44 protein-coding genes, 1 tRNA gene and 2 rRNA genes (2 of these 47 only partly in view) are annotated in these 47409 nt (G+C 67.0%); 19 read left to right on the top strand and 28 right to left on the bottom strand.

Going from position 1 to position 47409, the window contains the following annotated elements; genetic code table 11:
• Positions 1–489, top strand: the end of a protein-coding gene (locus tag SH591_RS07070; RefSeq protein WP_324751115.1) for an ATP-binding protein. Its footprint begins 1488 nt before the window's first position; the window shows 489 of its 1977 coding nt (coding positions 1489–1977); the start codon falls outside the window, past its left edge; it ends in the stop codon at positions 487–489.
• 18 nt (positions 490–507) lie between these two features.
• Here SH591_RS07070 and SH591_RS07075 read toward each other — a convergent pair whose 3' ends face one another.
• The 3 genes from SH591_RS07075 to SH591_RS07085 all read right to left on the bottom strand — a co-directional run bounded on the left by SH591_RS07075 (position 508) and on the right by SH591_RS07085 (position 1557).
• A complete protein-coding gene (locus SH591_RS07075; protein WP_324751116.1) occupies positions 508–867 on the bottom strand; it encodes a response regulator in 360 nt (119 codons plus the stop codon).
• 130 nt (positions 868–997) lie between these two features.
• Complete coding sequence (locus SH591_RS07080) at positions 998–1231, bottom strand: hypothetical protein (RefSeq protein ID WP_324751117.1); 234 nt, start codon at positions 1229–1231, stop codon at positions 998–1000.
• Entirely contained in the window at positions 1228–1557 is a 330-nt protein-coding gene (locus SH591_RS07085) for a hypothetical protein (RefSeq protein WP_324751118.1), read from the bottom strand. Before SH591_RS07085 ends, SH591_RS07080 begins: the two co-directional genes overlap by 4 nt.
• 237 nt (positions 1558–1794) lie before the next feature.
• On the opposite strand from SH591_RS07085, the gene SH591_RS07090 reads away from it, so the two are divergent.
• Positions 1795–2160, top strand: a complete 366-nt coding sequence (locus tag SH591_RS07090) for a PRC-barrel domain-containing protein (RefSeq protein WP_324751119.1) — start codon at positions 1795–1797, stop codon at positions 2158–2160.
• Between the two features lie 186 nt (positions 2161–2346).
• Here the strand turns inward: SH591_RS07090 and SH591_RS07095 are convergent, their stop codons facing one another.
• A complete protein-coding gene (locus SH591_RS07095) occupies positions 2347–2655 on the bottom strand; it encodes a hypothetical protein (protein ID WP_324751120.1) in 309 nt (102 codons plus the stop codon).
• Between the two features lie 139 nt (positions 2656–2794).
• Between SH591_RS07095 and ftsH the strand changes: the two genes are divergently transcribed.
• Positions 2795–4744 carry an ATP-dependent zinc metalloprotease FtsH gene (gene ftsH, locus SH591_RS07100; RefSeq protein WP_324751121.1) on the top strand — a complete coding sequence of 650 codons (1950 nt, stop codon included), beginning with the start codon at positions 2795–2797 and terminating at the stop codon, positions 4742–4744.
• Positions 4745–4767: 23 nt separating this feature from the next.
• A complete protein-coding gene (locus SH591_RS07105) occupies positions 4768–5130 on the top strand; it encodes a hypothetical protein (RefSeq protein ID WP_324751122.1) in 363 nt (120 codons plus the stop codon).
• Between the two features lie 7 nt (positions 5131–5137).
• Here the strand turns inward: SH591_RS07105 and SH591_RS07110 are convergent, their stop codons facing one another.
• A complete protein-coding gene (locus SH591_RS07110; protein WP_324751123.1) occupies positions 5138–6217 on the bottom strand; it encodes a DUF3667 domain-containing protein in 1080 nt (359 codons plus the stop codon).
• 150 nt (positions 6218–6367) lie between these two features.
• On the opposite strand from SH591_RS07110, the gene SH591_RS07115 reads away from it, so the two are divergent.
• The 5 genes from SH591_RS07115 to SH591_RS07135 all read left to right on the top strand — a co-directional run bounded on the left by SH591_RS07115 (position 6368) and on the right by SH591_RS07135 (position 10483).
• A complete protein-coding gene (locus tag SH591_RS07115; protein ID WP_324751124.1) occupies positions 6368–7048 on the top strand; it encodes a nicotinate-nucleotide adenylyltransferase in 681 nt (226 codons plus the stop codon).
• The gene (rsfS, locus tag SH591_RS07120; RefSeq protein WP_322832414.1) at positions 7020–7409 is read left to right on the top strand and encodes a ribosome silencing factor; all 390 of its coding nucleotides are present in this window, start codon (positions 7020–7022) and stop codon (positions 7407–7409) included. Before SH591_RS07115 ends, rsfS begins: the two co-directional genes overlap by 29 nt.
• A 4-nt stretch (positions 7410–7413) precedes the next feature.
• Complete coding sequence (locus SH591_RS07125; RefSeq protein ID WP_324751125.1) at positions 7414–7836, top strand: 23S rRNA (pseudouridine(1915)-N(3))-methyltransferase RlmH; 423 nt, start codon at positions 7414–7416, stop codon at positions 7834–7836.
• 3 nt (positions 7837–7839) lie between these two features.
• The gene (locus SH591_RS07130) at positions 7840–9003 is read left to right on the top strand and encodes a murein hydrolase activator EnvC family protein (RefSeq protein ID WP_324751126.1); all 1164 of its coding nucleotides are present in this window, start codon (positions 7840–7842) and stop codon (positions 9001–9003) included.
• 139 nt (positions 9004–9142) lie between these two features.
• A complete protein-coding gene (locus SH591_RS07135; protein WP_322832411.1) occupies positions 9143–10483 on the top strand; it encodes a S41 family peptidase in 1341 nt (446 codons plus the stop codon).
• A 105-nt stretch (positions 10484–10588) separates the two neighbouring features.
• On the opposite strand, the gene SH591_RS07140 is transcribed toward SH591_RS07135, so the two are convergent.
• The 5 genes from SH591_RS07140 to SH591_RS07160 all read right to left on the bottom strand — a co-directional run bounded on the left by SH591_RS07140 (position 10589) and on the right by SH591_RS07160 (position 14606).
• Entirely contained in the window at positions 10589–11386 is a 798-nt protein-coding gene (locus SH591_RS07140) for a DODA-type extradiol aromatic ring-opening family dioxygenase (protein ID WP_324751127.1), read from the bottom strand.
• A gap of 560 nt (positions 11387–11946) precedes the next feature.
• On the bottom strand, positions 11947–12303 hold the full coding sequence (locus SH591_RS07145) for a hypothetical protein (RefSeq protein ID WP_324751128.1): 357 nt from the start codon (positions 12301–12303) through the stop codon (positions 11947–11949).
• Complete coding sequence (locus SH591_RS07150) at positions 12300–12695, bottom strand: cupredoxin domain-containing protein (protein ID WP_324751129.1); 396 nt, start codon at positions 12693–12695, stop codon at positions 12300–12302. Before SH591_RS07150 ends, SH591_RS07145 begins: the two co-directional genes overlap by 4 nt.
• A gap of 57 nt (positions 12696–12752) precedes the next feature.
• Entirely contained in the window at positions 12753–13208 is a 456-nt protein-coding gene (locus tag SH591_RS07155; protein WP_324751130.1) for an OsmC family protein, read from the bottom strand.
• Complete coding sequence (locus tag SH591_RS07160; RefSeq protein WP_324751131.1) at positions 13209–14606, bottom strand: Mur ligase family protein; 1398 nt, start codon at positions 14604–14606, stop codon at positions 13209–13211. It lies immediately after the preceding gene.
• 65 nt (positions 14607–14671) lie between these two features.
• On the opposite strand from SH591_RS07160, the gene SH591_RS07165 reads away from it, so the two are divergent.
• Both SH591_RS07165 and SH591_RS07170 read left to right on the top strand, forming a co-directional pair.
• Entirely contained in the window at positions 14672–15490 is an 819-nt protein-coding gene (locus SH591_RS07165; protein WP_324751132.1) for an LD-carboxypeptidase, read from the top strand.
• Positions 15491–15567: 77 nt separating this feature from the next.
• Positions 15568–15855: an SWIB/MDM2 domain-containing protein gene (locus SH591_RS07170; protein ID WP_322832404.1), complete on the top strand. Its 288-nt coding sequence runs from the start codon at positions 15568–15570 to the stop codon at positions 15853–15855.
• Positions 15856–15939: 84 nt separating this feature from the next.
• On the opposite strand, the gene SH591_RS07175 is transcribed toward SH591_RS07170, so the two are convergent.
• Positions 15940–16668 (bottom strand): extensin-like domain-containing protein, encoded by a 729-nt coding sequence (locus SH591_RS07175; RefSeq protein ID WP_324751133.1) that lies wholly within the window; start codon positions 16666–16668, stop codon positions 15940–15942.
• Between the two features lie 46 nt (positions 16669–16714).
• Positions 16715–17473 carry an NUDIX hydrolase gene (locus SH591_RS07180; protein WP_324751134.1) on the bottom strand — a complete coding sequence of 253 codons (759 nt, stop codon included), beginning with the start codon at positions 17471–17473 and terminating at the stop codon, positions 16715–16717.
• Between the two features lie 180 nt (positions 17474–17653).
• Between SH591_RS07180 and SH591_RS07185 the strand changes: the two genes are divergently transcribed.
• From SH591_RS07185 to SH591_RS07210, 6 genes are read left to right on the top strand one after another with little or no spacing between them, the layout of a single operon-like run.
• Positions 17654–18508: a cytochrome c oxidase subunit II gene (locus SH591_RS07185; protein ID WP_324751135.1), complete on the top strand. Its 855-nt coding sequence runs from the start codon at positions 17654–17656 to the stop codon at positions 18506–18508.
• Positions 18508–20253, top strand: a complete 1746-nt coding sequence (locus SH591_RS07190) for a cytochrome c oxidase subunit I (RefSeq protein WP_324751136.1) — start codon at positions 18508–18510, stop codon at positions 20251–20253. Before SH591_RS07185 ends, SH591_RS07190 begins: the two co-directional genes overlap by 1 nt.
• Positions 20250–20885 (top strand): cytochrome c oxidase subunit 3, encoded by a 636-nt coding sequence (locus SH591_RS07195; protein WP_324751137.1) that lies wholly within the window; start codon positions 20250–20252, stop codon positions 20883–20885. Before SH591_RS07190 ends, SH591_RS07195 begins: the two co-directional genes overlap by 4 nt.
• 18 nt (positions 20886–20903) lie before the next feature.
• On the top strand, positions 20904–21593 hold the full coding sequence (locus SH591_RS07200; RefSeq protein ID WP_324751138.1) for a heme-copper oxidase subunit III family protein: 690 nt from the start codon (positions 20904–20906) through the stop codon (positions 21591–21593).
• Positions 21594–21600: 7 nt separating this feature from the next.
• A complete protein-coding gene (locus SH591_RS07205) occupies positions 21601–21975 on the top strand; it encodes a cytochrome C oxidase subunit IV family protein (protein ID WP_324751139.1) in 375 nt (124 codons plus the stop codon).
• The gene (locus tag SH591_RS07210) at positions 21975–22661 is read left to right on the top strand and encodes a c-type cytochrome (RefSeq protein ID WP_324751140.1); all 687 of its coding nucleotides are present in this window, start codon (positions 21975–21977) and stop codon (positions 22659–22661) included. The genes SH591_RS07205 and SH591_RS07210 overlap by 1 nt, the downstream gene beginning before the upstream one ends.
• Before the next feature lie 39 nt (positions 22662–22700).
• On the opposite strand, the gene SH591_RS07215 is transcribed toward SH591_RS07210, so the two are convergent.
• The 4 genes from SH591_RS07215 to SH591_RS07230 all read right to left on the bottom strand — a co-directional run bounded on the left by SH591_RS07215 (position 22701) and on the right by SH591_RS07230 (position 30189).
• Complete coding sequence (locus SH591_RS07215; RefSeq protein ID WP_324751141.1) at positions 22701–23186, bottom strand: GlcG/HbpS family heme-binding protein; 486 nt, start codon at positions 23184–23186, stop codon at positions 22701–22703.
• A 104-nt stretch (positions 23187–23290) separates the two neighbouring features.
• Positions 23291–24898 carry a chaperonin GroEL gene (gene groL, locus SH591_RS07220; RefSeq protein ID WP_324751344.1) on the bottom strand — a complete coding sequence of 536 codons (1608 nt, stop codon included), beginning with the start codon at positions 24896–24898 and terminating at the stop codon, positions 23291–23293.
• 348 nt (positions 24899–25246) lie between these two features.
• Positions 25247–26923: a gamma-glutamyltransferase gene (gene ggt, locus SH591_RS07225; protein ID WP_324751142.1), complete on the bottom strand. Its 1677-nt coding sequence runs from the start codon at positions 26921–26923 to the stop codon at positions 25247–25249.
• Between the two features lie 170 nt (positions 26924–27093).
• Complete coding sequence (locus SH591_RS07230) at positions 27094–30189, bottom strand: TonB-dependent receptor domain-containing protein (RefSeq protein WP_324751143.1); 3096 nt, start codon at positions 30187–30189, stop codon at positions 27094–27096.
• A 519-nt stretch (positions 30190–30708) separates the two neighbouring features.
• On the opposite strand from SH591_RS07230, the gene SH591_RS07235 reads away from it, so the two are divergent.
• Both SH591_RS07235 and SH591_RS07240 read left to right on the top strand, forming a co-directional pair.
• Positions 30709–31692: a hypothetical protein gene (locus SH591_RS07235; protein WP_324751144.1), complete on the top strand. Its 984-nt coding sequence runs from the start codon at positions 30709–30711 to the stop codon at positions 31690–31692.
• Between the two features lie 53 nt (positions 31693–31745).
• On the top strand, positions 31746–32660 hold the full coding sequence (locus tag SH591_RS07240) for a D-alanyl-D-alanine carboxypeptidase family protein (protein WP_324751145.1): 915 nt from the start codon (positions 31746–31748) through the stop codon (positions 32658–32660).
• A 42-nt stretch (positions 32661–32702) separates the two neighbouring features.
• Here SH591_RS07240 and SH591_RS07245 read toward each other — a convergent pair whose 3' ends face one another.
• The 12 genes from SH591_RS07245 to SH591_RS07300 form a co-directional block, all read right to left on the bottom strand.
• Positions 32703–34127: a serine hydrolase domain-containing protein gene (locus SH591_RS07245; protein ID WP_324751146.1), complete on the bottom strand. Its 1425-nt coding sequence runs from the start codon at positions 34125–34127 to the stop codon at positions 32703–32705.
• Positions 34128–34174: 47 nt separating this feature from the next.
• Positions 34175–36817, bottom strand: coding sequence for a TonB-dependent receptor (locus SH591_RS07250; protein WP_324751147.1), 2643 nt, complete (start codon positions 36815–36817; stop codon positions 34175–34177).
• A complete protein-coding gene (locus tag SH591_RS07255; protein ID WP_324751148.1) occupies positions 36817–37686 on the bottom strand; it encodes a dienelactone hydrolase family protein in 870 nt (289 codons plus the stop codon). Before SH591_RS07255 ends, SH591_RS07250 begins: the two co-directional genes overlap by 1 nt.
• A gap of 58 nt (positions 37687–37744) precedes the next feature.
• Complete coding sequence (locus SH591_RS07260; RefSeq protein WP_324751149.1) at positions 37745–39040, bottom strand: dicarboxylate/amino acid:cation symporter; 1296 nt, start codon at positions 39038–39040, stop codon at positions 37745–37747.
• Positions 39037–40605 (bottom strand): N-acyl-D-amino-acid deacylase family protein, encoded by a 1569-nt coding sequence (locus SH591_RS07265; RefSeq protein ID WP_324751150.1) that lies wholly within the window; start codon positions 40603–40605, stop codon positions 39037–39039. The genes SH591_RS07260 and SH591_RS07265 overlap by 4 nt, the downstream gene beginning before the upstream one ends.
• The gene (locus SH591_RS07270) at positions 40599–41822 is read right to left on the bottom strand and encodes an FAD-dependent oxidoreductase (RefSeq protein WP_324751151.1); all 1224 of its coding nucleotides are present in this window, start codon (positions 41820–41822) and stop codon (positions 40599–40601) included. The genes SH591_RS07265 and SH591_RS07270 overlap by 7 nt, the downstream gene beginning before the upstream one ends.
• A 178-nt stretch (positions 41823–42000) precedes the next feature.
• On the bottom strand, positions 42001–42903 hold the full coding sequence (locus SH591_RS07275) for a LysR family transcriptional regulator (protein WP_324751152.1): 903 nt from the start codon (positions 42901–42903) through the stop codon (positions 42001–42003).
• Between the two features lie 52 nt (positions 42904–42955).
• Positions 42956–43324: a RidA family protein gene (locus SH591_RS07280; RefSeq protein ID WP_324751153.1), complete on the bottom strand. Its 369-nt coding sequence runs from the start codon at positions 43322–43324 to the stop codon at positions 42956–42958.
• A 2-nt stretch (positions 43325–43326) separates the two neighbouring features.
• The gene (locus SH591_RS07285) at positions 43327–45075 is read right to left on the bottom strand and encodes an amidohydrolase (protein WP_324751154.1); all 1749 of its coding nucleotides are present in this window, start codon (positions 45073–45075) and stop codon (positions 43327–43329) included.
• A 344-nt stretch (positions 45076–45419) separates the two neighbouring features.
• Positions 45420–45496: transfer RNA gene (locus SH591_RS07290), tRNA-Met, on the bottom strand.
• Between the two features lie 162 nt (positions 45497–45658).
• A 5S ribosomal RNA gene (rrf, locus tag SH591_RS07295) occupies positions 45659–45773 on the bottom strand.
• 148 nt (positions 45774–45921) lie between these two features.
• A 23S ribosomal RNA gene (locus SH591_RS07300) occupies positions 45922–47409 on the bottom strand (it continues 1307 nt past the right edge of the window).

Consider the following 47409-nt stretch of genomic DNA (forward strand, 5'->3'; position numbering starts at 1 on the left):
GTCATTCGCCGCCTGCGCCGCCTGACCGCGCGCGGCGAGGTCCAGACCGCGCCGGTACGGCTCGTCGAGGCGGTGGCCGAGGCGCTGAGTCTCGGGCTGATGGGGCCAGAGGGCTTCGCCGTCGCGGTCCGCCAGGAAATCCCCGACGCGCTCGTCGTCGAGGCGGACAGCGTCCAGCTCCAGCAGGTCCTGCTCAACCTCATCCGCAACGCGCTCGAGGCGATGGTGGGCGCTCCGCGCCGCGAATTGCTGATAGAGGCGGAAGCGCAGGGCGATAGCGCCCAGATCTGCGTCTCCGACACCGGTCCCGGCATCCCGGCGGACGAGCGCGCGATCCTGTTCGATCCGTTCCACACGACCAAGGCCAGCGGGATGGGCGTCGGCCTGTCGATCAGCCGCACCATCGTCGAGGCCCATCGCGGCCGCATCTGGGCCGAGCAGGCCGAAGGCGGGGGCGCACGCATCTGCTTCACCCTCCCGCTCGCTTAGGCGGCGGGGCGCGAGCCTTCAGGCCAGCGGCACCGGATTGGCGACCGCCATCCGTATCGCGCTCTTCAGTTCTTCGGGGCTGAACGGCTTCTGGACTACGGCCAGATCGCGGTTGGTATGGCGCACTTCCCAGCCGGTGGCGGTCACGAAGACGACGGGGATGCAGCGGTTGGAGCAGATCGAGCGCACCGTATCGATGCCGCTGCAGGCGCCGAGCCTGACGTCGGACGTGATGAGGTCCGGGCATCGTTTTTCGGCCAGCGCCATCGCGTCGGCGCCCGATCCGGCCACGTCGAACGAGGTGTAGCCGGCATCGGCAAGCGCGTCCTCGATCATGAGGACCACCCAGGCATCCTGTTCGATGATCAGCGCATGCACCACATTTCCCCGCAATCGGGCGGGAACGCAGTGGCTCTCAGCCGCCGGAGCCCAAACTCATTCCGGCGGTCTGGCTATAACCGACCCCGCAGCGCTTTGGTTGCACGATCGTATGATTACGGGGTGCCGCTCACCGGCCGGCGCGGGCTTCCTCCGACGCGTCGATGCGGGCGGTGGCGGCCTCGGCGCGGGCCTTTTCGCGGGCGCGCGCCTCGCGCACCGCGACGGCCCGGTCGGCCTCGACCCGCTTGTCGGCCTTGGCGAGATGGGCTTCGACCGCGCCCGGAGCCGCGCGCGGCTCCTCGGCCCCGGAACAGCCGGCGAGGGCCAGCGCCGCGGCCAGGACCAGGCAGCGCCTCCTCATTGTTCGCCCGTTTCGTTCGTATCGGCCTGGCGGGACTCTTCCTCTGCCTCGGCGCGCTTCAGGTCGGCGGTGGCGCGCGCTTCGCCGGCGGCGGTCGCGCCGCGCAGGCGCTCGGCGCTGTCGGCGCGGTCCTCCGCGCGCTCCGCCACGCCGGATGCGGCGTTGCGCGCGACGGCGTCGGGGTCTTCGGAGGGCGCGCAGCCGGCCAGGCCGAGGCAGCCCGCCACCGCCATGGTCAGCGCGGCGCGGTCAAGGAAGCGGCGCTGCTTCAGCGTTCCCGCTTGGAGTGCACCGGCTGTGCTGCAGCGCAATATATCGTAGGTCATCGGTCAGCCTTGTCGGCAAGCGAGAGCACGCAGTCTCTCTGTCACTTGATGCTTGCGGGAGGGCTCGGGTGATGCGCGCTCCTAGCACAGTCCCGGCGGGATGGCGATGGGCCGATGGCGATGGTCCGATGGCGATGGGTTGGGACGATGGGCCCGCGCCGGAGCCACTCCGGCGTCTCGTACGTTGACGAAGGATACGGCGCAGCGGAGCCGGCCGAGACCCTGAGGAGACGTGATATGCAAGCTGGCCAGGATGCGGGGATGAAGCCGCTGATGAGCGCGCGGGTCGACGACACGCCGGTTTACGATGCGCGCGGGCACAAGCTCGGCATGCTCTACAGCGTCCACATCGAGCGCCACCGCGGCCAGGTCGAATATGCCGTCATCTCGTTCGGCGGCCTTCTCGGCCTCGGCCAGAGCTACCACCCCGTGCCCTTCCGGCTGCTCCAGGTGAACCAGGAGAAAGGCGGCTATACGGTCGCGGTCGACAAGACGATGCTGGACGGCGGGCCGAGCTACCGGCCCGACAACGCGCCGCAATGGGACGCCGAATATGCGCGCCGGGTCACCAGTTACTACATGGACCGCCAGCCGCTCGGGTGAGCCGTCGCCTTGCATCGGCCTCGGCGGGTCCCCCCGCACCGGCGCCCGACCGCAATAAGCCGGTCACATGGCCTCCTCCTCCCCTCCCGCCTGCGGGAGGGGCCGGGGGTGGGCTTCCCCCTCCCGCAACACCTCTAATCCCCCCTCCCGCAAGCGGGAGGGGGTTAGGGGAAGGGCCTGTCCCCCCTATTCCTCGTCGACTACCACCCCCAGCGCCTTCAGCTTGCGCACCAGCTTCTCGGTCAGCGCCTCGATCGGCACCCGCGCCGGCCGCTGGCGGTTGTCGGGCGTCCGCCCGGCGAGCCCGCGCTGGTGCTGGCGCAGCAGGTCCATCGCCTTGTCCCAGTCGAATTCCTCCGCGACTTCCTTGTCGCCGGCAATCGCGAACCGCTCGGCGCCGCGCGTCGCCCGCTCGAGCAGCATCGCCTCCAGCCGCGCATAGCCCTGCTCGAGCAGCATCGCCTCCAGCCGCGCATAGCCCCGCTCGAGCGCCACGGCCCAGGCGGCGCGGATCGAGCAACGCGACGCCCACCACCTGCGGGAAACCCGTCAACCGCCCGTTCAGCACGATCGCCTACATTGTCATCGGCCCGGAAGCGCCTATTTAGGGATTCTGGAATAGCGGGAATTTTGCATGAGCGACGACAAGGAACCCCAGGGCAACGGCAATCCGTGGATGAAGAGCCTCTTCATCTGGGCGGGAATCCTGCTCGCGCTCGTGCTCTTCGTGCAGATCATCGACGGCGGCGGCCGCACCGCGAGCGCCGACGGCATGGCCTATTCGGAATTCCTGAACCGGGTCGAGGAAGGCTCGGTCAAGGAAGTCTCGATCGGCAAGGACGTCATTTCGGGCAAGCTCACCAATGACGAGACCTTCCGCACCAACGCGCCGCAGGACCCGCAGCTGGTCGACCGCTTGGCCGCCAAGGGCGTCGCCTTCTCGGCCGAGCCCGAGCAGCAGACCTCGGTGTGGCTGATCCTGCTCTACCAGTCCCTGCCCTTCCTGCTGATCCTCGGCATCGCATTCTTCGTGATGCGCCAGATGCAGAAGAATGCCGGTTCCGGGGCGATGGGCTTCGGCAAGTCCAAGGCCAAGATGCTGACCGAGAAGCACGGCCGCGTCACCTTCGACGACGTCGCCGGCATCGACGAGGCGCGCGAGGAGCTGGAGGAGATCGTCGATTTCCTGAAGGACCCGACCAAGTTCGCGCGGCTGGGCGGCAAGATCCCCAAGGGCGCCTTGCTGGTCGGCTCGCCCGGCACCGGCAAGACCCTTCTCGCCCGCGCCATCGCCGGCGAGGCCAACGTGCCCTTCTTCACCATTTCGGGCTCCGACTTCGTCGAGATGTTCGTCGGCGTCGGCGCGAGCCGCGTGCGCGACATGTTCGAGCAGGCCAAGAAGAACGCTCCCTGCATCGTCTTCATCGACGAGATCGACGCGGTCGGCCGCCATCGCGGCGCCGGCCTCGGCAACGGCAATGACGAGCGCGAGCAGACGCTGAACCAGCTGCTGGTCGAGATGGACGGCTTCGAGGCCAACGAGGGCATCATCATCATCGCCGCGACCAACCGGCCCGACGTGCTCGATCCCGCTTTGCTGCGCCCGGGCCGCTTCGACCGCCAGGTCGTGGTGCCGCGCCCCGACATCGAGGGCCGCGAGAAGATCCTCGCCGTGCACATGAAGAAGGTGCCGCTCGCGCCCGACGTCGACAACCGCACCATCGCGCGCGGCACGCCCGGTTTCTCCGGCGCCGACCTCGCCAATCTCGTCAACGAAGCCGCCTTGCTCGCCGCCCGCAAGGGCAAGCGCCTCGTCGCGATGAGCGAGTTCGAAGAGGCCAAGGACAAAGTCATGATGGGCGCCGAACGCAAGTCCATGGTCATGACCGAGGACGAGAAGAAGTCGACCGCCTATCACGAGGCCGGCCACGCCCTCGTCTCGCTCCACGTGCCGGGATGCGACCCGCTGCACAAGGTGACCATCATCCCGCGCGGACGGGCGCTGGGCGTGACCTGGAACCTGCCCGAGCGCGACCGTTACTCGATGTCGATGAAGCAGATGAAGGCGCGGCTCGCGCTCTGCTTCGGCGGCCGCATCGCCGAGCAGCTTATCTACGGCGCGGACGAACTCAACACCGGCGCGTCCAACGACATCCAGCAGGCCACCGACATGGCCCGCTCGATGGTGATGGAATATGGCATGAGCGAAAAGCTCGGCTGGCTGCGCTACCGCGACAACCAGGATGAGGTCTTCCTTGGCCATTCGGTCGCGCGCACCCAGTCGATCTCGGGCGACACGGCCAAGCTCATCGACGAGGAGGTCCGCCGCCTGATCGAGGAAGCCGAAGCCACCGCGCGCAAGGTGCTGACCGACAATCTCGACCAGCTCCACCGCTTGGCCGGCGCCCTGCTCGAATATGAGACGCTGAACGGCGAGGAATCGAAGCGGGTCATCGCCGGCGAGGATATCGGCCGCGAAGATCCCACCAACCGCCGCCCGGCGCTTCCTGCCGCAGGGACTTCGATCCCGACCACCCGCAAGCCGCGCGGCGGCTTCGGCGGCACGGCACCGCAAGGCGCCTGACGCTGGCGGGGGGATCGAAGGCGATGGGCAAGGCGGCATTGGCGTTGCTCATCCTGGCCGCGCCGACGGCCGCGTCGGCGATGACCGTTGCCGAATTCCTGGCCAAGGCCGATGCTCTTCAGGCGAAGGGCGTCGGCGCCCTGTTTTCCGGCGACCTCAAATTGCTCAAGACGGAGGTGGCCAGCGCCGGCAAGGCGCTCCGTGCCGAGCAGGCGGCCGCGATCAAGGCGGGCCGCCAGCCGACCGTCTGCCTGCCGCAAAAGGCCGCCACCAACAGCGACGAATTGCTCGCGCATTTCCGCGCGATCCCGCCGGCGCAGCGCGGGATCAGCGTCAAGGACGGCTTCGCCGGCCTGATCCGCAAGAAATATCCCTGCCCGGCCTGAGCCGGAATCAGGACAGAGCGCCGAGCGTCACCAGCAGCGAGAAGAACAGTCCGCCGGCGACGAAGGCGAAGTTGATCAGCATCAGCGTCCGCCACAAGGCGCCGAAGCGGCTGAGCCCGTAGGCGCCCGTCAACTGCCGGTACATGTGCAGCGGCGGCACCAGCATGATCGCCAGCCCGATCCAGACCTCGCCCACGCCGATCGCATGGGCAAGGCTGAGCGCGACCAGGCCGAGGCTCATGAAGGCGATCGAATAGGTCACGAACACGGTGTGGTCATAGACGCGGAAGCGCCGTTTCCAGAAGAAGAGCAGCCACACGAACGGCACCGACAGCGGGATCAGCGCCCAGGAGAATTTATAGGCGTTGGTCTGCACCTTGTAGAAAAGCAGCGACGGGTTCTTGCCCGCTTTCTCGATCGCCTGGTCGAGCGGCTCCCAGCCGCTGTTGGCGTCGATCTTGCTCTCATTGTCCGGCGATGTTGCCCCGGCCGGGGCGAGCACCCCGGCGGCGGCCGCAACCATCGCCGCTTCCCGCTCGAGATCGGCGATGCGCGCATCGATCGCCGTGGTCGGGTCGCCCGCCTTCTCCAAGGCGGCGCGCTCGGTCCGCAAATCTTGCAGCTTGCTTGCCCGTTCCGCCTGTTCCTTCTTGAGGTCCTGGACCGCCTCGGCATTGCTGGTCGGGCCGCCGTTGAAGGACAGCGGCCCGCCGATCAGACTGAACGCCGCGAACATCAGGAAAACCGAGAACAGGAAAATGGCCATGGGCGAGACGAACTTGGCGCGCTCGCCCTCGATATAGCGGCGCGTGAGCTGGCCCGGCCTCCAGGCGAGCAAAGGCAAGGTCCGCCACACCTTGCCGTCGAGGTGCAGCACGCCGTGGGCAAGATCATGCCACCAGGCGCTGAGCGTGCGGTGGACGTGGCCGGTCTGGCCGCATTGGTGGCAATAGGCGCCGACCAGGGCCGCGCCGCAGTTCAGGCACACCGTCCCGTGCCCCGAAGCTTCGCCCGCACCCGTCTCGACCGCGCGCGCGACCATCGCCCCGATCACGGCTTCGCCAACACCTTCCACGCCGTCGATCATCGTCGTCTCCCCGGTGCATTACATGCCCCAATGCGCGGGCGAGGTGAAGACCGTCCGCTTGTCTCGGCGCCGCCCGGCAGCTAGGTCCGGACCCAGGCAGCCGCAGGACTCCTTTTTGTCGATTGAACACGCCCCGCGGCCGCGCGCCGCATGACCAAGACCGGCCTCCTCGGCGGCTCGTTCAATCCGGCCCATCGCGGCCATCGCGCGATCACCATCCAGGCGGCGCGGGCGCTGGGCCTCGACGAGGTCTGGTGGCTGGTCTCTCCCGGCAACCCGCTCAAGCAGACCAATGGGATGGCGAACCTCGCCACGCGCTTCGCGTCGGCGCGCAAGGCCGCGCGCGGTCTGCCGGTGCGCGTGACTGCGATCGAGCGCGACTTCGGCACGCCCTACACCGTCGACACGATCCGCCAGCTCCGCCGTCGCTTCCCCGATCGCCGCTTCGTCTGGCTGATGGGCGCCGACAATCTCGCCCAATTCCACCGCTGGCGCGACTGGCGGAAGATCGCGCACATGGTTCCGATTGCGGTGGTTGCCCGGCCGGGATATGATGGCCTCGCCCATCGCGCACCCGCATTGGGCTGGCTGCGTCGCTTCGTCCACCGCGCAGACCAGGCTCGGAATTGGACCACGTGGAGACCGCCGGCCCTCGTGCTGCTGCAATTGCCGCCCGATCCGACATCCGCCACCGGCCTCCGTGCTGCCGATCCCGACTGGCACCAAAAGCTCGAACAATCGTTCAACCCCAGGGCGCTCCGCGACGGCGTGACGCGGCGCCCATTGACTGCAAGGAGGCATTTTGCCCGCACCCGCACCCGCTCCCCATGAGGGAGATCATGAACAGGTCGAAGCCCTGCACAATCTCGTGCTTCGCTCTCTGGACGACGATCAGGCCGTAGAGGTCGTCTCCATCCCGCTCGCCGGCAAGTCCAGCATCGCCGACCATATGGTGATCGCATCGGGCCGCTCGACTCGCCAGGTGGCGTCGATGGCGCAGAAGATCGCCGAGCGCATCAAGAAGGAGCTTGGCCGCAACGTCCGCATCGAGGGGCTGCCGATCGCCGACTGGGTGCTGATCGACGCCGAGGACGTGATCATTCACCTATTCCGCCCGGAAGTCCGGACCTTCTACAATCTGGAGCGCATGTGGGCGTTCGAGGAGACGGGCGCCGCCCCGGCGGCCGGCTGATCCCTTGCTGCTCCATGTCGTCGCGCGCGGGCGGATCGGGCGCGGGCCCGAGGCGGAGTTGGTCGATCGCTATTTGAAGCGGATCGCCTGGCCGACGAAGGTCACCGAATTGCCGGAGAGCGGCGGCAGGCTCCCGTCGCCGGCCGACAATTGCGTCACCATCCTGCTCGACGAGAAAGGGGAGCAACTGGGCTCGCTCGCCTTCGCGCACAAGCTCGAGCGATGGCGCGACGACGGCCGGCGCGAAGCGCGCTTCCTGATCGGCGGTGCCGACGGCTTCGACGACGCCGACCGCGCCAAAGCCGACCTGCTGATCGCCTTCGGCAAGGCGACCTGGCCCCACCTGCTCGCCCGTGCCATGCTCGCCGAGCAATTGTGGCGGGCGACGTCGATCCTTGCCAACCATCCCTATCACAGGGAAGGATAGGCCATGCGCCTCGCCCTCCCCGCCTTGCTCCTCGCTGTCTTCGCAGGCGGCCTCGCCGCGGCGCAGGTGCAGGCGGCTTCGGAGGCGCAGGCGCTGGCCCAGGCCAAGCGCGAGGCGGCGCAAGCCATGTCCCGCTCGGTCCAGCTCGAGGACCAGGCGGCGAAGGCCGTCAGCGAGGCAGCCAAGGCCCGCGCCGCCTCGGCCGCCACCGCCGCCCGGATCCAGGCCGCCGAGGCCGAGATCACCGCCGCCGAGGCCCGCATCCGCATCATCGAGGGGCTGCGCGCCGAGCAGCGCGCGCGTCTCGCCGAGCGCCAGGGGCCGGTCGTCCGCCTGACCGCCGCGCTGCAGACGATGGCGCGCCGCCCGCCCGCATTGGCCCTCGTCCAGCCGGGCTCGTTGAACGACGTCGTACGCGTCCGCTCGCTGCTCGCCTCGACATTACCGGTGATCCGCGCGCGCACCGCCGCGCTCCGCGCAGAAGTGGAGAAAGGCAATGCACTGCGCCGCCAGGCCGATCTCGCGCGCACCGCCCTCGTCCGCAGCCAGGACGAACTGAAGGCGCAGCGCATAGCCTTCGCCCGCCTCGAGGCGAGCCAGCGCGCCCGGTCGCAAAGCCTGACCGAATCCGCTCTGTTCGAATCCGACCGCGCTTTGGCCCTGGGCGAGGAAGCGCGTTCGCTCGCCGCGCTGATGGACACGCTCGACTATCAGGCCGGCATCCGGCGCAGCCTGTCCGGGCTTCCCGGCCCGGCTTTGCGCCCGGGCGCCGCCACGGCGCCTGCCGCATCGCCACCGCCGGCCTATCGCGTGCCGGTCGAAGGCCGCGTCGTGACGGGAATGGGCGAGATTTCGGACGCCGGCGTCCACGCCCGCGGCCTCACCTTCGAGACGCCGGCGAACAGCGCGGTGGTCGCGCCGCGCGGCGGGCGGGTCGCTTATGCCGGCCCGTTCCGCGATTACGGCGCGATCGTCATCCTCGACCATGGCGGCGGCTGGACGACCCTCGTCACCGATCTCGCGTCGGTGCGCGTCCGCGTCGGCCAGAGGCTCGCCGCCGGCGACGCGCTCGGCCGCACCGGTTCCGCCCGCTCACGGGTCACCGTAGAGCTGCGCCGCAACGGCCAGCCCGTGGCGATCGCGCCGCTCGTCGCCGTCGGCGGATGACGAGGAAATTCTTACCGCCCCCTTCCGCCCGCACACGGCTGTTCCCATCTTCGAACGAAGCGGCCGGTTCAGCCTGTGTTGCTTTCCGCGCCCCTAAAAAGGCTGTATCAGTCGCCAGATAGCGTCAGCAGGATTTCCCATGGCCAAGAATCTTCTCCGCGCCCTCGCTCTGGTCAGCGCCGTCGCGATCATCCCAGCCGCCACCGCATCGCTCGCGGCCGTGGACGTCGACACCTATAAGGAGCTCGACCAGTTCATGAGCGTGTTCGAGCGCGTCCGCTCCGAATATGTCGAGCAGGTCGACGACAAGACCCTGCTGCGCGGCGCCATCGACGGCATGCTCGCCAGCCTCGATCCGCACAGCTCCTATCTCGACGAGCGCGGCTTCAAGTCGCTGATGACCACCACCGACGGCAATTATGGCGGCCTCGGCCTCAGCGTCACGCAGGAAGACGGCGCGGTGAAGGTCATCGCCGCCACCGAGGATACGCCGGCTGCGAAGGCCGGAATCAAGGCCGGTGACTATCTCACCCACCTCGACGGCAAGCTCATCTATGGCGGCACGCTCGACGAGGCGGTCGACCAGATGCGCGGCCCCCCGGGCACCACCGTCAAGGTCACGGTCGTGCGCCCGGGCCGCGACAAGCCGTTCGACGTCGCCATCACCCGCGCGATCATCGAGCTTCCCGCCGTCAAGTGGGAGGTGAAGGACCGCGTCGGCATCATCAACGTCAACAGCTTCAACAAGACGACGACCGATTCCGTGCTGGCCGCGATGACCGGCGTCGAGAAGTCGCTCGGCAGCAAGCCGCTCGGCTACATCCTCGATCTGCGCTCGAACCCGGGCGGCCTGCTCGACCAGGCGGTGAGCCTGTCGGACGCGTTCCTCGAGCGCGGCGAGATCGTCTCGCAGCGCGGCCGCGCCAAGAGCGATATCGAGCGTTATTATGCGCGTCCGGGCGACGCCGCGCACGGCCTGCCCGTGATCGTGCTGGTCGATGCCGGCTCCGCCTCCGCGGCCGAGATCGTGGCCGGCGCGCTGCAGGAGCATCACCGCGCGATCGTCATGGGCGAGCGCACCTTCGGCAAGGGCTCGGTGCAGACCCTGCTTCCGCTGTCGCAGGACACGGCGCTCCGCCTCACCACCGCGCGTTACTATACGCCGTCGGGCAAGTCGGTGCAGGAAGGCGGCATCAAGCCGGACATCGAGGTGCCGCAGCTCTCCGACCCGGACTACAAGGATCGCCCCCGCTTCCGCGAGAGCGACCTGCGCCGTCACCTGATCAACGAGCTCAAGGTCGAAGACGACGTCGTCCAGGACGACGGCAAGCCCGATCCCCGCTTCGCCGCCACCGCGGAGGAGCTGAAGAAGAAGGGCATCGAGGACTTCCAGCTCCACTACGCGCTGCAGACCATCTCCCGCCTGGGCAAGGTCCAGCAGGCGTCGGTCGCGGCAGAGCCCAAGAAGGGCACGCGCTAAAGCATCGTCATTGCGAGGCGCGCAGCGACGAAGCAATCCAGCCGCACGGACTGGATTGCTTCGCTGCGCTCGCAATGACGGTGCGTTAGTACACCCGCCCCCCGGTCAGCCGAAACGGTAACCCGACACCGTCCAGCCGATCACGCGATCCTGGAAGATATGCGCGCCGCGGTCCTCGCCGCCGGCGCCGGCCGCGACCATCAGCGGGATCAGATGCTCCTCGCGCGGGTGGGCGATCTTTGCATAGGGCAGCTCCGCCCACGCGGCGAGGCGCGCGTCGCGCTCGGCCGGATCCGGATCGGTGACGGCTGCCGTCAGCGCGGTATCGAAGATCTCGGCCACGACCTGCGCCGATCCGTCGCGCAGCCGCATGTTGTGGAAGCTCATCCCCGAGCCGACGATCAGCACGCCCTCGTCGCGCAACGGCGCCAGCGCCCGCCCGACCGCGATATGCGCGGCGGGATCGAGGTCGCGCCGCAGCGAAAGCTGGAGGGTCGGGATGTCGGCCTCGGGCACCGCGACCTTGAGCGGGATGAACACGCCATGGTCCCAGCCGCGCGTCGCCTCGGTGCCGGCCGGGAAGCCGGCCGCCTCGAGCAGCTCGGCGGTGCGCGCGGCCAGATCGGGCGCGCCGGGCGCGTCCCAGCGCAGCCGGTACGTATGGTCGGGGAAGCCGCCATAATCGTAGAGCAGGTCCGGCTTCTCGCCCTGATGGACGGTGAAGCGATCCTCCTCCCAATGGCCGGAGACGACGAGGATGGCGCGCGGCCGTTCCGGCAGGTCGGCAATGACCTTGGCCAGGAAGTCGCCCATCGGGCGCCACATCTCGGGCACGGGCCCGTTCTCGTTGAGGAAAAAGCAGGGGCCGCCGCCGTGCGGCAGGAAAAGGCTGGGCTGTTTCATCCCTGCCATATCGGCACCGGTGCGGCTATTAGAAAGCCCGGAAGGCGGCAACCCGGCGTTGCAAATCGTGAAACGCGCTCATCCGGGCTGATCAAAATCCGGAACGCGTAATGGGGGCCGGCGTTGCCGCCAGCCCCCACTGTCCCGGTACGGTTCCTCGCCTGGGTTGGACGAGGCGCCGCTTGGGGCGTCGGAGAAACCCTGCTGGTTGAGGGCAGGGCTTCGTCCCCGGCGCTCTGGAAATTGCGTTCGACATCCGCTGGCGCGGTTGTTTCCGGACACTTCCTCGGCAACCCTGCCTCTGCCTGGCGCCTGCAATCCGAAGATCGCTGAAGCTTTCGCAGTGGCAACGCCTTTGATTTGATCGGTCCGTTTCCGGTCCGCCTTTTCTCCGGCGTAAGGACAAGGTCTCATGCGCGCCGAGTCGCGCCTAATGGAATCGACCTGTGGATAAGTAGGATATCGGGGAAAACTTTGCCCTCGACTTGCGCGTTGCTGTCCGCGGCCGCGCGTGCTGCGGCCGCTATCAAATCGACTCCTCAGCGGCAAGTTCCGGCCGGTCAGGCGGGCGAGTCGGCGTCCGCTTTCTTGCGCTTCGCCTTTCCGCCGGCCAGCTCGTCGAGCAAAACTGCGCCCATCGCGCCGGCCGCCGCCTTGACGACCTTCTTGGCCTTGCTCGCCTTGCGCGCGGCATCCGCGGCCGCGTCGTCGGCGCCCTCGCCGACCGCCTTGGCGGCCTTGCGCACGTCCTTGCTCTCGGTCAGCGCCGCCGCCGCGGCGATCAGGCCGGCCGCGACGATGTCGCTGATCACCGGGTGGGCGGCGATAGCCGCCGCGGCGCCGCGCAATTCCTTGGGAATCTTCATGCCGCCGACCTTTTTGGGCAGCTTCGCCTTCTTCGCTTTCTTGGCCATCATTCCTCCTGTCCGACAATGATCTCGCTGCTCATGCCGAGCAGCCGGTAGAGCCAGTTGGTGCTGCGGATCCGGTAGCGCCCTTCGGCCGGCACCAGCACCACCTCCCGCGCCTCGCCGGCCGGGACGGTCAGCGTCCCTTCGGCCAGCCGCTGCGCGTCACGCGAGCGCAGCCGCGACGCCGCGAGCAGCCCGTCCGCGGCGAGCCTGTGATCGTGCGCGGCGGCGTTATAGAAGCGCAGCCGCACCGGCTCGCCGGCCGAGACCGTGATCGATGCGGGCGAAATGTCGCGGCCGGTCAGCCGCAGCTCGACGGTGCGGGCGTTGCGCCAGTCCTGCGCGGACGCCGCGACGGGGCTCAAGGCGACCACCAGACCCAAGAACAGCCGCAGCATCGTCGCTCCTTCCCTGCCTGCATAGCATAGCGTGAGGCTTAAGAAGAATTACAGGCCCTATCGGGTTCCGACGACGATCTCGGTGCGCAGCGAATTCGCGATGAAGCAGTGCTCGTGCGCCTTGTGGTGCAGCCACTGCATCTCCTTCGGATTGGGCGCGTCGCCGACGAAGCTGATCTCGGGATACAGGGTAATCCGGGTCATCGAGATGCGGCCGCCCCGGTCGCGGCCCATCGTGCCGACCGCCTCGTCGTCATAGCGCGCCACCTCGAACCCCTCGTCGCGCGCGATCGAAAGGAACCAGAGCATGTGGCACGACGACACCGAGGCGACGAGCGCCTCCTCGGGGTCGACGGCCATCGGGTCCGACATCGGCGTCGCCACCACCTGCGGCGACGAGGACGCCTTCACCACCGCGCCGCCGTCGAAGCTCCAGTCGTGGAGGCGGGAGTAGCGGTTGGACTTGAAATCGCCGTCGGAGACCCAGCGAATCGTGGCGCGATGCTCGGCCATTCAGAGCCTTTCGAGAAGGTCGGCCGCATACACCGACAAAGTGTCGTCGCGCGCGCCCATCACGATGATGCGGTCGCCCGGCTGCGCCAGTTCGGCCAGCCGGTCGGCGGTGGCGGTCCGTTCGGCGACATGCTCGGCCTGGCGCCCCGCCGCGAGCACGCCCGCGACAATATCCTCGCTGCCGACCGTGCGTTCGACGGTGCCGCCGAAATAGGCCGGATCGGGCATGATCAGCACGTCCTCGGGGCCAAGATTGTGGGCGAAGCAGTCGGTCAATTCCTGCTTCATCGTCCGCAGCGGCCCGTAACCGTGCGGCTGGAACATGATCAGCAGCCGGCCGGGAAAGGCATGGAGGGTCGCAAGCGTCGCCGCGATCTTGTCCGGGTTGTGCCCGAAATCGTCGATTACGCTGATGCCGTTCCTGGTGCCGACCACCTCGAAGCGACGGCGCAGGCCCTGGAAGCCGCCAAGCGCTACGGCCGCCTCGGCGAGGTCCACACCGATTGCGCGGACGGCCGACAGCGCGGCCAGGGCATTGGCGGCGTTGTGGCGCCCGGGAACGCCGAGGCGCACGGGGTGGGTCTCGCCCGTCTCGCGGACGACGACATCGAACGAGATGGCGAGCGGCTCCTCGCGCACATTGGTGCCGCGCAGGTCCGCCGCCCCATCGTCGAAGCCGAATGTCGCCAGCTTCTCCTTCGGCAAAGTCGCCGCGAGCAGCCGGGTCTCGTCATCGTCGAGGTTGAGCACCGCGGTCTCGGCCTTGCCGACGAAGCCGCGGAACAGGGTGCGCAGTTCGTCCAGCGACTTGTGGTCGAGCGTAATATTGTTGAGCAAGGCGATGCGCGGCGCATAGAGGGCGATCGAGCCGTCGCTCTCGTCGACTTCGCTCACGAAGATCGATCCGTCGCCGACCAGGGCGCTCGCGAACGGCGTCTCGGGCGTGACGAAATTCTTCATCACCGCACCGTTCATCACGGTCGGCGCGCGGCCGAGCGCGTGCAGGATCCAGCCGATCATGCCGGTCGTGGTCGATTTGCCGCTGGTCCCCCCCACCGCGATCCCGGTCGGCGCGGCGTTGAACAAGCGGGCGAGGAGTTGCGGCCGCGTGATATGTTCGGCCCCGACGCGGCGCGCCGACTGCACGTCCGGCACGCTCTCCTCGACTGCTGCAGAGGTCACCAGGATCTGGTCGGGTCGGGTGACGCCGCTTCCGTCCTGGGGAAATAAGGCGATGCCGCGGCCCTTGAGGAAATCGAACTTCTCGGCGATCCGGCCCTGGTCGAGCGACCGGTCGGATCCGGCGACCTCGCTGCCCTGGGCGCGCACGATGCAGGCGAGGGGCAGCATGCCGCTGCCGCCGATCCCGCAGAAGAAATAGGATTTGGCCTCGTTCATGCCGCAGCCCTATTGGGTACGCAGCGGGATTTCAAACGGCGAAGGACAGGAATGAGGATTAGCCAATGAGGATTGGGGTCGTCGCGCCGAGCACGCCGATCGACAAGGACGTGGCCCGCCAAGTGACGGCGCTCGCCACCGAGCACGGCGCCGAAGTGCATTTCCACCCCCAATGCTTCATCGCCCACAAGCATTTCGCCGGCGAGGACAATGTCCGGGCCGACGCTTTCCTCGAGATCGCCAACGACCCGGCGTTCGACGCGCTCTGGTTCGCGCGCGGCGGGTACGGCTCATGCCGGATTGCCGAGGACGTCCTGGACCGGCTGGAGCCCGCCGCGCGCAAGAAGGCCTATCTGGGATATAGCGACGCCGGCTTCATGCTCGCGGGGCTCTACGCCGCTGGTTTCGACGACATCGCCCATGGGCCGATGCCGCAGGACATCAAGCGCGAGGACGGCGAAGCGGCGGTGCGGCGCGCGCTCTCCTGGCTGGTGCGCCGTTCGCCGCTGACGCTCGAGCCGAGCGTCCCGGACGCGACGCTGACGGCCGCCTTCAACATCACCGTGTTCAGCCAGCTGCTCGGTACGCCGCTGCAGCCCGACCTCACCGGACACGTCCTGATGCTCGAGGAAATATCGGAATATACGTACAGCACCGACCGGGCGCTCTTCCACATCACCAGCAATGCCGATGTGCGCAAGGTGGCGGGGCTCCGGATCGGCCGCTGCAGCCTGGTGCCCGAGAACGATCCCGATTTCGGCCACAGCGAGGAAGAGGTGGTCGAGCATTGGTGCGAGCGCGCCGGCATCGCCTTCCTGGGGCTCGCCGACATCGGTCATGATGCCGCCAACAAGGTGGTTCCGTTCGGTCGCTTCAGGGCCTGATGCGCCAAACTGCGTTGGAGGGCCTTGCACAGGGCGCGCGTTTGCGCTCTATCAGAACAAATTCAGAGGAGGGCCGAATGTTAGAGCCGAAGAACAATGCAAAGAAGCGTGGTGGATCCGATGGTCTGGCGCGTCCGCTGAAGCCGTCCGCGGACCTCGCGGCGATCACGGGCACGGACAACATCGCCCGCAGCGACGTCGTCAGCAAGATGTGGGAATATATCAAGAAGAACAATCTTCAGAACCCGCAGAACAAGCGCGAGATTCTCGCCGACGACAAGCTCAAGAAGATTTTCGGTGGCAAGGACAAGGTGTCGATGTTCGAAATGAACAAGCATTTGTCGAACCACCTCAGCAACCCCTGATCGGGGCCTGACCACCCGCTTCGGCGGGACGGAATGACGAGGCGAGTCGCGCGAGCGGCTCGCCTCAGTCGTTTGGGGATGCGTTCAATTGCATCCCCGCCAGCCCATCTCCCCGCGCGCCGCCTGGTCCAGATGCAGGTGATCGGCGTGGGCCGCATTGTAATCGGGCGAGAGCACGGTCGAGAATAAGGGACAGGCGCCGTTGCGCACTTCGCGCAGGAAATCGGCCTTCTCACCCTCCCCTTTCCAGTCCTTCAGCACGCTGATCCGGGTGCCGTCCTCCAGCCGGAAGCCGGCGACATCGACCGCATTGGCGGTGGCGTGCTCGCTCCAGCCGCCGCTGGCGCGGCCGTACATGCGGCGGCAATTGTAGCTGCCGAGATGCTCCACAGAGGTGACGCGGGTACCGAAATGCTCGACCGCCGCCGGCTGCAGCACATGCCATTCCCAGAGCGCAAGCGCCGCGGCGACCGGGCAGGCCGTGCCGAGACCCGCCGGTCGATAGGCGACGTGGAGCGCGCCGCCGGTGCGGAGACGGACTGCGTCGTCATAGCCACAATGCTCGCCGGCCGCGCGCGGCGCCAGCGGATCGAAGCGCACGCCGGCGCGCCCAAGCAAGGCGCGGCACTGCGCGGCCTCGCCGCGCAGGCCGGTGAGCTTGCGGCCGGTAAATGCGCCGACGGGCTGGGTCAGGTCGAGCTCGGTCCACGGCATGTCCTGGGGATGATCGCGCGCATAGCCGTAGATCAGGAGCCCCGCGAAACCGATCAGGCCGAGCAGCAGCAGGTTTCGGGCGATGCGGACGACCGGCATGGGCCTCAGGACGCGCCGGCCCCGGCTTGGTTTCCTGCGCGGGCGCCTAGGTGCGACGGGCCGTCTCCAGCCGCTCCGCCGTTACCGGATAACCGACCCCTTCGGGGATGCAGAGCCATTGCAGCCCGTCGCGCTCCTCGATCCAAGGCACGATCTTCTGCACCGGATGGCGCTCCGCATTAGCGCGGGCCTCTTCGAGGGAGGCGAAGCGGGCGAGCCGCTCGAGGTTGCGCCGCGTCGGGAAAATGATCCGGCCGCGGCCGGCATTGGTGTCGTCGAGCACCTGCTGCGCCGTCGTCCACAATGTGCGCACGGCCTCGGCCTGCTGGGCGACGCCGAGGACCGCGCCCACCGGCGCCTCGGCGACGAAGAACAACGTGTCGAAGCGGCGCGCCTCCTTGAAGTTGGGACACCAGCGCGCGAACGGCGCGAGCGCGCGAAGATCGAGGCCGAGGTCGAGCGTGTCGAGCAGCACCGAGAATGGCGTGCCATCCTCCAGCTCCTGCCGCATCTGGCTGATCTGCTCGGGAGTCGGCCCCGGCATCACGCCGGGCGCGATCCCCGCTTCCTCGATCGTCTCGCGGATGGCGGCGACGCGTGCCGCGCCATAGGCGAGGCCGTCGCCGATCCGTTCGGCGAGCGCGACATCGTCCGGATCGATCCGCCCGCCGGGGAAGACCAGAGCTCCCGGCGCGAAAGCCATCGCCTTGGTCCGCTCCATCATCAGCAGCTCCGGCGCGCCGGCAGGGCCGGGACGCATCAGGATCAGCGTGGCGGCCGGAATCGGATCGGGGAGGTCGGTCATCCCCTTCCTCCTAGCCCAGGGGTTTTACGTGGCAAGCCAGCAACTTCCCCCGGCTTCCCCCGGCGCGCCTTTCGATATATGCTTGCATCAGTTTGTTGGTGAGTTCCCGCGTGCCGGGTCGAACCACGTAAGGCTCTTCCCGGAACCGTCGGGCGCTGTCGCCGCGGTAAGGGGACCTTGATGGCCGTCGCAGTCGTGATCGCCCTGCTGGTGCTGGCTACGATCGCCTTCCACATGCTCAGCCCCTGGTGGATGACGCCGATCGCGTCGAACTGGGGCTCGATCGACACCGCTTTGATGATCACGCTCTGGATCTGCGCCGCGGCTTTTGTCGCGCTGAACCTGTTCCTGGCATATTCGCTCTACCGCTACCGCGCCCGGCCCGGCCACACCGCCCATTACGAGCCCGAGAACGCCCGGCTCGAAAAGCGTCTCACCTTGTGGACCGGCCTCGGCATCGCCGGCATGCTCGCGCCCGGCCTGATCGCGTGGAACCAATATGTGACGGTACCCGACGACGCGTCGGTGATCGAGGCGACCGGCCAGCAATGGCAATGGGGCTTCCGCTTCCCCGGCCAGGACGGCGTGCTCGGCACCGCCGCCGTCGCCCATATCAACGCCGACAATCCGTTCGGCCTCAATCCGCTCGATCCCTATGGCAAGGATGACGTCCTCGTCGAAACCAACGAGCTGCACATGCCGATCGGCAAGCCGGTCAAGATGGTGCTCCGCTCCAAGGACGTGCTGCACGATTTTTACGTGCCGCAATTCCGCGCCAAGATGGATCTTGTTCCCGGCATAGTCACCTATTTCTGGGTGACTCCCACCCGGACCGGCACGTTCGAAATCCTCTGCGCGGAATTGTGCGGGGTCGGCCACCACGCGATGCGCGGCACCGTCGTCGTCGAGAGCGAGGCGGATTTCAATCGGTGGATGGGTGAGCAGATGACCTTCGGCCAACTCCTGGCAGAAGCGGAGGGCGACAAAAAGGTGCAACTCGCGCAGGCGAGCGCGCCGCGGGCGGGGGGACGCTGATGGCTACCGCAACGATCGCCGACGATCTCAGGCCCCTCCACCACCCCAAGAGCTGGATCGGCAAATATGTCTGGAGCCAGGACCATAAGGTCATCGCCATCCAATATTCGCTGACCGCGATCGCGATCGGGCTCGTCGCACTCGTCCTCTCCGGGCTGATGCGTCTCCAGCTCGGCTTCCCCGACACGTTCGACTTCATCCAACCCGAAAACTACCTCCAGTACGTGACCATGCACGGCATGATCATGGTCGTGTACCTGCTGACGGCGTTGCTCCTCGGCGGTTTCGGCAATTATCTGATCCCGCTGATGGTGGGCGCGCGGGACATGGTGTTCCCGTTCGTCAACATGCTGAGCTACTGGTTCTATCTGCTCGCGGTGCTGGTGCTGGTAGCGAGCTTCTTCGTGCCCGGCGGCCCGACCGGCGCGGGCTGGACGCTCTATCCCCCGCAGACCATCCTCGAGGGCACGCCGGGCCACCAATATGGCATCATCCTGATGCTGGCCTCGCTCGCCATCTTCGTCGTCGCCTTCACGATGGGCGGCCTCAATTACGTGACGACAGTCCTGCAGGCACGCACCAAGGGCATGACGCTGATGCGCATGCCCTGTTCCGTGTGGGGCATCTTCGTCGCCTCGATCATGGGCCTGCTCGCATTCCCGGCCTTATTCGTCGCCTGCATCATGATGCTGCTCGACCGTCTCGTCGGCACCAGCTTCTTCATGCCCGCGATCGCCTCGATGGGGAAGGAGTTGGGCTATGAGGGCGGCTCGCCGATCCTCTTCCAGCACCTGTTCTGGTTCTTCGGCCACCCCGAAGTCTATATCGTCGCCTTGCCCGCCTTCGGCATCGTCTCGGACCTGATCGCGGTCCACGCCCGCAAGAACATCTTCGGCTACCGGATGATGGTCTGGGCGATCGTGATCATCGGCGCCTTGAGCTTCTTCGTCTGGGCGCACCACATGTACGTTTCCGGCATGAACCCCTATTTCGGATTCTTCTTCGCAACCTCGACCCTGATCATCGCCATCCCGACCGCGATCAAGGTCTACAATTGGCTGCTGACCCTGTGGCGCGGCGACATCCACCTCACCGTGCCGATGCTGTTCGCCATCGGCTTCCTGTTCACCTTCATCCACGGCGGCCTCTCCGGCCTGTTCCTCGGCAATGTCAGCGTCGACGTGCCGCTTTCCGACACCTTCTTCGTGATCGGCCATTTCCACATGGTGATGGGGGTCTCGCCGATCCTGGTCATCTTCGGCGCGATCTACCATTGGTATCCGAAGATCACCGGCCGGATGTGGAACGACGCGCTCGCCAAGATCCATTTCTGGGTCACCTTCCTCGGCGTCTACGCGATCTTCCTGCCGATGCATTATCTCGGCATGCTGGGCGTGCCGCGGCGCTATTTCGCGCTCGGCGAAACCGCCTTCATCCCGCCTTCGGCCCATCTTGCCAACGAATGGATCACGATCGCGGCGCTGATCGTGTTCGCGGCGCAGATGCTGTTCTTTTGGAACATGACCTGGAGCCTCTTCCGCGGCCCCAGGGCCGATCCCAATCCGTGGGGCGCGGCCTCGCTCGAATGGCAGACGCCCGACACGCCGCCCGGCCACGGCAATTGGGGTCCCACGCTGCCGACCGTCTACCGCTGGGCCTATGATTACAGCGTCCCCGGCGCGGACAGGGATTTCACGCCGCAGACCCAGCCGCCAGGCGGCGCCGGGCGGTACCACGCGACATGAATCTGTTCGGCCGCCTCACCGAAAAGAGTTGGGAGACGCCGGGCGCGGATCCGACGGCGGACCCCGCTCTCTCCCGTCCCTCGGCGGCGTCGGTCGGCCTCCGGGTCTTTTTCGGGATCGTGACCATGCTCTTCGGCCTCGTGACGATGGCCTATGTGATGCGGATGGGAACGGTCGCGATGGAGCATGGCCCGGTGAGCGACTGGCGGCCGATGCCGGACCCGCCCTTGCTCTGGATCAACAGCGCGATCCTGATCCTCTCGGGCCTCGCCTGGGAAGCGGCCCGCGCCGGCGCGCGGATCGGCCGCGGCCTCTTGCTGTTCGCCGGCGTGGTCGCGGCGGGGCTGCTCGCTCTTCTCTTCCTCGCCGGCCAGCTCGCGCTCTGGGCGCAATATGCCGCGCGCGGTTATTATGCCGCGGCCAACCCCTCTTATTCCTTTTTCTACCTGATCACCGGCCTGCACGGGCTTCACCTGCTCGGCGGCCTCTATGTCTGGGGACGGACGGTATCGCGCCTGCTCGCGGGCGCCGACGCCGGAGCGGTGCGCGTGACCGTCGATCTGTGCGCCGCATATTGGCATTTCCTGCTCGTCATCTGGCTGGTCATGCTGGGGCTGCTGATATCGACCTGAACCAACGGGAGTGACTGGATGTCGACCGTGATTCACCAGGAGGAAGGCGCCGGTCCGCCCGAGGCTCTGCGCGACTTCGCCCGCGACTGGGCCGCCGACCAGGAGGTGTTCCGGCAGGTCCACTGGGGCAAGGCCATGATGTGGATCTTCCTCCTGTCGGACACCTTCATCTTCTCCTGCTTCCTCACCTCGTACATGACCATGCGTTCGTCGGTGACCGTGCCCTGGCCCAATCCGAGCGAGGTGTTCGCGCTCACCATCGGCGGCCAGTCGATCCCCTTGATCCTGATCGCGATCATGACCTTCGTCCTCATCAGTTCGTCCGGCACGATGGCGATGGCGGTGAACTTCGGTTACCGGCGCAACCGCAAGGTCACCGCCGCCCTGATGTTCGCCACCGCCCTGCTCGGCGCGACCTTCGTCGGCATGCAGGCGTTCGAATGGACGAAGCTGATCCACGAGGGCGTGCGCCCATGGGGTAATCCGATGGGCGCAGCCCAGTTCGGCGCCTCCTTCTTCATGATCACCGGCTTCCACGGCCTCCACGTCTCGGCCGGCGTTATCATGCTGCTGATCGTCGCCACCAAGGTGCTGCGCGGCCATTACAACCGCAGCGGCGACTATAGCGCGGTCGAGATTGCCGGCCTCTACTGGCATTTCGTCGACCTCGTCTGGGTCTTCATCTTCGCCTTCTTCTACCTGTGGTGAGATCGATATGAACCACGAGACCGCTCACCCCGATGCCGCCGCCGCGGCCCATGCGCCGCCCGCGGCAACCGACCACCCGACCCACCCGATCGGCGTCTATCTCAAGGTCTGGGCCTATCTGTTCGTGCTGAGCGCGATGTCCTACGCGGTCGATTATTTCGCGCTGCAGGGCGTGCTGCGCTGGGTGCTGATCCTGACCTTCATGGCGCTGAAAGCGGGGCTGATCGTGGCCATCTTCATGCACATGGCCTGGGAGCGCATGGCCTTGGTCTACGCCATTCTGGTGCCCCCGCTCGCCTTGCTCACCCTGGTCTGGCTGATGTGGATCGAATCCGATTACACCTTCTGGACCCGCATCCTATTCTTCGACGGGAGCGGCTGATGAACCGGTGGCAATGGACCCAGACCGGCGCCGCTGTGAGCGCCGCCATGTTCGTCGCCGGCGGCAGCTACTGGTTCGCCGGCCAGGTGATGAAGCCGCCTTACCCGGAAGCGCGCGCCTATACGGTGGAAGGCGTGGCGCCGGTCGATCTCGCCGGTCTCCAGCGCAGCTGGCCGTCGGGGCTGCGGCGGCCCGGCGAGCCGAACGAATTGCGCGGTTACATGGGCTCGATCGAGAAAGCGGTGCTGCCGATCGGCGCCGGCGCCGGCCCGATCGCGGCCGCGGCGCCGGCCGATCTCGGCACCCTGCTCGCCGCCGCCGATCCCGCCCGCGGCAAGGGCACGGCGGCGGTCTGCGGCAGCTGCCACACGTTCGATCCCGACGGCGCCAACCGCGTCGGCCCCAATCTGTGGGCGGTGGTCGGGCGCCCGGTCGGCGGCCATCGCGGTTTCGCCTATTCGCCCGCGATCGTCCGCCATGGCGGAGCCTGGGACTATGCGACGCTCGACCGCTATCTGGCCGGCCCGGCCAAGGCGATCCCGGGCAACAAGATGGCGTTCAACGGCATCCGCAACCCGCGCGACCGCGCCAACCTCCTCGCCTATCTCGGCACGCTCAACACAACCCCGGCCCCCTATCCGCCGCCGCAACAAGCAGCCGGCGGCGCACCGGCGGTGACGCGGTGAGGCGTGCGGTCAGATCCCGCTGAAGACCGTCCGGGAGGTTTACTTTCCAGGCGCCCGCAGGGCGGCTGCAGCGATCTTTCCGTCCTGTTCGGATGTTCCGCCGCTCACGCCAAGCGCTCCGACGATGCGGCCCTGGATCACGATCGGGACACCGCCTTCGATCGCTATGGCTCCCGGAAGGCTCAAAACCGCGGTGCGCCCGCCGGCCACGGCATCCGAAAAGGCTTTGGTCGGCCGCTTGAACCGGGCGGCCGACTTGGCCTTCTCCTGGGCGACGAGTTCCGAGCCATATTGGGTGCCGTCCATCTTCTCGAACAGGACGAGCTGCCCGCCCGGCTCGACGATCGCGAACGCCATGCTGAACCGCCGCTCGGCCGCGGCCTGGCGCGCGCGGGTGACGATCTCCCGCGCCTGATTCAGCGAGACCGGCGCTCCATATTGGGCCGCCATCTGCTGGGCGGGCGCCGGGGATCCGACAAGGCCGAGGCAGCAAATCCAGAGGCCGAGCAAAGGTCGCACTGTCATTCTCCCGCGAGGAAGAGACCGCTTTACTGTCAGAAAGGTCGACGGGCTACTGCCCGGCTGAGCCCGTCTTCCATTTCAGGCTCGGTCAGGGGAGCCGCGCCGCATCAGAGCGCTTGATGCGCGGGCGCGTCGTCCTGCAATTCGGCGATGGCCGCCTCGGTCGTGATGAGCAGACCCGCCACCGACGCCGCGTCCTGCAGCGCCGAGCGGACGACCTTGGTGGGATCGATGACCCCTGAGCCGACCAGATCCTCATAGACCCCCGTCTGCGCATTGAAACCGAAGGTCCGGCTCTCCTGGTCCAACAATCGGCCGGCGACCACCGCCCCATCGAAGCCGGCATTTTCCGCGATCTGGCGCAGCGGCCACCGCAGCGCGCGGCGGACGATGTCGATGCCGCGAGTCTGTTCGTCATTGCCTCCTGTCAGCCCGTCGAGGGCCTTCGACGCATAGAGAAGCGCGGTGCCGCCGCCAGGAACGATCCCCTCCTCGACCGCCGCGCGGGTCGCGCTGAGCGCGTCGTCGACGCGGTCCGTGCGTTCCGTCACCTCGAGTTCGGACGAGCCGCCGACCTTGATGATCGCGACGCCGCCGGCGAGCTTGGCAAGACGCTCCTGGAGCTTCTCCATGTCATATTCGCTGTCCGAGCGCTCGATCTCGCCGCGGATGGAATCGACCCGGGCCTTGATCGCCTCCGGCGCGCCGGCGCCGCCGACGACGGTCGTCTTGTCCTTGTCGATCGTGACCCGGCTCGCGGTGCCCAGCATTTCAAGCGTCACCGTCTCGAGCTTGATGCCGAGGTCGTCCGTGACCACCTGGCCGCGCGTCAGGATGGCCATGTCCTCGAGCACCGCCTTGCGGCGATCGCCGAAGCCCGGCGCCTTCACGGCCGCGACCTTGAGCCCGCCGCGCAGCTTGTTGACGACGAGGGTGGCGAGAGCCTCGCCCTCGATGTCCTCGGCAACGATCAGCAGCGGGCGACCCGATTGCGCGACCGCTTCCAGGATGGGGAGCATCGCCTGCAGGTTCGACAGCTTCTTCTCGTGCAGCAGGATGTAGGGGTCGGAGAACTCGACCTGCATCTTTTCCGCGTTGGTGATGAAATAGGGGCTGAGGAAGCCGCGATCGAATTGGAGGCCGTCGACGATCTCCAGTTCGAATGCGATGCCCTTGGCCTCCTCGACGGTGATCACGCCTTCCTTGCCGACCTTGTCCATCGCCTCGGCGATCTTCTCGCCGACGATGGTGTCGCCGTTGGCAGAAATGACGCCGATCTGGGCGATCTCCGCGTTGGTCGAGACGGGCCTCGACTGCGCCTTCAGGTCTTCGACCACCTTGAGAACGGCAAGATCGATCCCGCGCTTGAGGTCCATCGGGTTCACGCCGGCCTCGACCGACTTCATCCCTTCGCGGGCGATCGCTTGGGCGAGCACGGTGGCAGTGGTGGTGCCGTCACCGGCATGATCGTGCGTCCGGGACGCCACGGTGCGCAGCATCTGCGCGCCCATATTCTCGAAATTGTCGGGGAGTTCGATCTCCTTGGCGACGGTGACGCCGTCCTTGGTGATGCGCGGCGCGCCGAAGCTGGTGCCGACGACGACGTTTCGTCCCTTGGGACCGAGCGTCACCTTCACCGCATTGGCCAGGATGTCGACGCCGCGAATGACGCTTTCGCGCGCATCGCGGGAGAATTTCACGTCTTTTGGCGCCATCATGTGCGATCCTTGGCAGGCAGGGTGCCCCGCGCAGGCACGCGATCATGGAGAGGGCGGAATGTCATGGCTATGGTCCTCGCGCTGGATCGCGACTCGATCGTCGCTTCACAAGCGGGAGCCAGCGCCACCAATTTGCGATCGGCACTCTCACGCAGAGAGCGGCAATCCGCTTTATGTGGGCCGTCGCGGCCGCACGATCAAGCGGCATATCCGGCGCGCGTGCGTTGGAGTTGGCCAAATGCGAACGTAGCAGGCTTTGACCTATGTAGGACGCGCGTCCGGCTCACCGATCACGCAATCGGGCAGAACGGGGCTCCCGACTACGGAAGCAAGGTCAAGCACGGGTCACTGCGCCGCTTCGGCCCGCGCCACTCCGTCGCGGCGCGGGTCGGCGCCGCCGTCGAGCGTGGCGCCGCGGCGGATGACGCCGTGGAGGCCGGAATCCTCACCGCTGCCGGCAACGACGGTGATCCCGCGCGCCTTCAGGCCCGAGGTCACGGCGGGGGGCATCTTGGCGGCCTCGCCGTTGAAAGCGTTGCCGCGCGCCACAAGGTTCGGCAGCGCGATCGCCTGCTGCATCGAGAGGTCCCAGTCGACCAGGCCGACCAGCGTCTTGCCGACATAGCCGAGGATCGCATTGCCGCCGGGCGAGCCGAGCGCTGCGGCGAAGCGGCCTTGCGCATCGAGCGCGATCAGCGGCGTCATCGACGAGCGCGGGCGCTTGCCCGGCGCGATCGCGTTCGGACCCTCGGGGCGCAGCGAGAAATCGGTCATCTGGTTGTTGAGGAAGAAACCGTCGACCATCCGGCCGGAGCCGAAGAAGGATTCGACGGTGGTCGTCATCGACACCGCGTTGCCGCGCGCATCGACGACCACGAAATGCGAGGTGCCGGCGGGCTCTTGGGTGGCGTCGGCGCCGGTCGGCGCGATGCCGGCGCGCGGCGCGGGGCCGGCCGCAGGCCCGATCAGCGCGGCGCGACCGGCGACATAGGAAGGATCGAGCATTGCCTTGACCGGCACGTTCACGAAGGCAGGGTCGCCGACGAGCGCATCGCGGTCGGCATACATCAGCCGGCTCGCCTCGGCGAACAGGAACCAGGCCTGGGGATCGTTCGGGCCGCGATCGGCGATGTCGGTACGCTCGAGGATGGCGAGCATCTGGAGCAGCCCGACACCGCTCGCGGGCGGCGGCGGCGTGCAGACGAGCAGCAATCGGTAGGTGCCGCACAGGGGTTCGCGCGCCACCGGCGTGTAGCCGGCAAGGTCAGCCAAGGTCATCGAGCCCGGCAGCGGCCCCGTCCTGGTCCGTGCCACGATCCGCTCGGCCGTCGGGCCGCGATAGAAGGCGTCGGAGCCCTCCTCGGCGAGACGGCGGACGAAGGCGGCGTAGGCCGGATTGCGGATCGTGTCGCCGGCGCGGGCGCCCCTGAAATAAGCGGTGACGTCGGGCGCTTTCGCCTGCGGGGAATCGCCGTGGATGAACCGCTCGAGCCGCTTGGTGACGGTGAAGCCCTGCTCCGCCCGCTGCGCCGTGGTTTCGAACAAAGCGGCCCAGGGGAGCGCGCCTTTCTCGTCATGCGCCTTCTTGAGCATCGCGACGACGCCGGGGACGCCCGTCGCCCGGCCCGAAAGCATGGCGGTCGCGCGCGACACCGGCTTGCCGTCGGCGCCGAGGAACATGTCCGGCGTCGCCGCCGCCGGCGCGGTCTCCCGCCCGTCGAGGACGCTGACCTTGCCCTCCGCCGCGTCGAAATGGACCAGGAATGCGCCGCCGCCGAGGCCCGAGCTTTGCGGCTCGACCAGGCTCAGCATCGCCTGCACCGCCACCGCGGCGTCGACCGCGCTGCCGCCCTTGCGGAGCACGTCCATCCCGGCCTCGGCAGCGAGCGGATGCGCGGCCGCGACGAAAATCTGGGATTGCGGCTGCGGTTGCGGCTGGCGCTCCGGAACGCTGGCACAGGCGGCCAGGGCGAGGGAGGCGAGGACAGCGGGGAGGAGCGCAAGGCGGCGAAGGATCATCATGTCCAGAAACCATTAGGCGTGTTGGTGCGCAAACGGCAAATCACGGCGCCGCGCGCACCTGGATTGAAGAGGCGCGCGCGGCACCGTGGAGAAGCCGACCAATTACACCACTCAGGACGGCCGCTCATGAACGGCGGCCCAGGCAAGGGAGTGCCCGGGCCGCCCGCTCATCAGAAGCGGTTGCGGATCGATGCGTAGATCACGCGGCCATTGTTGTTGTAGAGGCTGCCGAGATAACCGAGCGTGGCATCGGCCAGCGGCGGAAGGTTGTTGAAGATATTCCGCACGCCGATCCGCAGCCGCGTACCGTCCAGCGAACCCTTCGTGTCGACGACATATTGCAGATAGAGGTTATGCGTCGAATGGTCGCTCACCCGGAAGCGGGAGCCATCCGGCAGGACCGCGCTGGTGTCCACCACGCTGCCGACATAGCTGCCGAAATAGCCCGCGCCGAACTGACCGAGACGCCAGGTGATCGACGCCGACCCGCGCCACGCCGGCCGCGCATTCTGACGAACGAGGTCTTCGGCACCGGTGATGCGGATCTGCGAGCTGATCGTTCCCGCCGCCTGACCGTCAAGCAGCCGCTGGTGAAGCTCGCTCGGCTCCTGGTAGAATTTCAGGAGATGGGCGGCGTTCACGCGGAAGCTGAAAGTGCCGATCGGCGTCTCCCGCAGCCGGTAATAGGCGCCGACATCCACGCCTTGGACGGTCCGCGGATTGAGGTTCATGTAGTGGTCGGCGACATGCATGACGCGGCCGACCGGCGCGAGCCCCGTGCCGTCGAAGAGAGCGATCTCCTCCGGCGTCGGATCGGCGCGGACGACGTTCGGGTTGAAGCTGCCTTCGGCGCGCATCAAGTAATCGAGGGTCAGTGCGTTGTTGTCGCCGAAGATGCCGATCAGGTCCTTCTGCTTGATCTGCCAGAAATCGGCGGTCAGCGTCAGCCGCCCGAAAGCGTCGGGCAGCGGCGGCTGCGCCGTGATGCCGATCGTCAGATTCTCGGACCTCTCGGGTTTCAGGTCGCGGCTGCCCGAGCGCTGGCTGACCGACGTGAAGCTCCGGCCGCAATTGGCGATATTGCTGATCCGGCCGGCGCGGAGGTCGGCCTCGCAACGGACCCAGTCGGTGCGGCCGTTGGCGCGTTCGATGCCGTTCTCGAAAAGCTGCGGCAGGCCCGGCGCGCGGAACCCCTGCGACCATGCACCGCGGACCTGCAGCCACGGGATCGGATGATAGGACAAAGCGATCTTGGGCGTCGCGACCGTGCCGAAGCCGTCGTAGCTCTCGACGCGGCCGGCCAGTTGCATGTTTAGCGAGTGTACGCCGGGGACGTTCATCCGCGGCGAAACGAGCGGAACGGCGAGCTCGGCGAAACCCGAATAGACGTCGCGCGAACCGGACGAATCCGGAGTGGGGCTCGCGCCCATCACGTCGCTGCCGTTCGAGCTGCCATCCAGCGCGGTGAACACGATCGTGCCGTCGAAACGGTCATCCCGGTCATCCGAGAACGTCTCGTGCCGGAACTCGACGCCTGCCGCCATGCCGACCCGCCCGGCCGGCAGGTTGAACAGATCGTTCCTGGAGACCTTGAAGTCGGCCATGGTGAGCGACGTCGTGTTGATCCGCGAAGTATCGACGATGAAGCTGTCGATGATCGACTGATGGTTCGGCGTGGAATCAAGGGATCCGGGATTGAGCGGATCGCCGCCGTTGAACGGGTTATAGCCGGTCCAATCGGTCCGCGAGAGCGCCTCCTGGAACTTGGTCAGACTGATCGTCTCCATCGTGTCGTTGGTGCGGGCGCGCGAGTAAAGCGCAGCCGTTTCCCAGTCGAACCCGGCCGTCTCGCCGCGCAAACCGCCGAGGAAGCGCGTAGTTGCGTTCTTGACGTTGATCTTCAGGGGGCCGGCATCCACCGGGCGATAGTCGCGAAGCTCAAGCGGCACACCACTGGTCAAGACGCCCGTCAGACCCGGAATCCGGTTCGGGCTGCCGACCGGTCCCATCGGATTCCAGTAGGCCTGGACCGGAATGATCAGTCGCTGGCTCGAGAGGGCGGTCTCCTGTTCTCGCTGCGAATTGAAGTCGGAGCCATAATAGCCGACCTCACCGAAGAGCTCGACGCCGCTCTCAAATTCGTGATTGACGAACCCGAACAGGTTGAGACGCTCGTTGCCGCCGCTGATCATCCGCTCGGCATTACTGTTATACTTGACGTTGGCGTCGGACCCGAGCGTCGCCAGGGTGCTGTTGTCGTAGCATACGCCATTGCCGGCCGGAGCAACGCACCCGCCGTTGATCGCCGGCTGCACGTGGAAGAGCCCGCTGGTCGTGAGCTGCTCGCCGTTGACGTAGGCCGTCGTGGTCGAGGGGGCGTAGGTCAAAGTCAGGCGCTGGAACTCGCCCCAGGGCGTGTCCAACGACCGATTGTCGAACGCGCTCATGCCTTCGAACGGCGTGCCCTCCAGCAGCGGCCGGAGGTCGCGCGAACGCGAGTTCTTACGCTCGTGCGCCCAGAGCGGGTCGCGCTTGTTGTATGACCCGAACACCGAGATGTTCGTCTTACCGTCGTTGAAGGTGTTGCCGCCCTCGAACGAAACTCGGTAGGATTCCTGATCGGAATCCTCGGTGAGGCTTACCTGGGCACTGATCGCGAGGCTGTTCAGGTTCTTCTTGAGGACGGTATTGACCACGCCGGCAACCGCATCGGAGCCGTAGATGGCGGCAGCGCCGTCGAGCAGCACCTCGACCCGGCGCACGCCCATGACCGGGATCGCATTGGTGTTGACGCTCTGCACCGGCACCAGATTCTCGGTTTGCGTGCCCGGGTGGAGTACCATGCGGCGACCGTTGAGCAGCACAAGAGTGTTGCCGGTGCCGAGCGCGCGCAGGTTGATCGACGCGACGTCGCCGCGGGCATCGTTGCTGCCGCCAACGTCCTGGGTCTCGTTGAAGTTGACGTCGCCCGCCTGGGCGATCGCCCGGAACAGGTCGTCGCCATTCTCGGCCGCGACCGAATCGATGTCGTTCTCGTCGAGGATCGTGACCGGCAGCGCACCGGAGACGTCGACGCCCTTGATGTGGCTGCCGACGACGACGATTTCTTCATTGGGATTGGCCGAGCCCGGAGCGTCCGTCCGGCTAAGGTTGACGGCATCCTCCTGGGCGGCGTCGGCGTCCTGCGCCTCGGTCTGTGCGGCGGCCGCGGTTGCCATCAACGACACTCCGCCCAACAGCGTGGCGGCCCAAGTCAATTTCCTCATAATGTCCCCTCCTGTTGTGGCCGCACATGCGCCCGTCCCGGTTTGCAAGGCATGCCGGCCCCTGCTGGGGCACGGCCTCCGCGCAACCGGTCTTGTTTGAGGGTGATCCTATTCAAGCGCCTGCTCGGCGCCTCCACGAAGAGTTAGAGCAGGCATAGAAGGGGGCTATGGATAGTTCATGCCGAGCCCAGGGGGGGCACGGCACCGGCGATGCTTCTTATCCCGTAATGGGCGGTCCGAAGCCGCGAGCTACGCGACATCTCCTTGATCAACGTGCTTCTGAGCCGCCGCGGGATATTTCGACGATCCCCGGTGCCATCACGCTGCGCCCATAGTGCGGGGCTATACATCCCGTCCCGATTTTCTCTTGTTCGGACTCCCCGGAGGCCAACTATCCGGACTAACCGTCTCGTCCCTCCGGACGCTGAGGCGGCGCCATAGAAATAGAACAAAACAGACGGGGAGTGGGTGATGCGCGTATCTCGGGGAAATTGGACAATTGGTGCCACGGCGCTGGCTTTGGCGCTCGCAAGCGGCGGCATGCTTGCCGGCACTGCGCGGGCCGCCACAAAGGAGGCCGCTGCGAAGCCAGCGAAGTTCGAGGTGGGCAAATCCTATTTCGGCGAGAACCAGTATATCGAGTACCTCCCGGGTAACGCGCCGGTAATCCTCACCGCGCCGCATGGCGGGTCGCTGCGCCCCGATACTATCCCCGACCGAACCCGCGACGCCTGCGCCGCAAGGACGGTCGTGGCCAACGACAGCAACACCGCGGCGCTGGTGCTGGCGATGCGCGAATCCTTCCACGCCCGTTTCGGCACCTATCCGCACGTGGTCATCAACCGCCTCGCCCGACGCAAGCTCGACGCCAACCGGGGGGTGAAGGACGGCGCCTGCGGCAATCCCGATGCCGAGCGTGCGCTGACCGAATGGCACGCCTTCATCGACGCGGCCAAGGCGCAGGTCCTCGAGACGACCGGGCGCGGCTGGTACATGGACATTCATGGCCATGCCCATGCCATCCCCAGGCTCGAGCTCGGCTACCTTCTGACCGGCGACCAGATCGACAGAACCGACGATGAACTCAACGCCAGTGCAGCGCTGAAGGGCAAGGCCAGCGTCCGCACTCTGCTGAAAGGGCCGGCGCCGCTCTCCACCCTCCTGCGCGGCCCGACGAGCCTGGGCACGCTCTTCGCCGAGAACGGCTTCCCGGCAGTCCCGAGTGCCGGGGACCCCGGCCCTCAGGGCGAGCGCTATTTCGGCGGCGGCGACAACACCCGGCGCCACACCTGCGGCTCCGCGGCGTCGCCGGCCGGCGGAACGACGGACGGCATGATCTGCGGAGTCCAGATCGAGACCAACTTCAAGGGCGTGCGCGACACGCCGGAGAACCGGCAGCGCTTCGGCGACGCGACGGCGATCGCGCTCGAGAAGTTCCTCGGCGCCCACTGGGGGATCGAGCTCAAGGCGAAAGAGGCCGTCAAGGCCGCCGGCCAGAAATAAGCGCCGTCGCGCCGCGACGTCCGCCTGCAAAAGCCCCGAGGAGGGATACCAACATGAAGACCGCGCATTCCAGCATCCTGCTGACGTCCCTCCTCCTGCTCGGCGCCTGCGCCGGCGACCCACGGCCCCCGGCGGCCGCGGCCCCGCTAGCGGCCGCCCCATTGGCTGGCCTGGAGCGGATTACGGCCTCGGGCTGGGGCATTGCCGATGCCGAAACCGGCGAGATCGTCGCCGCCAAGGAAGCGACCACGCCGCTCAAGTCGGCGAGCATCACCAAGGTCATGACCGCACTGCTCGTGACCGAACTGGCGGCTCGCCAGCCCGAGGTGCTCGACGAGACCGTCACCTTCTCGGAGGCGGCGGTGGAGCGAGTCGGCAGCAAATCGGGCCTTAGGGCGCTTGAGTCGCTCAGCGTCAGGGACACGCTTTACGCGCTCATGCTGCCCTCCGGAAACGATGCCGGCTATGCGCTCGCCCAACATTTCGGCGAGCGCCTGACGCCCGGCAGCCCGGCCAACAGCGGCAAGGGTTTCATCGCGGCGATGAACCGCAAGGCCCAGTCCCTCGGCATGAAGGATACGATCTACCGATCCTCCTTCGGCGACGGCGGCACCGTCAACGATCGCACCACGACGGTCCACGACCTGATGATCCTGGCCCGTGCCGCAACCGCCCAACCGCTTCTCAAGCAGGTCTTCGGGACCCGAACCTTCGCCACCCAGGCACGGACAGCAGATGGCGAGAGCCGCCACGTCTCCTGGTCGAATACGCACCGCCTGCTCGGCGATCCCAATGTCTCGGGGATCAAGACCGGGACCACCAAGACGGCCGGCGCCTGCCTCCTGACCGAGATGACGATCGATGGCCGGCGCTACCACATCGTGGTTCTCGGCAGCCAAGGCTCTCAACAGCGCTATGTCGATACGCTGATGATCGCCGAACATGTCAAAGCGCTGAAACGCTCGTAAGCGAGCGGGGCGGGGGCGCCCTCCCCGCCCGCCCGCCGTTTGCTAGCGGCCGACCTCACTGCCCCGCACGCCGGAGGCTCGGCCGGACGAGAGGACGAGCGTACGGCCTTTATCGAGGAAGCGGACGGAATATTGGCCGGAGCGGTAATCGCCTTCGTCCGATAGCGCGTATCGCTGCGGCGATCCGTCGAACTGGTCGGCAGTCGCGCTGTTGCCGACCTGGATCTCGCCCTCGCCGGCCTCGACCCGATAGTATCGCGCCACCTCCGGAAGATAATAGGTCCGCTGCTCGCCGTTCGCGAGGACATGGGCGCCCGGGGCGGCGTCGCCGCGTGCGGCATCGATCGCCCGCGCCTTGGCGTCCAGGTCCAGCCCGCCCTGGTTGCAGAGAAGAATCGTGGCACGGCGCTCCTCGGGATAACGCACATAGAGCCCGGTGAAGCCGTCGGCGCTTCCGCCGTGCCGGACCATCAGCTGCCCGTCCGGCCGCCCCACCGTCACCCCGCCCGCATAGGTCAGGCCCTTCGCAGGGTCGGTGGCCGGAACGCCGCCCGTGAGCAGTCCCGGCTGGAGGCGCAGCTTGCGGGCGGCGGAACTGATGACCGCGCTGTCGCCGGCCATCGCCGCCTCGAACTTGGCGAGATCGGCAAGCGAGGTGATCAGGCCGCCCGAGCCGCTGATCGTGGGATAATTGTTGCGGAACTGATATTTTCCCGCCCGCCCCACATAACCGTGCGCCAGCAAGGCGCTCTCCGGGCGCTTGCCGTCCATGAAGAAGCTGTTCGTCATCCCCAGCGGACGCAGCAACGTGCGTTCGAGGTGGCGCGGGAACGGCTCGCCCGCCACGCGTTCGACGATCTCGGCCAGCACCAGATAGCCGCTGTTCGAATAGAGATAGCGTGTGCCCGGCTCATAATTGGGCGCGCTTTGGCGCAGGACGAGATCGAGCGCGGCCTTCTTGTCCAGGCTCGCCGCCGACGTGCCGGCGAAGCGGGCGAGATGCAGCCAGTCGCGCAGTCCCGCGCTGTGGTGCATCAGCATCCTTGCCGTGACGGCGGTGCCGTAATCGGGAAATTCGGGAATATAGCGGCGGATATCCGCGTCGAGGTCGAGGCGCCCTTGCTCGGCGAGCCGGATCGCGGCGAGCGCGGTGAATTGCTTCGAGAGCGACGCCGCATAGAATTGCGTGTCGGCGGAGAGCGGCTTGCCGTTCGCGACGTCGGCATGTCCGGCCGCAACTTGTGTGACGGCCTTGCCGTCCTGGAAGAGGCCGACGACGCAGCCGGGCGCCTTCGAGGCCGCCGGGCTGTCGATGATCCGGCGCACCTGCTCGTCGAGCGGGGGTGCGGTCGGCGCGGCGCCGACGGCCTGGGCACACAGAGCCAGGCCGGACACGGCGGCCGCGAGCAGCGCCGATCTGGCGCTTCCGGCCGGAACCCGGATCGGCATATTCGGAAAATCATTCATAGTCGGGCCTCTTTCATGATGGGGATTGGCGGCGGGCTGCACAGGGCTCACCGGAGCAATTTTCGCAGGCTGATCCGGACCGATCGGCCGAACGGATCGAGGACGTCGGGCAGGTATCGGATGGGCGTGGCGCCCTGCGCGTCGTGCACCAGCAGCCTTTCATCGAAGACGTTGCGCACGCCGATGGTGAGGCGCGTGTCGCGCAGCCAGCCGTAACGCGCCAGACCGGGCTGCCGGCCGAGATTGGCCGAGACGCTGAAATCCAGCGTCGCGAGATCCGAAAAGACAAGATCCCGCTGGGCCGCGCCGCCGCTCACCGTGGAGCCGGCCTGCCATCGCCCGCTCGCCTTCGCGGTAAGGCCGCCGCGGGACAGAGCGAGCTTGGCTTCGACCTCGTGCCGCGCCCGGCCGCCCGTATCCCCTGCCGCCGCGCCATTGAGAAAATCGAGCGTCGGGCCCCCGGCGGCGACCAGCATCTCGTCGTTCATTCGCCATTTGTGATGGACGGATGCCTGCAGGCGGCCCGCATTGGATGCGCGGCGCGGGCCCTTTCGGGCGGCGCCTTTGTTTCCCTCCGCGGCGGGTCCGCCCGCGCGCTGCGCGGTATCGGCGGGGTCCTGGGGCGAACGGCGCTCGGGGCCCATCGGGCGGGACAGGCGCACGCCCCAGCGCAGTGCGTCTGCGCTTCGGCTGGCGAAATTGAGCGGGCGCGCGTCGACCGCAACCAGCAGCCCGTCCGGGCTGCGCTGGAATCTTGTCGGGAACGCCGCTTCCAGCTCGGGCGTCACCGACGGGAAGCTCCTGATCGGATTGACGACGCGCTCGCGGACATATTCGGCGCTCAGCGTGAGTTCCTTCGCCGGCAGGGGCTGGGCGGTGACGCCGAGCTTCCACTTGCGGCGGGATTGCGGGCGAAGCTCGGGATTGCCGCCGGTCGTGCGCACGACATCGACGGTCTCGTTGTGCACGAAATCGTAGACACGCGAATCCGGCGTCACGAGCATCGGATCGCTGAGCTGCTGAATGGTCGGTGCGCGATCGTCGCGCGCGAAGCTGCCGACGATCCGGAGGCTCCGAACGGGCGACCAGGTGAAGCCATAGCCGAAGCCCGCGAGCGTGCCGACGTCGGAAAGCTGCTCGGCCTCCGCATTGAGGTTGAGCGCGAGCTGGCCGAGCGGGGAGCCCATTCGGCGGCTGGCGAGCGGGATATCCAGGCTCGCCTGGACGGCGGCGCGATCGCGGCCGAGGTCCCGCTGGCGTTCGACGCCGTTGGTGCGCGCCGACCCTGCGAGCGTGCGGCGGTCGCCGCCGAGCTTGACCGTCAGCGCCAGCTCGCCCGCCGGCAGATCGGCGATCGGGCCGTTGGTGACCAGTTCCGCCCGTGCATGCTCGTTTCGCCAGCGCGAATAATTTTGCAGGCGGCCGACCAGATCCCTCGACTGGAAAGGGGCGAACGGATTGAGCGACGGATCGCCGTCGTCGATCGCCTCCTGGAACGCTTGTACGTCGAGGCCGGCGTCGGTTCGGATATCGCTGGTGGCGCGATCATATTCGGCGGTGAGCGTCCAGCGCCACGGCCGCATCATGCCATTCAGCACCACGCCCAGATGGGCTTCGCTCGTGTCGGTGTCACGAAGGCGCGGCCCGTAGAGCAGATCGTAGCGGGAAAGCCTGACGTCGCGGCTGAACGGCGAATAGGGATTGCTCGCGGGAACGGCGAGCGTCGCGCCCGCAAGCCCCAGATGGGCGACACGCTCGCCGACTTCGAAGCGCCCGTTCACCGTGGCGTCGACGTCGCCCCAGAGCGTGCGGTTCAGCGAGCCGTTGATGGTGAAGTCGCGCCGGGCGGGCTCAAGGGTGCGGTACCGCCCCAGATCCGACGATGAAGGCGCGTCGGCAGTGGCGGCGAAGTCCTCGAGCGCCGGGCGACCGTCCCGCGCCGATTGCGGCACCCCGGCACGCACCACCGGCCGTCCGAGCAGCGCGCTCAGGTGAGGATCGATCTCTCCACCCGCACGCACAGCGCCGACATTGCCGATCGGATCGAACAGCGACTGGTTGCTGCGCGCCACGCGCCGTTCGGATTCGAAGATCGGGTTCTCGCTGCGAAACTCGATATCGATGCTCGACCGGCCGCGCGGGCCGACGTTGAGCACCGCCCCGTCGGCTTCATGGACTCCGGCGCCCCCCGCGGTCGCGAGGCGGGACTGGAGTTCGGTATTGATCGAGCGAACGTTCCGGAGAAGGACGAAGTTTACGACCTTCTGGTCGGGCTTGAACCCGTATTTCAGCGCCACCTCTTCGGGAAAGATATCGACCCGCTCCAGGGCCTCGGGCGGGAAGGCCCGGATTTCCCGGAAGCTTGAAACGCGCTTTCCGTTGAGCAGGATGACCGGTGCGGAATCCTCGCCATCGCCCACGCCCTGGACGAGCGGCGCTAGCTCCGCGATCAGCTCCGACAGGTCGGCCGCCGCATAGCCCGCGATCGCCGCCGCATCCAGCGAATGATCCGGCGGAATGTCCCCCAGCACCCCGCCCCGCGGCCGGGTGGCGTTGACGACGATTGCGTCGCCCTCGGCCGCCGACGCGGCGTCCGCCCCGCCCGGCTGCTGCGCAGCCAGCGGGGACGGCACCAAAGCGGCGATCGAGGCTAAGGCGGCGAACTGCGGGCTAGGCCCCAGCCCCCGCATCACTGCGCCTTGAGCTGCTCGCCGAAGAAAGCCAGGACGGCGGCCTGCGATTCCGTTCGGGCGCGCGCGTTTTCCGGCACCTTCTGGAACGTGCTGGTCGGGACGTCGAAGCTGTGCGACGCGCCCTCGTAGGTCGTCATCTCGATCTTGCCGTTGCGGCGGCTGCTGCGATCGACGAGCTGCTGGCAAGTGCTGACGGAAACCGCCTTGTCCGCGCTTCCGATGAACACCTTCACCGGCGCGTAAGGCTTGTAGCGCTGCTCCTGGTAGCGCTTGCGCAGGGTGCAGCTCGGATAGAAGGCCGCCGCGGCCTTGAAGCCGAGCTTGCTCATGTCGGCCGGCTTGTCGTCGGCCATCGCCGCGAGCGTGACGCTGCCGCCATTGGACCAGCCCATCACGCCGACGCGCTGGCCGTCGATATCGGGGCGAACCCGCAGATAACGCAGCGCGCCATAGGCATGGAGCGGGCGGGCGACCACGTCCTCCAGTTCGGGCGGACGGTTCTTGAGCTCCTTGATCGTGAAGCCGCCGGGAAAGCCGACGGATCCATATTCGTCGATCAGCATGGCGACATAACCCTGCCGCGCCAGCAGCCTGCCCCAAGCCTTGTGGCGTGCGCTGAGCGTGTCCGCTTCATAGGTGTCGGCGCGCGACGAATAAGCGCCCGAGCGGCCGTGGATCATCACGACGGCCGGCGCCTTCGCTGGCGCGGCTGCGCTCTTGAAGACATAGCCGGTCAAGGTCGTCTTGCCGTCCCCGCTCGGGAAGCTGACCTTGTCGATCGTCACCCGCGGTTGCTGCTGTGCAGCGGCCGGTGCCCCGGTAACGAAAGCCATGACGGCAGCGACGGCGAAAGCCAAACCACGCATCTCATTCTCCTCCAGTTTATATTTTCTTGTTGTGAGTTCGAGCTTTCTTCCGAGCCCGCTATTGATCGTTTGAAGACAGGTAGGTTTCGACGTCGATCTCGCCCTCCCAGCGGCCCACCGCCGTGGCGATCGCAAGGTCGGCCGTGACGTTCGGCACGGTGCGCGTCATGTCGAGGATCCGATCGAACGGCAGAATGAATCCGACCACGATCGCGGTCTGCTCCGGCGTGACGCCGATCGCGGCAAGCACCGCCGCGAGCACGAACAGGGAGCCAGAAGGGACGGGCGCAACGCCCATCGCGACGATCGTCGTCGTCGCCGCGACCACCAGATAATCGGCGAGCGTCAGATCGACGCCGAAAGCCTGCGCCGCGAACAGCGTCAGCATCGCGACATACATCGCCGCGCCGTCCATCCCGACCGTCGCGCCCAGCGGCAGCACCGTCGATGCGATGGGCGGCGACACGCCGAGATTGTTCTCGGCCACGCGGATAGCGACCGGGAGCGTCGCCGAGCTCGAGGATGTGGAGAAGCCGACCAAGATCGCGTCCGCGACGCCGCGGAAGAAGGGAACCGGCGGCAGCCAGGCGAGCAGCCGGATAACGATCCCGCCGTGGACGACCAGCGTCTGGATCAGCGATCCCACTACGACGCACAACGTGAGCCAGAAGATGCTGACGAAGGTTTCCGGCCCATTCGCTCCGACCACGACCGCGATCAGCGCGAATACGCCGAACGGCGCCATCTCCATCACGAAGCCGACGATCTTCAGCATGACGTCCGAGCCGGCCGCGAGAATGCGGCGCACGGGTTCGGCGCTTTCGCCAGCCGCAATGACGCCCGCGCCGACGAGCACTGCGAAGAAGATCACGGCGAGCGTGTCCCCTTCCGCCATTGCTCCGATCGGATTTGTCGGAATGATGCCGAGAAACAGCTCGGCCGTGTCCTTGGGCGCGGCCACGGCACGCGGCGCGACATTGGCGAAATCGGCGCCGGCGCCCGGTGCGAACAGGGTCGCAGTCGCCAACCCGACCGTCACCGCGATCGCGGTGGTGAAGACGTACATGCCGAGAGTCTTGATGCCGATGCTGCCGAGCCGCTTGGGGTCGGCCAGCGCGGCGACGCCCGATGCGATCGTCAGGAACACGAGCGGGGTCACCAGCATCCGGATCAGCCGCACGAACACGTCGCCGATCCACTGGATCTGCGCCGCCCCGTCGCCCCACAACATCCCGGCCACGACCCCCAAGAGCAGGGCGGCCAGGATCCGCTTCCACAGCGAGATCGCGACCCAGCGTGCCAGCAGGCCCGGCCGGGCCGGCGTCGGTTCGGGAAGAACGGCGGACTGGCTCATTCGGGACAACTCCATGACGGGTCGCGCGGCTTGGCGAGACGACGACCCGGCAGGGCGCCGGTTGGCTGCCCGTCGGCGACGACGAGGGCGCCGTTTACGAGGACGAAGTCGGCGCCAGTCGCAAGCTCGGTGGGCTTCTCGTAGCTGGCTCGCGCGGCAAAGCGCTTAGGGTCGATCACGGCGATGTCGGCATAGTTTCCTGCGCGGATGACGCCCCGTCCCTCGAGGCCGAAGGTCGACGCAGTGAGCGAGGTCGCGCGCTGAACGAACGCGGCCGGCGTCACCACCTTGGCGTCGCGCACGAAGCGCTGCCAGCGTTCGGCAAAGCTGCCATATCGGCGGGGGTGGCCGCTCGATGCGTCGGAGCTGGCCATCACCCATGGTTGCGCAGCGAACTTGTGGATGTCGGCCTCGGCCATGTTGAATGACGCGATCGGCGCATTTCCATCTTCGCGGATCACGCGGATCGCAGCAGCGACTGGATCGACGTTCCATTCGGCCGCGAGGGCGTCGAGGCGCTTGCCCTTGTGCTTGCCGCCGCTGATCAGCACCGCGCCGGCGCCGCCGCGGCGGCGCAGATTCTCTTCCATGCCGACAGCGAGCTTGGGGTCATCCAGCCGGGCGCGAAGCGCGTCGCGCCCGCCGTCCATCGCCCAGCCCGGGACGAGTGCGCTTGTCAGTCGCGTGCCCGATGCCGCCCACGGATATTGGTCCGCGGTGACGCGAAGCCCGCTCGCGCGGGCCGCCTCGATCTTGGCGATGATCGACGGAGCCTGCCCGTGCACGTCGGCGCCCAGCGCCTTGATGTGGGCGATGTGGACCGGAAGGCCGGCGCCGCGGCCGACCGCGATCGCTTCATCCACGGAAGCTGCCAGGCCGATGCCGCCCGACCCTTCCTCGCGCAGATGCGTGTCGTAGATGCCGCCGCGAAGCGCAGCCTCGCGTGCTAGCGCTACGACTTCCCCGGTCTTCGCAAAGCTCTGCGGCGCATAATAGAGGCCGGTCGAGAAGCCGATCGCGCCCTCGCACATCGCCGTCGCGACCAGGCCGCGCATCTGCGCGAGTTCGTCCGGGCTTGGGTCCCGATCCGCGTCGCCGATCACGGCGCGCCGCACCGGCCCGAAGCCGACGAAGCGGGCGACGTTGACGCCGGTGTCGCGGGCCGGCGCAGGGTCTATCGCGCCACCGCCGTCATTGCCGACCAGAATTGTCGTCACGCCCTGCATCACATGGTTAAGCGCCGCGCGCCGGCCGGGGTCCTTGGCGGCAAGATCGCCGCCGCTATGCGTGTGCGGGTCGATGAACCCGGGCGTGACCAGCTTGCCGCTGGCGTCGATCCGCCGATCGGCCTGGACATTGGCGACCGCAGCATTGCCGACGAAGACGATCCTGTCCCCCTTGACGCCGACGTCGGCCCGCACTGCGCCCGCACCGGTGCCATCGATCAGCTCGCCGCCGACAATCAGTAGGTCGAACGGCGCCGGCGGGGCCGCACCCCCGCAGAGCAGGCCGGCCACGGTCAGCGAGAGGAGTTTGCCGCTGCGCAGCTTCCGCTTGATCAGCATGACGCCATCGCCAGTGCGCCCGCGGCGCGTTCGGCCGATCCCATCGCATAGGTCCATCCAAGCGCTCCATGGCCGAGGTTGAGCACGACGTCGGGCCGCGGTCGCTCGAGCATCGGCAGGGAATTGGGAGTCATCGGGCGCAGGCCGGCCCAGGTGCTCTCGATCCGGTCGTAATGGACGGCCTCGGGGAACCCGCTCCGCGCCGGCCCGATCAGCGCATCCAGCCGCTTTTGGTCGACGTCGAGGTCGCGCCGCCCCAGATCGGCTAGGCCGGCAACACGCATTTTTCCGGAAAGCCTGCAGAACACCAGCTTGCGCGCGACATCGGTGATGCTGGTGCGCGGCGATTGCGGGCCTGGCGGGGCCGTGAACGAATAGCCCTTCATCGGCCAGATCCTGGCGCGGAGACCCGCGGTCCGCAGCAGCGGCGGCGCGTCGACCCCGGCGCAGACGGCAAGGCGATCCGCCTCGATCCGCTCGCCGCCCGCCGCAACCAGAGCAGGCCGAGCCGAGGACAGGTCGACCTTGGCCACGTCCAGCCCGAAGCGGGTGCGCACGCCATAATCGCGCTCCAGACATTCGGTCAGCGAGACGCAGAAACGCCAGGCGTCGCCCACCTCTTCCTGCGGCGAATGGATCGCCCCTGCATAATTGGAGATGACCCCGTCGAGAGCCGGCTCCACCGCCAGCGTCTCTTGCGGCGTGAGGACGTGCTGGACGGCCCCCAGAGTGCGCTTCAGATCAACGAGGCTGGACGCGGCGGCGAGGCTTGCCGCCGTCTTGTAAAGATGGATCTTTCCCGGCGCCGCATGCCCGAATTCGATCGGATGGCGCTCGAGCAACGCATGCATTGCCAGCCGCGATTCCAGCCCGAGCCGCAACCCATCGAGGGTGTTCGCATGAAAGCGCGAGAGCGTCCCGTTGCGCAGGAAGCTCAGCCCCCAACGCAGGAAATCGAGGTCGAAACTGGGACTGAGACGGAAGGCCTGATCGCGGGCCATCGCCAGCCACGGGATCCGCGCGATCAGCGCCGGCGCCGCCAACGCGTCGGTATAGACGTAGCTGAGCTGCGCCCCGTTGGCGAACGAGGTGCCGCGGCCCGGCCCCGCATTCCGATCGACGAGGGTTACGGCGACGCCGCGGCGGGCAAGCGCATAGGCAGTCGCCACGCCCACAACCCCGGCCCCCAGCACGACGGCGCTGCTGCCGTCTCTCATTCTTCCTTGATCCAGCAAGGAAGGATCCAAGTTTTGCGAAAGCAGCATGGTAATGCCGGCCGCCCTTCTTCTGCGCATTATTATTGCGCCATGGGCGCTCGATGATGCGCAATCCTACCGCCCGGGGCCGCGCATCCAAGGGGGTGCATCCAAACGATTCTTTGCCGCTCCCATAGCCCTAATCGATGGGCTGCTCGCGCCCCTCGGTCAGGGCTTCGCTCAAGGTGGCGATGAAGCGCTCCGCCAGCTTGGTGAGCGGCCGGTCTTCCAGCGACACGCACTGGAGCGTGAATCGCAGCGGCGGATCCGCGTACCGAAAAGCCAGGTCCGGCGAAGCCCAGGCGCGCGCGGTGAACTCGTCGACGATCGTTATGCCGGCGTCCGACTGGGCGAGCGCGGCGGCGACGTAGAAGGTCTGCGCCGAGACCGTCTCGCGAAACGAGATGCCCAGCCGGTCCACGGCCGAGCCGAACACCTCGCCGATCGGGCCCGCCGCGGCGACGCCGATGACATCGCGACCTTCCAGTTCCTGCAGGGGCAGCCGCTGTTCCGACCGTTCGAAGATATCCGGCCGGAACAGGACGACCAGTTCGCCCTCGCACAGGTCGCGCGTCACGAGGCGGGAATGGGGCGGCGGGTCGTAAGCGAGAGCAACGTCGCACTCGCGCTCCAGCAAGGAGCGCACGACTTCGTCATGATGCTGCGTGTGGACCGCGAAGCTCGCATTGGGATGCATGCTGCGGAAGCGCGCGATCGCATTCGGCACGACCTTGAGCGCGAGCGAAGGCACGGTCGCAAGACGGATATGGCCGCCGCCGTTCAGCCGGAGATTGCGCGCGGTCTGCTGGAGCGAGTTCAGGCGCTCGAAAACGTCGCCAGCCTCGCGATAGAGGGCGTGCGCTTCGTCGGTGGCCACCAGGCGCCCGCGCACCAGCTGGAACAGCTTGAAGCCGAGCTGGTCCTCGGCGTGGCGCAACAGCTTGCTGACCGAAGGCTGCGAAACGCTCAGCGAACGTGCCGCGGCGCTGATCGAGCCGTTCGCATAGACGGCGTGGAAAATCTCGATGTGACGGAAACGCATTCACAATCCTAACAGGCGAACGCCCGACGCGGGCGGCAAGCGATGCACGGCTTCACCCGAAGTGGGCGACAGCCTCGATCTCCACGTCGGCGTCGTCGGCGACGAGCCCCGAAATCACCACCGAGCGCGCCGGATAGGGCGTCGAGAACACCGCGCGATAGGCGGCGTTGAAGGCGTCCATATGGGCAGCGTCCGTCAGCCACGCCGTCGTCTTGACGACATGCTCGGGCCCGAGGCCCTCGGCGCGCAGGATGGCGACGAGATTGGCGAGCGCCCGATCCGCCTTGGCGCGGAAGTCTCCGCGCACGATCGCGCCGTCGGCGCCGCGCGGAAGCTGGCCCGAGACGAACAGCAGATCGCCCGCCCGTCGCGCGCGGCTGAGCGGCGGTCCGGCGCAGAGCGCCTCTCCAGTTGCGGCCATGTTCAAGGTTCCTTTCTGTCAGGGTTTCCGGCGGCGAAGATGGTCTTGCCCCCGACGATGGTTTCGACGACGCGCAGGCCGTCCAGTGCCCGCGGAGCGACCGCGAGCGGGTCTTCGGACAGGATTACGAGGTCGGCGAGCTTGCCGCGCTCGAGCGAGCCGAGCTCGCGCTCGAGGCCGTATTGGTAAGCGGCGTTATAGGTCATCGCGCGCAGCGCCTCGAGGGCCGAGACCCGTTCCTCGGGACCGAGCACCGCCCCGCCGGTGGTGACGCGATTGACGGTCGCCCATAGCAGCCGGATCTGGTCCATCGGCACCACCGGCGAATCCGTATGGACCGTGTAGCGGAGGGCGCGCGCGAGCGAAGAGCCGACCGGGCTGATCCGCGCCGCGCGCTCCGGCCCGATGAATTGGTCGCGATGGCGATCGCCCCAATAATAAGTGTGCAGCGAGAAGAAGGACGGGGTCGCGCCGATCGCCTTCATCCGGTCCAGCTGGTCCGGGCGGCTCATCTGGGCGTGGATCACCACCGGGCGGTAATGGGCGGCTGTCGCAAGCGGCCGCGCTTTCTCCATGGCGCCCAGCGCGCAGTCGATCGCGGCATCGCCATTGCCGTGGATCGCCACCTGCCAGCCGCGCGCGACAAGCGCGGCGACCCGCGTTTCGACGCGATTGCAGCTCTGCGCCGGATAACCGCGATAGCCTGCCTCCGCCTGCGGGGGCGCGACATGGTAGGGATCGGAAAGATAGCCGGTATAGCCCTGGATCGAGCCGTCGGCGAAGAGCTTGACCGGCCCAAGGACCAAGCCGTCCGCGATCGCCGTGGCCGGATCGACGGGAGGCGACGACGCGTTGGCGAGCGTGCCGTTGGGAAGCAGGACCAGCCGCAGCTTTACGCTTCCACTCGCCTGCGCGGCCTTGAGCAGCTCGAACGTGCGCTTGCCCGCGGAGCTGTGCTGCGCGGTCGTGACGCCTTGCGCGGCATAGATCGCCGCGGCCTGCTTGGCCGCCTCGAGCTGCTGCGCGCGTCCGTAGACGGCGTCCGGGCCCCGCTTGACCAGCGACGCGGCGGTTTCCTCGAACACGCCCAGGGGCGTGCCGTCCGCCTCGCGCCGGATCACGCCGTTGGTGGGGTCGCGGGTTTCCGGACCGATGCCACTCTCCTCGATCGCGCGGCTGTTCGCGGCCGAGAAGTGGCCCGATATATGGCGGATGATGATCCTGTGCCTGGTCGAGGCGCGGTCGAGGTCGTGCCGGGTCGGGTGGCGGCGCTCGGCGAGCAAAGTGTCGTCATAGCCGCGCCCGACGATGGTGCCGCCCTCGGGCACCGACTTCGCCCGCTCGGCGAGGATGCGGACGATGTCGTCGATCGACCGCACGGCGCCGATCGGCGGGCTGTTGAGGTCCGCGCCGTACAAGGCGGTTCCGACGCCGAGGAAATGGCTGTGCGCATCGATGAAGCCCGGGACGAGCGCCCGGCCGCCAAGATCGGTGACGACCGTATCGCGCCCGACGAGCTTACGAACCGAAGCCTCGTCGCCGACCTCGAGGATGCGCCCGTCCTTGACGGCCAGTGCCCGCGCGGTGTGGCCATGTGTGTCGATCGTGATCACCGGCCCGTTGACGAAGACCCGATCCGCAACGACCTGGCTGGGAACCACCGTCGCACCCGCTGCGCGCGCACTGCTCCAAGTGGCCAAGGCCACGGTCGCCGCGGCGGCCGCCAGAGTGACGATCCGGCGCGCTGTCATGGCCCGCCCTCGCCCTGTCGGCCCACGCGCGCCGGCGCTCAGCCTCGATATTCGCATCGATAAGTCTCCCCCGCGCGTCGGCACATGGACGTCCTGTCCTGAGCTGCCGCGCCAAGGCGAGGATACGGGCCCGACCGGTTTTTCCAACCGGCACAGCCCAATCTTTTGGGGAGCAGCCCATGGCCTTGGGCTATGAATAGCGGTGGCAATAGCCCGGTCCCGGCGGAACCCATTGGCTGCGGCCTTAGGCTAATCGGTTTCGGGCACTGCGTGGCTACGGTTTGCGCGGCCTAGACGACAAAAAGCCCCCGGAGCCGGTGGGCTCCGAGGGAGTTCTGTATTGGTGGTTGCGGGAGCAGGATTTGAACCTGCGACCTTCAGGTTATGAGCCTGACGAGCTACCGGGCTGCTCCATCCCGCGCCAATTTCGCTTTGCGTGGCGGCCGGAGCCGGAGACTCCGCAAGGCCGACCGGCCGTTGCACCTTATGGTGCGGAAGCCAAAGCCGCGGATGCGGCTGCCGGCACCTGAGGCCAAGCAAAAACATGTGAATGGGTTTCTTCGTTTGCTGCGCCGGCTTCAAAGCCTGGCGGCGACCTACTCTTCCACTGCTTAAGCAATAGTACCATCGGCGCAGTCTGGTTTCACGGCCGAGTTCGAGATGGGATCGGGTGGGTCACAGACGCTATGGCCACCAAGCTATGGAGCCGGCGCAACAACGAAGTTCTAGAAATCGTGCACTTATCTAGTCTCGACAGATGGAAGGTCTGGGTCTCTCCAAGCCCCGCATGAAGCGTGGCTCGGCGGAGCCTCAGCTCGTCCAATCCTGTCGTTGATGGTGGGATTCATCAAGCGCGAATAGAGCAATTAGGACCGGTTAGCTCCACGCATTACTGCGCTTCCACATCCGGCCTATCAACGTCGTGGTCTTCGACGGCTCTGTGATATCTTATCTTGAGGGAGGCTTCCCGCTTAGATGCTTTCAGCGGTTATCCCGTCCATACATAGCTACCCTGCTGCACTGCTGGCGCAATGACAGGTCCACCAGAGGTATGTTCAACCCGGTCCTCTCGTACTAGGGTCAACTCCTCTCAAATATCGACGCCCACGGCAGATAGGGACCAAACTGTCTCGCGACGTTCTGAACCCAGCTCACGTACCACTTTAATTGGCGAACAGCCAAACCCTTGGGACCTGCTCCAGCCCCAGGATGTGATGAGCCGACATCGAGGTGCCAAACAACCCCGTCGATATGAGCTCTTGGGGGTTATCAGCCTGTTATCCCCGGCGTACCTTTTATCCGTTGAGCGATGGCCCTTCCACGAGGGACCACCGGATCACTATGACCGACTTTCGTCTCTGCTCGACTTGTCAGTCTCGCAGTCAGGCGGGCTTATGCCATTGCACTCTAACAGCCGGTTTCCAACCGGCCTGAGCCCACCATCGCGCGCCTCCGTTACTCTTTAGGAGGCGACCGCCCCAGTCAAACTACCCGCCACAGAGGGTCCCTACACCGGCTAACGGTGCGAGGTTAGACATCAGAAAACAACAGGGTGGTATTTCACCTATGGCTCCACGACAGCTGGCGCCGTCGCTTCAAAGCCTCCCACCTATGCTACACAGTTCTTTCCTAATGCCACTCTGAAGCTGCAGTAAAGGTGCACGGGGTCTTTCCGTCTAACCGCGGGTACTCCGCATCTTCACGGAGAATTCAATTTCGCTGAGCATGTACTGGAGACAGTGGGGAAGTCGTTACGCCATTCGTGCAGGTCGGAACTTACCCGACAAGGAATTTCGCTACCTTAGGACCGTTATAGTTACGGCCGCCGTTTACCTGGGCTTCATTTCGGAGCTTGCACCCCTCCACTTAACCTTCAGGCACCGGGCAGGCGTCAGACCCTATACGTCGTCTTGAAGCCGACTTAGCAGAGTCCTGTGTTTTTGCTAAACAGTCGCTACCCCCTGGCCTGTGCCCCCTTGAACTGCTTGCGCAGAACAAGGGCCTCCTTCTTCCGAAGGTACGGAGGCAATTTGCCGAGTTCCTTCAGTACACTTCTCTCAAGCGCCTTGGTATACTCTACCAGACCACCTGTGTCGGTTTCGGGTACGGTCTATACGGTGGGGCTATTTCCTGGAACCTCGTCGAAGCCGGTCCAATCCGATAAGGACCGACAACATAAGAGATCCGTCACACACCACCAGGCCCACGAATATTAACGTGGTTCCCATCGACTACCCCCTTCGGGCTCGTCTTAGGGGCCGGCTCACCCTGCTCAGATTAGCTTTAAGCAGGAACCCTTGGTCTTTCGGCGAGAGGGCATCTCACCCTCTTTAT

This window comes from Sphingomonas sp. LY54 (assembly GCF_035594035.1).
Taxonomy (GTDB): Bacteria; Pseudomonadota; Alphaproteobacteria; order Sphingomonadales; family Sphingomonadaceae; genus Allosphingosinicella.

Excerpts from the sequence above, each read along its gene's own strand:
- SH591_RS07080 (WP_324751117.1), bottom strand. The coding sequence starts at position 1,231 with ATGAGGAGGCGCTGCCTGGTCCTGGCCGCGGCGCTGGCCCTCGCCGGC.
- SH591_RS07280 (WP_324751153.1), bottom strand. The coding sequence starts at position 43,324 with ATGGCCGCAACTGGAGAGGCGCTCTGCGCCGGACCGCCGCTCAGCCGC.
- SH591_RS07145 (WP_324751128.1), bottom strand. The coding sequence starts at position 12,303 with ATGATGGCCAAGAAAGCGAAGAAGGCGAAGCTGCCCAAAAAGGTCGGC.
- ggt (WP_324751142.1), bottom strand. The coding sequence starts at position 26,923 with ATGATGATCCTTCGCCGCCTTGCGCTCCTCCCCGCTGTCCTCGCCTCC.
- SH591_RS07090 (WP_324751119.1), top strand. The coding sequence starts at position 1,795 with ATGCAAGCTGGCCAGGATGCGGGGATGAAGCCGCTGATGAGCGCGCGG.
- SH591_RS07275 (WP_324751152.1), bottom strand. The coding sequence starts at position 42,903 with ATGCGTTTCCGTCACATCGAGATTTTCCACGCCGTCTATGCGAACGGC.
- SH591_RS07190 (WP_324751136.1), top strand. The coding sequence starts at position 18,508 with ATGGCTACCGCAACGATCGCCGACGATCTCAGGCCCCTCCACCACCCC.
- groL (WP_324751344.1), bottom strand. The coding sequence starts at position 24,898 with ATGGCGCCAAAAGACGTGAAATTCTCCCGCGATGCGCGCGAAAGCGTC.
- SH591_RS07115 (WP_324751124.1), top strand. The coding sequence starts at position 6,368 with ATGACCAAGACCGGCCTCCTCGGCGGCTCGTTCAATCCGGCCCATCGC.
- SH591_RS07110 (WP_324751123.1), bottom strand. The coding sequence starts at position 6,217 with ATGATCGACGGCGTGGAAGGTGTTGGCGAAGCCGTGATCGGGGCGATG.
- SH591_RS07210 (WP_324751140.1), top strand. The coding sequence starts at position 21,975 with ATGAACCGGTGGCAATGGACCCAGACCGGCGCCGCTGTGAGCGCCGCC.
- ftsH (WP_324751121.1), top strand. The coding sequence starts at position 2,795 with ATGAGCGACGACAAGGAACCCCAGGGCAACGGCAATCCGTGGATGAAG.
- SH591_RS07255 (WP_324751148.1), bottom strand. The coding sequence starts at position 37,686 with ATGCGTGGTTTGGCTTTCGCCGTCGCTGCCGTCATGGCTTTCGTTACC.
- SH591_RS07205 (WP_324751139.1), top strand. The coding sequence starts at position 21,601 with ATGAACCACGAGACCGCTCACCCCGATGCCGCCGCCGCGGCCCATGCG.
- SH591_RS07155 (WP_324751130.1), bottom strand. The coding sequence starts at position 13,208 with ATGGCCGAGCATCGCGCCACGATTCGCTGGGTCTCCGACGGCGATTTC.
- SH591_RS07150 (WP_324751129.1), bottom strand. The coding sequence starts at position 12,695 with ATGCTGCGGCTGTTCTTGGGTCTGGTGGTCGCCTTGAGCCCCGTCGCG.
- SH591_RS07165 (WP_324751132.1), top strand. The coding sequence starts at position 14,672 with ATGAGGATTGGGGTCGTCGCGCCGAGCACGCCGATCGACAAGGACGTG.
- SH591_RS07250 (WP_324751147.1), bottom strand. The coding sequence starts at position 36,817 with ATGCGGGGGCTGGGGCCTAGCCCGCAGTTCGCCGCCTTAGCCTCGATC.
- SH591_RS07230 (WP_324751143.1), bottom strand. The coding sequence starts at position 30,189 with ATGAGGAAATTGACTTGGGCCGCCACGCTGTTGGGCGGAGTGTCGTTG.
- SH591_RS07270 (WP_324751151.1), bottom strand. The coding sequence starts at position 41,822 with ATGAGAGACGGCAGCAGCGCCGTCGTGCTGGGGGCCGGGGTTGTGGGC.
- SH591_RS07180 (WP_324751134.1), bottom strand. The coding sequence starts at position 17,473 with ATGACCGACCTCCCCGATCCGATTCCGGCCGCCACGCTGATCCTGATG.
- SH591_RS07265 (WP_324751150.1), bottom strand. The coding sequence starts at position 40,605 with ATGCTGATCAAGCGGAAGCTGCGCAGCGGCAAACTCCTCTCGCTGACC.
- SH591_RS07200 (WP_324751138.1), top strand. The coding sequence starts at position 20,904 with ATGTCGACCGTGATTCACCAGGAGGAAGGCGCCGGTCCGCCCGAGGCT.
- SH591_RS07160 (WP_324751131.1), bottom strand. The coding sequence starts at position 14,606 with ATGAACGAGGCCAAATCCTATTTCTTCTGCGGGATCGGCGGCAGCGGC.
- SH591_RS07260 (WP_324751149.1), bottom strand. The coding sequence starts at position 39,040 with ATGAGCCAGTCCGCCGTTCTTCCCGAACCGACGCCGGCCCGGCCGGGC.
- SH591_RS07185 (WP_324751135.1), top strand. The coding sequence starts at position 17,654 with ATGGCCGTCGCAGTCGTGATCGCCCTGCTGGTGCTGGCTACGATCGCC.
- SH591_RS07130 (WP_324751126.1), top strand. The coding sequence starts at position 7,840 with ATGCGCCTCGCCCTCCCCGCCTTGCTCCTCGCTGTCTTCGCAGGCGGC.
- SH591_RS07215 (WP_324751141.1), bottom strand. The coding sequence starts at position 23,186 with ATGACAGTGCGACCTTTGCTCGGCCTCTGGATTTGCTGCCTCGGCCTT.
- SH591_RS07285 (WP_324751154.1), bottom strand. The coding sequence starts at position 45,075 with ATGACAGCGCGCCGGATCGTCACTCTGGCGGCCGCCGCGGCGACCGTG.
- SH591_RS07245 (WP_324751146.1), bottom strand. The coding sequence starts at position 34,127 with ATGAATGATTTTCCGAATATGCCGATCCGGGTTCCGGCCGGAAGCGCC.
- SH591_RS07085 (WP_324751118.1), bottom strand. The coding sequence starts at position 1,557 with ATGACCTACGATATATTGCGCTGCAGCACAGCCGGTGCACTCCAAGCG.
- SH591_RS07170 (WP_322832404.1), top strand. The coding sequence starts at position 15,568 with ATGTTAGAGCCGAAGAACAATGCAAAGAAGCGTGGTGGATCCGATGGT.
- SH591_RS07140 (WP_324751127.1), bottom strand. The coding sequence starts at position 11,386 with ATGAAACAGCCCAGCCTTTTCCTGCCGCACGGCGGCGGCCCCTGCTTT.
- SH591_RS07105 (WP_324751122.1), top strand. The coding sequence starts at position 4,768 with ATGGGCAAGGCGGCATTGGCGTTGCTCATCCTGGCCGCGCCGACGGCC.
- SH591_RS07240 (WP_324751145.1), top strand. The coding sequence starts at position 31,746 with ATGAAGACCGCGCATTCCAGCATCCTGCTGACGTCCCTCCTCCTGCTC.
- SH591_RS07175 (WP_324751133.1), bottom strand. The coding sequence starts at position 16,668 with ATGCCGGTCGTCCGCATCGCCCGAAACCTGCTGCTGCTCGGCCTGATC.
- SH591_RS07135 (WP_322832411.1), top strand. The coding sequence starts at position 9,143 with ATGGCCAAGAATCTTCTCCGCGCCCTCGCTCTGGTCAGCGCCGTCGCG.
- SH591_RS07195 (WP_324751137.1), top strand. The coding sequence starts at position 20,250 with ATGAATCTGTTCGGCCGCCTCACCGAAAAGAGTTGGGAGACGCCGGGC.